Origin of the sequence: Streptococcus sanguinis, assembly GCF_013343115.1 — a bacterium.
Taxonomy (GTDB): Bacteria; Bacillota; Bacilli; order Lactobacillales; family Streptococcaceae; genus Streptococcus; species Streptococcus sanguinis_H.
The window spans coordinates 346,028-403,698 of sequence record NZ_CP054570.1 but is presented as its reverse complement, the minus strand read 5'-3'; the positions used below and the strand labels follow the sequence as shown (position 1 = coordinate 403,698).

Sequence of the window (57,671 nt, the reverse complement as noted above, 5' to 3'; positions counted from 1 at the left end):
ACCACAACTCTTTTTCATCCTCTTTGTCTACGGTACCATTCCCGGGCTCTTCTTCTGTCTGCTCAGTCTCTATGCTTTTATCAAGCTGGATCAGAAAGGAAATTTACTCTATGCCTTGCTGGGAGCGGCCAGTATTAGTCTGGCCTGCCTCCTGCGCAACAACTATATCATCTTTGCCATCATGCTGATTGGAGTCTGCTTCCTGTCCATTTTTTATAAATGGTCTTGGAAGAAACCACTGACTATCATCCTGATTTTAGCCGGCATTGTCCTCTCAAACAAGGGACTGACTGCCTACTATGAGCAGCTGATTGGGGGCAAGATTGGTGTCGGTACCCCAAAAATCGCCTACATCACTATGGGCCTGCGGGATGATCCCAATCGGCAGACCTTAGGAGGCTGGTACGATGCCTACAATACCAAGATTCTCAAGCGCAACAAATATGATGAAAATTTGGCTACAGAAATGGCCACTCGGGATTTGAAGGATATTTTGATTCACTTCAGTAAGCATCCTGCTTATGCGCTCAAATTCTTCTACGAAAAGGTCAAGTCGACTTGGACTGAGCCGACTTTTCAGTCTATTTGGACTGGTCCTCAGATTGAGCGCCAGCAATACATGAAGCCAACTGTCTTGCGCAGCATTTATGAGGAAAGAAAGGGTTATCAGATTGTTAATTTCCTGCTCTTGACCCTGCTAGCCAGTATCTATCTGCTCGCCTGTTTCTTTATCCTGCATAAATTTTTCGTCGCCGAGGAAAAGCTGACGCCTTTTGACCTCTATCCCTTCATCTTTCTCTTGGGGGGCGGCCTCTTCCACTTCTTCTGGGAAACCAAGAGCCAGTATGTCTATATCTATGTCCTCCTTCTCATCCCTTCCGCCGCTCAATCCTTAGTCGACCTGAGCGATTGGTGGAAGAACAAAGGAAAAGGGAAATCAACAGACCAGCTTGAGAAAAACCTATAAAACTTGAACACTTGATAAGAATTTCTTATAATTTTATAGGAATACTAAGTGAAACAAAGTTGAATTTGTAATTAAAATTTTTTGTATTTTGCGAAGGGAGAATAGCGATTTATGTTTTCAATATTAGGTGCAGTATTATTTGGAGTTATAGCAATTATGACAGTTCTTGTTGCTTGCGGTCTGCCTTTGGGCGAATATACAATGGGTGGTCAACATAAAATCTTACCTAAGAAATTTAGACTTGCGGCAGTCGTTTCGGTAGCTATCCAAATTTTTGCCATGATCATTATTTTGCAAGCTGGAGGTTTGCTTCCCTTGTGGTTTTCTTTTAAGATTACTAAATATATTTGTTTCTTCTTTGCCGCTTATCTATCCTTGAATACGATTATGAACATGATTTCAAAAAGTAAGAAAGAAAAATATGTTATGACTCCTCTTTCACTTATAGCTGCAATATGTTTTTGGATAATAGCATTTCAGATGTAATATGTGAAATGAGGTTCATCTACAGTGCGTCAAATTAGAGTTTGGCAATAACATCTCTATACATGATTACTAATGATATAATATTACAAATATCGAATAAAACAAATTAGAATTTGTAGAGGTGAGAAAAATGTAATGGCAACACATTCAACTTAAATCGAAATAGTATAAAATTACGAGGAGATTATAAGATGAACAATTATATAAAATTAAATGAAGATAGATGGAATAATGTAAAAAATGACTATACTGAGCCATTGACACATGAAGAATTAGAAGAAGTTAGAAATAATCCAATTTCTGTTGCATTAACTGTTGGGAAAAAAGCTCCAAAAGAATGGTTTGAAAAAGCAAACGGAAAAAAGATATTAGGTTTAGCTTGTGGTGGTGGTCAGCAGGGACCAGTTTTTGCTATAAAAGGTTATGATGTAACCATAATGGATTTTTCTAAATCACAATTACAAAGAGATGAGTTGGTTGCTAAAAGAGAAGGCTTAAAAATCAATACAGTTCAAGGCGATATGACAAAACCATTTCCATTTGAAAATGAAACTTTTGATATTATTTTTAATCCGGTCTCAAATGTGTATATAGAAGATTTAGACAACATGTATAAAGAAGCCTCTCGAGTATTGAAAAAGGGTGGACTGTTAATGGTCGGATTTATGAATCCTTGGATATACATGTATGATGCTGACATTGTATGGGACAAACCCGATGAAGAATTACTTTTAAAGTTTTCAATACCTTTTAATTCAAAAGAGCTTGAAGAGGAAGGCAAAATAACCATAAATCCAGAATATGGATATGAATTTAGCCATACCTTAGAAACTCAGATTAGAGGACAACTTAAAAATGGTCTCGCTATGATAGATTTTTATGAATCATGTGATAAAAGACATAGATTATCACGTTATGGAAATGACTATATAGCTACACTCTGCATCAAACTATAATATTATAGAAAACACTTAAGGAGAATAGCCCATTTTATTTTCCTTAAGGCTTAAAATCTAAAAATCCCAGTTTGTCTAATTGAATCAAAGAATGTTTAAAACAGTAAATCAAAAAGTTTTACTGTTTTTTGCTCATTTTTCCAAAATAAAAGAGTCAGTAATTTTTGAATCAAGAAAATCGCAATAACTGGAATAAAGCAACCCTAACAAGCATTTTGAAAAGGCAAGAGTATTGATGAGATGTAGTCAACTTCAAAACCGAAATTCTATATTAAATGGAAAGAGCTAAAAGTGTTAGAAATTGTTTAGAGACACTAGTAAAAGAAAATAGAAGACCAACACAGGTTAAGAAGCAAGAGCTAGGGCTCTAACATTAAGTAAATATATGATATAATAGTAAAAATGTTTAGGGAAGCGAATTAGAATGTACAGAGCAAAGGGGATGACAAATGTTGAAGCAGAAAACAAAGACGAGCGCAGTTATATTAGCACTGTTAGCAGCTGGATTTTATGCAATTAACACGCCATTTTCAAAAGTTCTTTTGAATAATGTTACACCAACTTTTATTGCCGCTTTTCTTTATCTTGGTGCTGGTCTTGGCGTTGGAATAATGTATTTATTTCACATAAAAAAAGAGAAAAAATCAGAGAGACTTACAAAGCAGGATTTACCCTATACAATCGGAATGATTGGATTAGATATAGCCGCCCCTATATTTTTAATGATAGGTATAAAAATGGGAACAGCATCTAATGCGTCACTCCTTGGTAATTTTGAAATTGTGGCGACTGCGTTAATGGCGTTACTGTTTTTCAAGGAGAAGGTATCAAGAAAGCTGTGGATTGCCATTGGATTTATTACGCTATCTAGTATTGTTTTGTCATTTGAGGGAAGTGATAGTTTCCAGTTTTCTATAGGTTCTTTTTTTGTGATACTGGCAACCTGTTGCTGGGGACTTGAGAATAACTGTACAAGAAAGATGTCAGATAAAAGCACATATGAGATTGTTTTGCTAAAAGGCATTTTTTCTGGCGGAGGTGCATTTACTATTGCATTGGTACTTGGCGAAAAGATTCCAGAAATGAAATACATTGCCGAAGTTATGCTATTAGGATTTGTAGCATACGGATTAAGTATTTTTCTTTATATAAGAGCGCAAAGAGACTTAGGTGCAGCTAAGACAAGTTCTTTTTATGCTGTAGCACCGTTTGTGGGATCATTTTTAGCCTTTGCAGTAAATGGAGAAAAATTGGCTCTAGAATATTTTATAGGGCTGGCTCTGATGTTGCTAGGAACGGTATTTGTAGTATATGACACTATGGTAAAGCATCATCTTCATGAGCATAAGCATACGATTGTTCATACACATAACGGCGTGACTCATACTCATGTAATCACTCATGAACATGAGCATAAGCACTTCGGTAATGAGGAGAGACATAATCACAAACACGAAGATTATATAAATAGCCAGGAACATAAATTGGCTCATGCGAATGGATTATAAATACCAGTTTGTCTAATTGAATAGAAGAATTTTTAAAGCAGTAAATCACAAAGGTTTACTGCTTTTTTGCTCATTTTGAGAAGTCATAACCACCCGTGAAAACGGGATTTCACCTTGTTCTAAAATTGCCATCTGAGAACGCTTTGACACTTAACTTATCAAAGACAAGGTCATTTTTTCCCAATCGCCTATATATTTAGAAACTATCTTTTCATTTAGGCCCACGGTACTCACATAGTCTCCTCTCGCCCAAAACTTTCGATTGTCATAATATACCCCCTCTTGTTTTTCAATCTGAACAGGAGGGGGTATTTTGAATTGAAATGAATAAGACGTAGCCTTGTGTTATTAGCATTCTTATCACTTCATTTTAATCGTAATCAGCATACCTCCACCAAGCTATTGTTGCAATAAGACCTAGAATACTTACCGCAAACAAACTGACAATGCTCCCAAAATTCAATAATGCTTTTCTTGCAATACCACTTGCGAGTGCAGGAATCGCCCATGGAATATACTTCCCAAAGTTAAGAGCAGAACCAAGCTGAGAAAAAATAATAGTAAAAATGATAAATGCCAATGGAGACAAATAGCCCCGGCCTAAACAAGCAAAAAAAGCTACTGGAGTAGAGAGTATGATCGTAAGAGTAGTACAAAAACCAAAAGTAAGTATACCTTTGAAAATCACCGTTAAGTTCCCACCATCAAGTCCAATCAGATTGCCAGCTAATAATCCCAATAAAAGTGCAAAAATTGATAGAATATAGCTCCATAGAGCGATAACGATAAACTTGGATAATACGATTGTATCTCTTCTTATCGGGAGTGCTAATAGGTCTATCATAGTTTTATCAGAATATTCTCTACCAAAAACCCAAGATGCTGTAAATCCAAAAATGAGCAATCCCCCAACAGAAATGACTTGTGATATGGTCATTAAGTACGACGACCAGTCTGTTATCCTCATCGTTTCCATTTTTGCAGAAATCAAACCAAGATTTTTGAAATTCTCTGGATATTTCATCATAGTTGCAAACAACCCAACAATAAAAGGAACTAAACAGATAGAACAAGCAGTTACGATGGAAAGTTTTGATTTTATTAACTTTCTCCATTCAATTAAAATACAGGAACTAAGCTTTTTCATTCGAAACACCTCTATTATAGTCATTCAGTATTCTTAAGAAATAATGCTCTAAATCTTCTTTTTCAACAGCCAGCGATTTGGGCGGATAACCTGCATTAACCAGCAATGTAGCAATTTCTTCCGGATATTCCACAGATTTTTTATCAATTAGTTCTAAGAAATCGATATTATTTTCTGTGTCTGATTGAATGTTCACCTGATAGCCCTGGTTAGATAATACTTCTTTCATTGCCTTATTATTAGAGCCACTTACTAGTAACTTCTTTTCTAAGTACTGTTCTAATTCACTGCTTTCAACTTCTCTTATAAGTCTGCCCTCATGTATAATGACTATTCTAGTAGCAATTTTAGATATTTCTTCCAGATTATGACTTGAAATAAGAACAGTTGTACCTAGATTATTTGCCAATTCCTTTAACAGTTCTCTCACTTCAATAACTCCAAAAGGATCTAATCCATTTGTTGGCTCATCAAGAATTAGGATTTTAGGTTTATGAATAATCGCTTTTGCAATTCCTAAACGCGCAACATTTCCTAAAGAAAGATGCTTCTCCTGTTTATGTTCATATTGCTTTAGTTTTAATTTTTCAATTACCCAGTCAATATTATCTTTATTAACCCCTCTTAATTTACTAACGATTTTTAAATTTTCTCTCACAGTTAAGTCTGGATAAGAATAAGGCGTCTCGATAATATAACCTATTTCATTTCGAAGTTCTAAATTACTCAGATCTAACTTTTTTCCTTGGATATAACATTCCCCTGATGTAGATTTTATCAATCCTAGCATCATTCTCATCGTCGTTGTTTTCCCTGCACCATTCAGTCCTAAAAAACCTACTATTTCACCACTTTTTATTGATATATTCAAGTTGTTGACAACATTTTTTGTTCCATATCTTTTAGAAAGGTTTGCGGTTCTAATTGCTTCTTTCACCATTACCTATCCTCCTTAGTAATTTGCACAACAATTCCTTGTATGACTAACTTCAATGTAGTATCAAATTGTTCTTCACCGATTTCCTCGATGTGTAATATAGTCATAGCAATCGTTCTAAATAAAGCAGAGACGATTTCTACCGATACATTTTCTCTAATGTTGATTCGGGATACAATTTTTTTAACCATCCTATCATCTATCAGATGATGATTTGTTATCGCCTCTTTTGGTAATTTTCTTACGAGTAATTCCATTTCATGATTTTTAAATATGGTATACATAAATGAATAGCGAAAATCTTGATAAAAATCATAAAGTAACTGTACCAGACGATTTGTATCTATCTTGACTTCCATACCTAATTGTTCAGTCAGGCGATTCATAACATCTATTTGATATTCTTCTAAGACCGTAAAAAATAACATTTCTTTTGAAGAATAAAAATTATAAAAAGAACCTTTGGAAATATCTACCATTGCTGCCATCTGGTCAACTGTGGTTTTCTTAACCCCATATCTTTGAAGGCATTCTTTTGCAACTTTATGTAATTTCTTTCTAATAATTTCTTTTTCTTCGCTAGTAAAAGCAGTAGCCATAACTTCCTTCTAAAAACTCTATGACGTTTTTTGGTTTTACAGTCATAGATTATCATATAAACTAAAAAATGTCAAAAGTCTTATATCTTTTTTGTAAGAAAATATAAGACTTTACATTTACACACACCATAATTTTCTTCTTTTAGACCTAATTATTCGATTTTCACGATTTAAAAAAATAAAGATACAGTACTGAAAGCTCCTATTATCTGGCTTTTCTCTCTGTATCCTTATTGTATATCAAGCTTCTTCTCTCAATTTTTCAATCATGACCAAGAAAGGCGGGTTGTTAATCTGGTTGATGGTCTTGTAGAGGGCAACAGTGAAGTCCTGCTGGGACAGCTGACTGACGAAGTCTAGCACTGCATCTTTCTCCACTTCGCCTCCTTCATGCCCATAGTAAATCATGATAGCTGCGCGGCCGCCTTTTTCCAAGCCTTGACAGACCTTTTCCAAAGCTTCCAGCGTCGTAGCGGGTCGGGTAATAACAGACTTGTCCGCCGAAGGCAGGTAGCCCAGATTAAAAATAGCAGCCTTGAAATGGTCTAGGTATTGGTCCAGCGTCTCATGCCCAGCTAAGATTAGCTGAGCATTGTCCAAGCCAGCTTCTGCCAAGCGCTGGCGGGTCTTTTCCACAGCTTGCTCCTGAATATCAAAAGCGTAGACTTTCCTGGCCAATTGAGCCAGAAAGAGGGTGTCATGTCCATTCCCCATGGTAGCATCCACCACGGTATCTTCCTTGGTCATGACTTCTGCTAAAAAGGCATGGGCCATCTGTAAGGGTCTTAACATACGAATCTCTGCTCCTTTGCTTTACAGCCTTGCTTGCTGCCACGGCGACGCATTTCTGTCTCAATGGCATTGAGAACTTCCCATTTATTGAGGCTCCACATGGGGCCGATCAACATATCCCGCGGAGCATCGCCCGTGATGCGGTGGATGACGATATGCTCGGGGATAATCTCCAGTTGGTCGCAGACGATAGAGACATACTCCTCCTGACTGAGCAGCTGCAGCCGTCCTTCATGGTAATCCCGCTGCATGCGGGTATTGGTCATCAAGTGAAGCAAGTGAAGCTTAATCCCTTGAATGTCATTATCCGTCACACATCGGCGGACATTCTCTAGCATCATCTCATGGGTCTCTCCCGGCAGGCCATTAATCAAGTGAGAGACAATCTCTGCCTTGGGAGCCAGCTTACGAACTCGCTGGACCGTCTCCACATAAAGCTCATAGGAATGGGCACGATTGATGAGGTCCGAAGTCTCCTCATAGGTAGTCTGAAGCCCCAGTTCCACAGTCACATGCATACGCTCAGACAGATCAGCCAAGTAGGCGATGGTCTCTTCAGGCAAGCAGTCAGGCCGAGTCCCGATATTGAGACCAACGACGCCAGGCTCGTTAATGGCTTGCTCATAACGCTCGCGAATCACTTCAAGCTTCTCATGGGTATTGGTGAAGTTCTGGAAATAAACCAGATACTTGCGAACATCAGGCCACTTGCGGTGCATGAAGTCAATTTCCTTATAGAACTGCTCGCGAATGGGCGCATCCGGCGCCACAATGGCATCACCTGAACCCGAAACGGTACAGAAGGTACAGCCTCCATGCGCTACCGTACCATCCCGATTGGGACAGTCAAAGCCCGCATCAATGGGCACCTTAAAAGTTTTTTCACCAAAAAGTTTGCGATAATAATCATTCAAAGAATTGTAAGATTTCATAACTTTCATTCTACCACAAAAAATAGCTTAGAAACAAAAATTCCCTCTTTCACAAGGAAAGAAGGAAATCACCGCTCCCACAAATAGACTTTCAAATCCACACAGCCATTAGCCTTCAAGCCCACTCCCTCCGCCCAGAGCAAGTGTTCTTGGTCTTCCCAGCCCGGTGCGAGGCGTCCTGCCGCATTGACTACCCGATGGCAAGGATGCTTACCGCCATAAAGCTCAGACTGACTGAGAATCTTCCCCACCAAGCGAGCGTTTTTAGGCCGACCAATCAAACGAGCAATCTGACCATAGGTCGCCACGCGCCCAGAGGGAATACTATCTACTAATGCCAAAACAGCATCGATGAGTTCTTGATTTGAATTGGACATACTAAGCTCCTAATCTAGTTTGCTCCTATCTTAAAGAAAGAGCCTTTCTCATCTCTATTTATTTCTGCTTTCCCTTGAAACGCCACTGGAAACGCAGCTTGTCATAAAAAGGAAATTCAATATTGAGGATGGCAAAGCCCATCAAGGCTCCTCCGATAACATCTGTCGGGTAGTGCACGCCCAGATAGACTCTGGAAGCCATAATCATGAAGATAAAGAGCAAGAGCAAACCTTGTACCAAGCGCTTGATTTTTTGGTTTTGAATCCGTTGCTGGACAATGATAATCAAGGTCCCAACAACAATGGCTGTCGCCATGGAATGTCCGCTAGGGAAAGAGTAACCGCCCTCTTCGACCAAATGCGAAATACTGGGCCGACTTCTTTGGTAAACGAGTTTAATCAGCTTAATCAAAATCCCATGTAAGACCAGATTTCCCGCTAGCAAGGCAGCTTCCAGCTTCCATTTTTTGTAAAGGAAAAAAAGGACAAGAGACGAAACCCAGATGATAATTCCGATCGGATCAATCACACTGGTTACAAGTTTGAAAAAAGTCGTCAAAGCTGCAGGCAAGTCTCCCCGCAACCAGGTCTGAATCGGGGTATCAAAACTGGTCAGCTGCTCAGGATAAAACTTGACCATGTAGCCTAGCATGACGAAAAGTAAAAGGGCAAAAGAGCCCTTTGTTAGATAAGATTGTTTATTTTTCATAGCGTTTTAGAACGGGCTGTAAGAGTTTGTAAATTAGCCAAAAGACAGCAGCCCAGATCACTCCTTCTAATAGGTTAAAAGGGACAATCATGGTCAGCAGATACTTGGAAAGACCAAATGCCTTATTAATATCAAAACCAGCAAACCTCGCATAGAGAGGCACAGCATAAATGACATTTAGAATGATCATAGTAATCGTTAGACCAAGTGTTGCTGCCAAGGAAGCCTTCACATAGCTAGATAAGCTCTTTCTTTTTTTCCACAAGAGGGAAAAAGCACAAACAAAGACTGCTACCGCTAGTATATTCATGGGTAAACCGATTAGAGTACCTACGCCATTATTATTCAAAGCCAGCTTTAAGACAGAGCGAATCAAGAGCACTGCTAGAGAGCTTTTTAGATCCAAGACTACCAAAGCCAGTAAAATCGGAATAATTGAAAAATCCAACTTTAGAAACTCAGTTATCAACGGAATCTCATAAAGCATGAGTAGAAATGATAGAGCAGATAAAACTGCTACAATCGCCAACTTACGAGTATTTGTCATCACAGGTTCCTCCAATTTATAAAAATTAGAGAAGCCGGAAAGGCCACTGAAAAAAACTTGACAGCTAATGATTATTTAGTATAAGGCTCAGCCCTTAAATAAAGATTAAACGGCAAGAATGCTTCACTGCCTCTCGTCTTCTCCCATCCAGACTATACTGTCGGTTGTGGAATCTCACCACATCAGCTTGCGCTCGCGGACTTGATTTGACATTGAGAAAAAAACTCCAATCCAAAAATTACCGCCGGTCGGGAATCTCACCCTGCCCTGAAGACATCATTATCATAACAAAAAAAGCCTGCCAGAGCAAGCAATTTGATTGATGTAATTAAGAGTGTTTCAACAATAGTATTCTATCAATCAGGAAAATTTACTGCTTAGATACATTCATTCCGCTACTTCAGCTTATCCGCTTCATACTCATGTACCAAATCTAAGCCAGCAAAATTCTGCTGACGCAGGGCTTCATAGACAATCATACAGACTGTATTTGAAACATTGAGGCTGCGGACATGCTGGTCATTCATGGGAATACGCAGGGCCTTTTCTGGATGACGACGCATAAATTCCTCTGGCAATCCCTTGTCCTCTCGACCAAACATAAAATAGTGCGAACCTTCTGCTGCAAAATTTTCCTCAGAATAGACCTTCTCCGCAAACTTAGAAATCAGATAAAGTCGGCCGTCCATCTGCTCCATAAAATCTTCTAAACTCTCATAATAGGTGATGTCCAGCTTATCCCAATAGTCCAGCCCCGCCCGTTTCATCTTTCGGTCATCAATGGGAAAGCCCATGGGCTTGATGATGTGAAGCGGCGAATTAGTCGCGGCGCAAGTACGGGCAATATTGCCGGTATTCTGCGGAATCTGAGGCTCAAAAAGAACGATATGATTTTTCATAATAAGAATATTTTTCCTAGTATTTTTCTTTAGATAAAAAAATAGCCACACTGCCCGGAGTCAAGCTCAGCAAACAGCGTGGTTAAGGCTTCATTAACTTACATCACAACAGGTTTGAGGTAAACCAATGAAGGTACTCATTTAGTATAACACTTTCAGCCTACAAGTCAATAAAAAATGCTCAAAAAGTTGTACTTTTTTTAAAAATATCACAGGAAGATACCATTTTGGTAAAAAAATATTCGGAATTCTATAAATAAGCAAGCTATTCTGTATTTTATAGATGAAATTTAAATGAAAAAAGAGTATGATAGATACATACTTTGGAGGAATCTAAACTTATGAAAATTATCGTTGTTGGCGGCGGGAAGGTCGGAACGGCCCTCTGTCGCTCATTAGTGGCTGAAAATCATGATGTTATCCTGATTGAGCAGGATGAGGCTGTTCTCAACCAGATTACCAAGCGCTATGACATTATTGGTATTGCTGGCAATGGTGCCAACTTCAAAATCTTAGAACAAGCGGATGTTAGTCACTGCGACATCTTCATCTCTATGACCGAGCATGATGAGGTCAACATGGTTTCAGCTGTTCTGGCCAAACGGATGGGGGCTAAGGAAACCGTCGTTCGGGTGCGTAATCCTGAGTATTCCAACCCTTACTTTAAGGAGAAGAACATCCTAGGCTTCTCGCTGGTGGTCAATCCTGAGCTCCTAACTGCTCGCTATATCGCTAATATCATTGACTTTCCTAATGCCCTGTCAGTAGAGCACTTTGCCAATGGCCGAGTGGCACTGATGGAGTTCAAACTCAAGGAAGACAGCAATCTCTGCCAGATGAGTATTTCCCAGTTCCGCAAGAAATTTGGAAATATCATTGTTTGTGCCATTGAGAGAAAAGGGCACTTGGAAATTCCTGACGGCGACTTCACTTTGGAGGCTGGCGACAAGATTTATGTCACAGGTAACCGCCTGGACATCGTTCAATTCCATAATATGGTACGACCTAGAGTGGTTAAGAGCCTGATGATTATCGGAGCAGGAAAGATTGCCTACTACCTGCTCAATATTCTCAAGAATAGTAAAATCGAGCTCAAAGTCATTGAATCTAACCATGAACGGGCAACCTTTTTCAGTCAGGAATTTCCTGATCTCTACGTCGTCCATGGAGATGGTACTGCCAAGGATATCCTACTGGAGGAACGCGCCAATAACTTTGATGCCATCGCTACCCTGACTGGTGTAGATGAAGAAAATATCATTACTTCCATGTTCCTTAATAATCTGGGTGTACAGAAAAACATCACCAAGGTTAACCGGACTAGTTTGTTGGAAATCATTGATAACCAAGACTTTGCCAGCATCGTGACTCCTAAAGGTATCGCCGTTGATACGGTTATGCACTTTATCCGCGGTCGCTACAATGCTCAGTTCTCTAACCTAGAAGCTCTGCACCATGTAGCCAACGGCCAAATCGAAACCCTGCAATTCCAAATCAAGGAAGAAAACAAGATGACTGGTATTCCTCTGTCTCAGCTTCATCTGAAGAAAGATGTCCTGATTGCGGCCATTATCCGTCAAGGCAAAGCCATCTTCCCTACCGGTGATGACGACCTGCAAGTCGGAGATAAGATTATCGTTACCACTCTGCTGCAAAATATCACGCAGATTTACGATCTGTTAGCGAGGTAGGCCCATGAATAGATCTATGATTCGCTACCTGCTGGCAAAATTACTGCTGATTGAGGCGGCACTGCTGATTGTGCCCATTATCGTCGCTCTAATCTACGGTGAGCCCTTAAAAGTCTTTCTCTCTATCGGGGCGACCATGGCCATCTTGCTAGTTTTAGGTGGAATAGGCTCTTATTTCAAGCCCAAGGACCTGCATATCTACGCCAAGGAAGGGGTCCTGATTGTAGCCCTGTGCTGGATTCTCTGGTCCTTCTTCGGAGCCCTGCCCTTTGTCTTTTCCGGACAGATTCCAGACGTTATTGATGCATTCTTTGAGATTAGCTCTGGATTCACCACGACAGGAGCGACTATCCTTAACGATGTCGGCGTTCTTTCCCATTCGCTGCTCTTCTGGCGCAGTTTTACCCACTTAATCGGAGGAATGGGAGTGCTGGTCTTTGCCCTAGCTATTATGGACAATGCCAAAAATGGTCACTTGGAGGTCATGAAAGCAGAAGTTCCGGGACCAGTCTTTGGCAAGGTTGTGTCCAAACTCAAGAGTACGGCCCAGATTCTTTATATCATCTATCTGGCTCTCTTTGCTATTTTCGCCTTGCTTTATTTCCTGGCGGGTATGCCGCTCTTTGATAGTCTGGTCATTGCCATGGGAACTGCTGGTACAGGAGGATTCACCGTTTATAATGACGGTATTGCCCACTACAACAACTCACTGATTACTTATCTGGTCAGCTTTGGGGTCTTAGCTTTCGGGGTCAACTTCAATCTCTACTATTACTTACTGATTCGTAAGTTTAAAGCTTGCTTTGAAGATGAGGAACTCAAGGGCTATCTCTGGATTGTCTTTCTTTCCACAGCCTTGATTGCCTTTAATGTCTTCCACCTCTATCAAGGCTTTGCCAAGAGCGTGGAGATTTCCTTCTTCCAGGTAGCCAATGTCATCACAACAACTGGATTTGGCTATGGCGATACAGTCAAATGGCCGCTCTTTTCTCAGGTTATTCTGCTCCTGCTCATGTGTATCGGGGGATCAGCTGGATCAACAGCTGGGGGATTCAAGGTCATTCGGGGGATTATCATTTCCCGCATTGCTAAAAATCAGATTCTATCTACCCTATCGCCTAATCGTGTCCTGACCTTGCATATCAATGGCGCAGTCATCGACAAGGATACCCAGCACAAGGTACTGAAATACTTGGCCGTTTATATCTTGATTATTCTAGCTCTCATTTTCATTGTCAGCTTGGATAATAATAATTTCATGACGGTTGTCAGCGGGGTTGTCTCTTGCTTCAACAATATCGGCCCCATGATTGGGACGACAGATAATTTTTCTATCTTTAGTCCTTTTTCCAAACTGCTGCTAGCCTTTGCTATGATTGGCGGTCGCTTGGAAATCTACCCGATTCTCCTGCTCTTCCTGCCTAAGACTTGGTCTAGAAGATAGGAAATGTTCGGAAAATATAGAGGCTCTATAATTTCTGTAGTTGGTAAAACCACTGTAGGAATTATGGAGCCTCTTTGGTTTTATAAAAAATCCCATATAATGAAAAGCGACCAAACCTTTTATCAGAAAGTAAGTTATGAGACTGATACAAAGCTGGAACCAAGGTAAGTTGACCTCAAGGATAGCTTTTCATCTATACAAAAGAAAAGGCTGTGTATGTGCTACCAGCCTCTCTATGTCACATGTTTTTTTAATTATGAAAAGGCTTAGACTCTCTCTTCCCTCTTATTCTTGTGCTTCAAGTTCTTCTTTTTGATCCTCATAAAAAACTACTTTCCCATCTTTGACTTTAAAGGAGTAACTGATCGATTCATATGATTCATCTTTCTCATAGGAATAATAAAAATCATAGGCACCATCCGGAAGAGCTCTGGCATCTAGCCTTGTAGCAGCCTCTTTCAGGTCTTGATCCGTGGTAACTGATGCACTATCATCGATAAAAATAGTCATCCTGACCAACTCTTGATCAATCAAGGTTTGATAAGGAATTTGATAGTAGCCCGCAAAATCTTTTTTCCCCTCTTTGAGATTCTGAGAGGCAAGGTCATTTAGCATTTTCTCCTCTTTACTATTGGATAGAAAGCTAAAGTATTTAATAGGAAGTCCGATTGACTGCTTTTTTAATTTGTTTTCAATTTTTTCCTCAATTTTTTGAATGGATTTCTGTTTCAAAAACACATCCTTATAATCTGGAAGAGAGGGACTATCTGACTCTCTATCATGATAACTGGTATTCTCTTCCAAGGTCACCGTCTGACCATCATAGGTTTTTTCAGAGTAGGTATATTTCACGTTATAGGTAGGCATTTCTAGAGGCGTCCAATCCAAATGATTGATGGTAATGTTACCATGAAGGCCAACCTTCTCACATTCTTTAGTAACTAATTCTTTAGCTCTTTGATAATCGCTCGGCATCATAATCTTGCAACTGGTCAGAAGTACAGCTGATACCAGTAAAACAAGCAAAAGCATAGGCCGATATATTTTATTTTTCATGTTAGTCCCTCCAATCCGATATAATTTAGGAGATAAAATTGATAACAACTAAAAATATACTTTCTGCATTCATATCTTTTTTTGAGGTTTAATAGCATCCAACTATTTCTCTTTCCTATTTTGCTAATATTTACAAGTGAAATCAAAAAATAGAGCTCTATAATTTTGGTAGTAGTTAACAAAGAGCTGTAATCATCTACTGTGACTTTTTTCTTGAATTATTTCTTCTCAGGCTGAAATGGTCTGGTACAGGATCCTCTCCTGGCTGAGACCATGGATGACAGCGGAGAATACGTGCCAAGCCCATTAGGACACCTTTGGCTCCATGCTTCTGGATAGCCTCTATCATATAGTTAGAGCAGGTGGGCCGAAAGCGGCAAGATGGAGGAAAAGCAGGTGAGATAAAACGTTGATAAAAGCGGACAAGAGAAATAAGCATTTTTTTTATCATTTCTTGGTCTTGGTTACAGCCAGTGTATGCAGCTGGCTGACTTCTTTTTTACTGAGCTTGCGATATTCACCAGGTTTGAGGCCCGTCAGGTCCAAATGACCAAAGCGAGTCCGTGACAGCTTATCCACTTGCAGTCCGACCGCCTGGAACATCTTCTTGACCTGATGGTTACGGCCTTCGTGGATGGTCAGCTGAACGACCGAACGATTTTTCGCCGGATCAACCTTGATAATCTCATAAACTGCTGGCTTGGTTTTGCGTCCCTCTATCTCAATACCGCGAGTCAGAGGACGAAGAACTTCTTTATTAGCCAATCCTTTGACACGCGCCACATAGACCTTGTCAATCTCATTTCGGGGATGAATCATCTCGTCGGTAAAGTCTCCGTCATTGGTCAGAATGAGAATGCCAGAAGTATCCCAGTCCAAACGACCGACCGGATAAATCCGCTCCTTGACCTGAGGCAAAAGATCCACGACCGTCTTACGTCCCTTGTCATCACTGACAGAGGAAATGACCCCGCGCGGCTTATTGAGGAGGTAATAAACCTTCTCCTCATTGTAGATAGGTTGGCCTTCTACTTCCACACGGTCGCCAGACTTAACGTTCGTCGCCAGCTCACGTACCACTTGGCCGTTTATACTGACCTTCCCCTGCCTGATTAGCTCTTCTGCCTTACGGCGGCTGGCTATCCCAGCATGAGCGATGTATTTATTGATTCTCATCGATATCTGTCCTTTCAATAAAGAGCTGGCTTTCTTCAGCAACTAGCTCTGTTTCTTCGACAATCGGCAGCTCATCTAGGTGATTGATTCCCATATAGTCTAAGAAATAATCCGTTGTCACATAGAGATTTGGCCGGCCAATGACTTCCTTTTTGCCATCCTCTCGAACCAGTTCAAAAGCCAAGAGCTTAGCCAAAGCTCCGCTGGAATTAACCCCGCGAATGTCATCTATTTCTACTCTTGTAATCGGCTGCTTATAGGCAATGATAGACAAGGTCTCCAGCGCTGCCCGCGACAGACTTTGATTGATTGGTGCCCGTGAATAGGCCCGCAGAATCTCAGCAAACTCTGGCTTTGTGACCAGCTTGTATGTCTTTGAAGTTTCCAGTAGGGTCAGACTGGAGTCTGGATTGGCTTCATATTGCTCAGCCAACTTCTCCAAACTCTGAATAACCCCGGTCGGCGGCAAAGATAGGATTTCTGCCAATTGATGAACTTTGAGTCCATCTTCTCCCGCCACAAAAAGCAGGGCTTCAATCTCTGCTAACTTACTCATTTCCTCTTCCTACTAAATAAATATTTCCAAAATTTTCTTCCTGAATGACTTGCACTTCCTGCACCTTGACCAATTCCAATGTCGCCAGAAAGAGAGTAATAACTTCATTCATGTCCTTGGTCTCTGCGAAAATCTCCTGCAGAGCCAGACGGTTCTTACCAGCACAGCGCTGGCGCACCACTTCCATCATGTCCTCGATCTTGTACTCGTCTCGCACAATGGTTGTGTGGCTCTTAGAAAACTCCTCTTGCTTCTTGGCGATAACTTTGGAAAAAGCCAAAAACAGATCAATCGTTGACTTGTCATGTAGGAGCTCAGCGTCTTCATAAACCAGCTCCAGCTTGGGCTTAGAATAATAAAGAGCCCGGTCCTCGTGCTGGAGCGACATTTTCTCACCCAAGAGCTTAAACCTGCGATATTCCTCAATCTGGCTCAAGAGGTCTTGCTCCAAATCATCTTCCAGCTCAGCATTATCCGCTACCTTAGGCAAAAGCTTGCGACTCTTAATCAGCATGAGCTGGCTTGCCATGACCATATACTCGCCCGTCACTTCCAGCTTCATGGCCTGCAAGGTGGCCACATAAGCCAGATACTGCTCGATGACCTCCGTAATGGGCACATCATAAATATCCACCTGGTACTTAGATACAAGGTGGAGCAGTAGGTCCAGCGGGCCTTCAAAATCTTTTAGTTTGATATCCATTTTTATCTATATTTTTCTAGTGTAATCATGGTTTTCAAGCCCAAATCTTGGGCAATATCATAGAGGCCAATCCCTTTCTCCCGCTGGCGCAAAATAAACTGCTCACGCAGGCTTTGGGCAGATAGACTGGCTTGTCCCTGCTCAATCAAGAAGGCCTCTAGCTGACGGAAGCCCCATTGACGAGAATAGGATTTGCCGTTTTTCTCAAATAAATACGTCCCCGTCAGATAGTCCTCTAACTCACCCGTCAAGCTCTCAGGAATCTTGATGACCCGTTTCTGACCGGCCTTTTCAATCTTCAAAACCTGAAAGTCAAGATTGACATCTGCCACTCTGACCTGCAGAATCTCGCTAGGCAGCAAGCCCATTTCCAAAATAAGAAGAGCCATCAGCCGCCCCCTGGGAACGCTTGATTCCTGCCAAAAAGCAGACAGGTCTAATAGTTCGTTTTCCTGCTCCTTCGATATGGAGACCTTGGGCAGGACCAAGCGGTGAAACTCCTCAATAAGCTGCTGCTGATAAAGGAAATAGAGAAATTGATTGACTGCTGAGAGCTTCCGCTTCTGAACAGCTGCCTTAAAATCCTTGATAGAGGCCTGATAAATCCGCAGATTGGTCTCGGTAATCCGGCCGTGTACTTCCTCGATAAACTGCTCCAAATCATAAGAATAGGCAATTTTAGAATTTTCTGAGATGTTTTTTTGATTTAAAAACGGTCTAATGTATTCTTTCATTTTTTGCGAATTTCGTACTTCTTGCTAAAGCCGTGCAACAAAGAATTGACAGCTTTCAAAATGGACTTTCTAGTAATAATTCCGTAAAAATGCTGATCCTCGCCCACAACCGGCAGAAACGACTCGTCGACCAGCTTATGAAGCACATCTGATACAGTATAATCTGGCCCAACTGTCAAGTCGTCCATTTTAGTCATGTGGACGATGTCTGTCATCATGAATTCCTCTTCTGGCAAATCATGGCGCATGCGATAAGACATGATGTCTGTCAAGGAAATCGTACCAACAAACTTTTTATCTGCCGTCACGACTGGTACACGTGAGTATGTCATCTGACTCAGCAATAGGATAGCATGATCCACATTATGGGTGTCAATCATAACCGCCAAATTTTCCCCAGGCGTCAAAAAAGTTTCTTCATGTTCCAGCAGATAGTCTTCAAATTCCTTAGCAATCATCGGCTAAACTCCTTGGACAAGCTTGGATAAAGTTCATGATTTCGTGTATAGAAATCAACTTTAAAGCGATCCTTGTCAATCTCTACCTTAGCGTAGAGACGTTCGTTAATCAGGCCGCGTGGCTGGCTGATGGATCCCGGATTCAGAAAGAGCGTTTTGCCTTCCATTCGAGCATCTGGGATATGCAGGTGGCCGTAAAGGCAGATATCTGCATTAACCTCTTGCGCCCATAAATCCAGCTTTTGAAAAGAAAAGTTGATATGGAAGAGATGTCCGTGGGTCTGGGCAATAATGGTCCCCGCCAAATCCGTCACCAAGCGTTCTGGATAGCCGTCATAAAAGTCCATATTCCCTGCCACAACCTGAATCCCTTGCCATACCTCATCATCAGAAGGAAGCTCAGAGTCTCCGTTATGGAAAATCGCATCTACCTTTCCAATATAATGATTCCTAATTTCTTCTACAATAGCACGGTCGCCATGAGAATCACTCATGACTATAATGGTTTGCTTTGCCATGCTGGAAATACCTCCACTAATTTCTTAACTGCCTGAGCCCGATGGGATTGCGCATTTTTTTCTTCCATCGTTAGCTCGGCAGACGTTTTTCCTGTTTCTCCCACTAAGAACAAAGGATCATAGCCAAAGCCATTTTCCCCTTTTGGCTCATGGGCAATGTAGCCCGGCCAATCCGCTTCGACTACCAAAGACTCCCTGTCAGGACTGGCCACCACTAAGGTCGTATGAAAATGGGCTGAGCGGTCCTTGACATCAAAAACCATAGCCAACTCATGCAGGAGCTTGATGTTGTTTTCATCATCTGTCGCGCCTACTCCAGCGAAGCGAGCCGACCAGACGCCAGGCAAGCCGCCTAAAACATCGACCTGCAGACCTGAGTCGTCAGCTAGCACCATTTTACCGGTCAGTTTACTGATGGTCTCTGCCTTGAGCCGCGCATTTTCCTCAAAGGTGGTTCCCGTTTCTTCCACTTCTGGCAAATCAGGATAATCATTGAGATTTTCAACCTTATAGCCCAGCTTATCAAAGAGTTTGCGAAACTCTGCTGTCTTACCTTCGTTGCGAGTCGCAATCAAGATGGTATCTCCGACAGCCATCTCGGTCTCCTGCCCCTGACCAAAAAAGTCGGTCATCTTAACTCCATCCTTAGACAGGAAGAAGACCTTGCGCAGCAAGTCCTTTTCTGTAATCAGAATAGCCCCCTTATGACTGGTCGCCTTAAAATCCCGCTTCTGGCGGTCGTTAATCATATTGAGGACAAACTGGATATAGGACATGGGCGAGCCGTATTTGACTACAACTGTGGTAAAGGCGTTGTATTCTTCATCCAAATCTCGCTCAATCAGCTCACACAACTCTGCATCAATATGCTCCAAGAGCCTGTAAGGGATATCATTGAAATGATAGCCTGCCTTGCGAAAGCGGGTCCATTCTCCGATATACCAATTGTTCTCGTCAATGTATTCATAAATTTTATTTGTCATAAGCTTACATGCTCCACATTCACTTTCAGGCCCAGCCAGCTTTCTGCAATCTCCGAAAAGCTTTTAGCATTGGCAGTTGTGTAAAATTGGTGGTTGAGCTCCTGTTTTTCCCGGCTGCGGTTGATTTCAAAGTAATTGAGCAGGACAGAAATATCCCGTACGCACTCTGCCCCGCTGTCAATCAGCTTCACATTTGGTCCCATCCTATTTTGAATAATAGGCCGGAGCAAGGGATAGTGGGTGCAACCCAAGACGAGGGTATCTACCTGGCCAGCCAGAGGCTGCAGGGTTTCATAGACAACTTTTTTGGTAAGACTGGAATGAAGTTCATTGGACTCTACCAAAGGTACAAACTTAGGGCAGGCCAAACTTTCCACCTGCATCTCCGGCGAGAGCGCTTCAATCTTCTGCCGATAGATATCAGAAGAAACTGTCATTGGCGTTCCGATAACACCGATGCGGCCGCTGGCAGTTGACTTAATAGCTGCACTAGCCCCCGGCAGAATCACGCCCAGTACTGGAATATCCAGCTTTTCCTTCACTTCTTCCCAGACAACAGCAGTCGCTGTATTGCAGGCAATGACAATCATCTTAACATCCTTGGTCAGGAGAAAGTTAACCAATTGCCAGGTATAAGCGCGAATCTGCTCAGCAGGCCTTGGACCGTAAGGAGCCCGCGCCGAATCTCCGATATAAATGACCTCTTCGTGGGGGAGCTGCCGCATGAGCTCACGGACTACAGTCAAACCGCCCACTCCTGAGTCTAAAAAACCGATTGGTCGATTATCCATAAGGTCTTCTTTCTAAAACAAGGGACTGGAAGCCGATTCCAAATCCCCATTTTTTTATAGATTTTCTCTACTGGCATTAACAGCCAGCCACTAGAAAATTATTTTTTCTTTTTACTCTTAGCAAGCGCAGCTTTCTGCTGGCTGATAATTTGACGATAGACTTGCTGTACTTTCGCTTCATTTGGCCGTTGACCGCTAGCGCTAAGCAAGGTCCGAACTGCTTCTACATTCAGACGCGGATTTTCTGCAAATTCCTTCTCAACTTGCCGACGAAGCAGATACATACCCAAAATCACGCCTCCAGCAAATGCTGCCATAATCAAGAAAATTGCTAAAACTAAATTCATATCGAGAACTCCTCTATTTCCATTTTTACATTGCTCTTCATTATATCAAATTTTCTCTATTTTTCAAAATCAAAGCCATACAGTGTCGCAAAATAATCTTCTGGTTTTTCAGCCCGACGAATCATGCGAATATTGCCATCTTGTTCCAAGAGAATTTCGCTGGAGCGGAGCTTGGCATTGTACTGATAACCCATAGAAAAACCATGAGCACCCGTATCGTGAATCACTAGTGTATCGCCAATTTGGCTGACAGGCAGCGGGCGATTAATGGCGAATTTATCGTTATTCTCACAAAGACTGCCGACAACATCCACAATCTCTGTCTCTCCCTCGGGTCGATCCATATTGGTAATGTGGTGATAAGAACCGTACATGGCAGGACGCAGCAGATTGACCGCAGAGGCATCCACTCCCAGATAGGTTCGGTAGGTCTGCTTCTTATGGGTAACCTTGGTGACCAGCAGGCCATAAGGCGCCAACATGAAGCGGCCCAGCTCCGTATAAATCTTGACCTGTCCTAGACCAGCTGGAATTAGAATAGCTTCATAGGCCTGACGAACTCCTTGGCCAATGACCGCAATGTCATTTTCCTCGCCATCAGGTTGATAATTAATGCCGACACCGCCAGATAGATTGATAAAGTCCAGCTCAACTCCTGTCTCAGCCACTACTTCTACAGCCAGCTCAAAAAGCTGACGGGCCAGTTCAGGATAGTAGTCATTGCTGACAGTATTTGAGGCCAAGAGAGCATGAATGCCAAACTTCTCAGCTCCCAACTCCTTGAGCTCTTTGAAAGCCTGAATCAGCTGGTCCTTGGTCATACCAAACTTGGCTTCTTCTGGATTATCCATAATGCTGGTTCCCAGCTCAAAGACACCGCCAGGGTTGTAACGGCAGGAAATGACCTTGGGAATACCAGCGGCTTCCTTTAGAAAAGCTACATCTTCATAAGCATCCAGATTGATAGTCGCTCCAAGGTCACGCGCAAACTGAAATTCCTCAGCTGGTGTGTTATTGGACGAAAACATGATATCCTGTCCAGCAAAGCCCAGCTTTTGGCTCATGAGCAGCTCAACGTAGCTAGCACAGTCCACCCCGCAGCCTTCTTCTTTGAGGATTTTTAAAATAGCAGGATTGGGAGTGGCCTTAACGGCAAAATACTCTTTAAAACCTGGATTCCAAGAAAAGGCCTCATGCAGGGCACGCGCTCTTTCCCGAATTCCCTTCTCATCATAAAGATGAAAAGGTGTTGGAAACTGCGCCGTAATCTCAGCTAACTTTTCACGACTGACAAAAGGAGTTTTCATACTGTTCTCGCTTTCTATTTGCTGGGTTTATTATACCATAAATCCATAGGAGAAACAAAAAGCACTGGAGCAAACGTCCAATGCTTGAGTCTTATTTAGCTGAGTTATTTGTTTCTTCCAAAAATACGCAACAAGCTGAGGAAGAGATTAATGAAGTCCAGATACAGATGCAGAGCCAGCGAAATTGCCCAGCCATTCCCTGGATTGCCATTGGTCTGCTCATAGACATAGCGGATTTTCTGATTGTCCCAAGCGATGAGTCCTGAGAAAATAAGGACACCAACGATACTTACAATAAAGTCCAAACCACTGCTTCTCAAGAAGATATTAAGGACGCTAGCAGCGATAATACCAATCAAACCGGCCATACAAGCTCTGCCCATTCCAGAAAGATCCTTCTTGGTCACCTTGCCGATGAAGCCCATAGCAAAGAACATAACGGTCGTTGTCAGAAAGGCTAAGAGAACAGTTGACTGAAGATACAGCGCCATGATAATACTTAAGGTAAAACCATTGATGGCTGAGTATCCTAAAAACATTGGCAGCGCTGCCGGACTATTGCTCCGAGCTGCCCCAGAAGCTACCAATACAAAGATAAACTCAGCTGCAATAGCCGCATAGAAAATCCAGGTGGAGCCTGTCAGAACAGAGATAATAATGTCCTGAAAGAAGTTTAGCATCAAGAGGGACACGATTGCTGAGATTCCAATACCGACACCAACGATAGAATAAATCTTTGCATAGAAAGAATTAATATCTGATTGATCTTGAATAATAGAATGATTCATAGTTACTCCTTTTATAATAAAACATTTACGGTTTCAGCATCTTTCGATGAAAGAGCTTGCGATTACCGCCCTTGCGTCTCCAAGGTGCCGTCGCTTCTTTGACAGCCCAATACTTGTCCACCATCGTCACAACGAATGATTCTTTGTAACGAGGCGGTGCCAAGGTCAGGCCCCACATATGCTTGACGATAATGTCCTCTTCGACTTTATTAAGCTTAGTAATCTTACGAGCATTGCGAACTGCCAACCTCGGATGAACCCAAGCATGACTCTTCTTAAACTTGGTCACACGCCAGTCATAGTAGAATAAGTCATGAAGCAGGGCACCGCGTGCCGTGCTGCGGGCATTCCAACCAAATTTTTTGGCAATTCTGTAACTAGTATAACTTACATTGATGGAATGTTCAAGTCTATTGGAATGAATATGATGGGGAATTTCTTTCAGGCGCTGAACACTGGGCTTTTCAATCAAGTGCCCAACATAGGCCATAAACTCCTCGTCCTGTTTGTAAGGCATAGAATCACCTCCCTTGCCAACTATTATATCTCTTTTTCTGATTTTTAGCTTAAATGAAAGATTAAAATACCAGCAGCGACAGCAACATTGAGACTTTCTGCCTGCCCCTTCATGGAAATATGGACCAGAATATCAGCTGCTACCGTCATTTCTGGACTAATCCCCTGCCCTTCATTGCCCATGACTAGGACAAAGCTCTCTTTACTGACCACCTCTCTGTAATCGATAGATGTTGACGACAAGGTCGACGCTAGAATTGGCAGACTGGAAGAACGAGCCAGCCTAATAAAATCTGATGTATCCATCCGATAAACTGGCAGATGAAAATGGCTCCCCTGCATAGAGCGCAGCGTTTTTAGGTTATAGATATCTGCTGACGCGCTAGAGATGAAGACTCCATCAAAGCCAGCTGCATCAGCTGTCCGAATGATGGTGCCGACATTACCTGGATCCTGAACGTCCTCCAAGAAAAGATAGCGTCCGCTTAACTCCGCCGGTATCTCTTCCCTTTCAAAAGCCACTTCCGCGACAATCCCCTGTGGCGTCTTACTATCAGCTAAATCTGCTAAAATCTCCGGACTGACAAAGATTACCTGAGAAAAATCGGCTAATCGCTCTGCGTATTCTGCTAAAGCAAAAATCCGAATCAGCTCTTCCCCGCTGCTGACAGCTTCCTCAAATAGATGCCAGCCCTCAATCAAATAAGAATCCTTGCGGTATTTTTTGTGATGAAGTTTTTTAGCTTTTTTTACCACATTATTGGCTTTTGAGGTTATAATATTCATAAGAACATTATACCACAATTTAGCAGACTTGCACTCATACTGAGGGCTTAAATCCCCTCGGTCCGCTCACTAAAGGAGGACGCCATGCAGAAGGTAAAAATGATTGCCCAAGGACGGGTACAAGGGGTCGGATTCCGCTGGGGAGTCTATTCTATAGCGCTGGAAATCGGAGGTATCACCGGCCGGGTCTGGAACAACGACGATGGTACTGTTGGCATTCTTGCTCAGGCTGATGACCCTGCTCTGATAGCCAAATTTATCCAAGAAATCCGCAAGGGACCGACACCTTTTTCTAAGGTCAGCTATTTGGATGTCACCATGGCTAATTTTGACTCCTATCCTGACTTCAAAATTTCAAATTAGGTCTGCAGAACTATTGTATATTTTGCAAAAAAACAGTAGAATAGATAGGTATTATTTTTTAGAAACAAAGGATATGAACTCGTGAAACATTTCAAACGCTTTTTATTCTTCGGTATGGGACTGGCTGCGCTTATTTTCCTGTCCGGCTGTGTGGGCCGCGACAAGGCCGGCAATCCTTCTGGTCTGATCTGGGACGTGATTGGTCAGCCTATGGCGGATGGTATCCAATTTTTCGCCAAAAATTCCGGTCTGGGTTATGGTCTGGCGATTATCATCGTTACGCTCATCGTGCGGATTATCATTCTGCCGCTGGGAATCTATCAGTCTTGGAAGGCAACGCTTCAGTCTGAAAAGATGAACTACTTCAAGCCAATTTTTGCCCCAATCCAAGATCGAATCAAAAATGCTGAAACTCAGGAAGAGAAAATGCAGGCTCAGCAAGAACTGATGGCTGCTCAAAAAGAAAATGGACTCAGCATGTTTGGCGGTATAGGCTGTCTGCCTCTGCTCATCCAAATGCCTTTCTTCTCAGCCCTCTTCTTTGCAGCCCAGTATACTCAAGGAGTTGCAGGCAGTTCCTTCCTCTGGATTAAAGACCTGGCCAAAAGCGACTGGGCTTTGACCGCCATTGTCGGTATCCTCTACTATATCCAGTCAGTGCTCTCTCTGCATGGTATTGAAGATGAAACTCAAAGAAACAGCATGAAACAGGCTTCTTATATGAGTCCTATCATGATTGTTGGTTTCTCATTCCTCTCTCCTGCCGCAGTCACTCTCTACTGGGTAGTTGGTGGATTTATCCAAATTATCCAGCAATTTATCATCAACTATATCATCCGACCTCGCTTGAGAAAACAGGTGGCAGAGGAATTTGAAAAAAATCCTCCTAAAGGCTTGAAAAAAGCGAGTCGAGCTAAAGATGTTACTCCAAAAGCTCAGCAGGCTATTGAGCAAAAGAACAAAAAGAAAAAGAACCGCAATGCTGGTAAGCAACGGTCAAGATAAAGAAAAATTCTTCTAGCTAATACTAGAAGAATTTTTTAATCTCGAGTAAGAATCGGGCGTAACCAATACAAAAAGCTCAGCAAACAAAGCAATAACTAATTAACGAGGTGACTCTATCACAATAAAACAGTAAATCCAATCAAGCCTTTCTTATATGAAACCCAAATCCTGCCCTTGAAAATCCGCACCAGACTTTCTGCCATGGATAGGCCAATCCCGTAGCCAGGCTGCTTCTGATTGTGCGATTCGTCTTCGCGATAGAAACGGTCAAAGAAACGGCTATAATCAACATTCTTACCATCAGCGTAACTATTGGCTACCGTCAGACGAGCTCGTTTCCCCCGCTTAGCCTTGGTCAGAGTGACAAAAATTTGCCCATCTTCATCACAATACTTGCAGGCATTGTCAATCAGAATGCTGACCAATTCATAAAGTTCATCTTCAGTTGCCTTGACATGGATGTCTTCCTGCAGCTTAATCTCGTACTTCTTGCCTGCCTTCTCGATGACAGACTTGAAGTTCCCAGCCACTTTTTTGACAACTTCTGAGAAATTCACATCTACCAAGGTAACATCTGGCTGCTCTTCCAGACGGGCCAGAACGACCATTTGATTGATTAGATTACTGAGGCGCTTGACCTGGTCCTTGGTGCTTTCTGTCCATTCATTTTCGCCAGTCATCAGCTCTTGCAGCTCCGTATTGGCTGAGATGATGGCCAATGGCGTCTTCAGTTCATGTCCAGCATTGGTAATGAAACGCTTTTGGTTTTCGTAGTTTTTTATATAGGGACGGATGGCAAAGTTGGAAAATCCAGACACGACCAAGACAAAGAAAATAAAGCTATAGAAACACAACTGGATAGACAGCCAGAAAAAGTCATTGCGGCTTTCGAGATAATTAGTCGAATCTAAGACCACCAGTAAATAGCGCTTGGTTTTGGAATCCTGCGTTATCTGGTAGGAATAAAATTGACTGCCTACCTTAAAAACCCCACTGCTGCGGCTGTCCTTAATCACTTTGTTAGCATAGCTGAGCGCCTGCTCCTTAGATAGATTGGAAAGATGGTCTAAGTTGGTGGAGTAAAGTGTTTTGTCTTCATTATAGACCACGCTGAAATAGCGGTATTGGTAGATGGTATCAATGGTGATACGGTCGTTTTGCAAGCTCTCAGCCGTTTCTTCTACGCTGGGAAAATCTCCATTATTGGCAGATAGAATATTGAGAACGGCTTGGATTTCTCCGTTGGTCTGCAGAAAGCGAACGGAGTTTAAGACAGCAATCATGGTCAGCAAAATACAGACAATAGCTGCCGAAGCCAGCAGAATGAACCGAATTTTAAGCTTCCGAAACATGGCCATCTCCTTCTAGCGGCACCAGAGTGAAACTGCCGCCTTCCTCACCCAAGATAGCCAGATCAGCATGAATAGCCTTCAGCTTCTGACGCAAATAGGAAATATAAATCCAGACGAAGCCTTCGTCCAAATCCTCATCTTCGTCTTTGGACCAAACATGGCGGAAGATTTCCTGAGTAGAAAGACTCTTCTGGGCATTAAGCATGAGAAATTCCATCATTCTAGATTCCTTACCGGCTAGGCGGATGGAATTGGAGCTAATAAGTTCATGCTCTCCGACATTGAGGCTGGTTTGGCCAATCTGCAGCAAATTGGGGGTAAACGTCGCTACCCGTCTGGACATAGAGCGCAGGCGAGCTAGAAGCTCTTTCAGAGAGAAGGGCTTGGTCAGATAATCATCTGCACCGGCATCCAGCCCTGTGACCTTGTCATCCACCTCTGACATAGCTGTCAGCATGATGACATGGGTAGTATTGCCGGTTTGGCGGATTTCTTTCAGCGCTTCAATGCCTGTCTTGACCGGCATCATGATATCCAGAATCATCAAATCATAAGCATTTTCCTTGGCCAAGTCCACAGCTTCTTGCCCATCAAAAGCGGTATCAACCTGATAGCCCTCATGGGTCATCGCTGTTTCCAAGACACGGGACAGCTGCTGCTCATCTTCAGCTAATAAAATCTTCATCATCTCACTCACTTTCTCGAATCAAATTGCGGATGGTCTGCATGGTCACATCACAGGACGCCAGCTCATCTGCACAGCGTTTCAGCTCACGAACAATCCGCTTGCTGTCTTTAATCTCATGCTTGTACTTCATCTGATGCTCTAAGCTGGCCCAAGAGTCCATAGCAATGGTCCGAAGCTGGATTTCTACAAAATAGCGGCCGGGATTTTGACCATGACAATCCTCATAAGGAGTCTCCACCTCTAATATCAAGTGGTAGGAGCGATAGCCATTAGGCTTGGCAGCTCGGATATAGTCCTTTTCCAGAACAATCTCACAGCCCTCCAGCTGACGAAGCACCTCAATCGTCTGATAGATGTCCTCGATAAAACCGCAAACAATCCGAATCCCAATCGCATCACGAATTTCTTTCAGGGCAGACTCTGGCGCCCTAGGCAGATTCTTGCGTTGACATTTCTCTTCCATACTGGCTGCCTGCTTGACCCGTGCATTAAAATGCTCAAAAAGCTTCTGCCCTGTTTCCTGCTTGACTCGATCATTAGCCTCTTGAATACGCTGACTAAGATCATCTAAAATCTTGGGCAGATAGACGCCGTATTTCCCATAAATATCTTGCTCTTGCATACAGTTCTCCTACTTTTCTAGCTTATTCTCATTATAGCATAACCATCTGTCTTTTCTCTATTTTTCCCCTGCTCTTCTTATCTAGCCTACACTCTCTGTCTTAAAAGAAACGAAAAAAGAACCAGTCTTCTAGCCAGTTCCTTTTAATACTTATTAAACGGTTTTTTCAACCTTGAGAATTTTAACGTCGTAGCTGCCAACCGGTGTTTCGACTGTTGCAGTATCACCTGTCTTTTTGCCAATCAAAGCTTGACCAATCGGGCTTTCATTGGATACCTTGCCTGCGAAAGCATCAGCACCAGCAGAACCAACGATAATGTAGACTTCCTCTTCGCTTTCGCCTACTTCTTGAATGGTAACTGTTTTGCCGATAGCTACCTCGTCCTTGGCTACAGCGTCACTGTTTACAATCTCAGCGTAGCGGATCTTGGTTTCCAGACTAGAAATCTGTCCTTCCACAAAAGCCTGTTCGTCCTTTGCAGCTTCGTATTCACTGTTTTCTGACAAATCGCCGTAGGAGCGGGCAATCTTAATACGCTCTACCACTTCTGGACGACGCACCAATTTCAATTCTTCTAATTCTTTTTCTAGTTTTTCCTTTTCCTCTAGGGTCATAGGATAAGTTTTTTCAGCCATTTTTTCTCTTTTCTTTTATTTTCTTTTATTTTAAAACTAAAACAAGAGGCTGAGACAAGTCTGTATCAGTCCCTTTTTTATATAGCAGGACTGAGAAAGCTAGAACTAGCTGCCTAGCTTTCTCTCGTCTGCAATAACAGCAATTTAATCAGTGCTGCTGGATTGAGTGAGCTTGCTATTGACATGCTCCTCAACATTTTTAGCGTGTTCCTCATAAGTATTGGCGAAGTAAACAGCGCCTGTTTCAACATTTGCCACAAAGTAGAGGTAGTCCGTCTTACTTGGATTAATGGTAGCTTCCAGAGCTGATAGGCTCGGACTATCAACTGGCCCAGGCATAAGCCCTTCTTTTTTATAGACATTGAAAGGCGAGTCGATATTGGTATCAATTTCAGCGTCCTCTTTCAAAGTCGTTTTCTTTCCTAGCTTGCCTTGAGCATAAAGGATAGCGATATTACTCTGAAGCGGCATCGCTTGATTGAGACGATTATAAAATACGCTGGCAATATCTTTGCGGTCCTGGTCTGTTGAACCTTCTTTTTCTACCAGAGAAGCAAGTGTCAGAACTTCATTAACCGTCAAGTTCTTTGATTCAATAGTAGAGTAATAAGAAGACAGATTGGTATTCATAGCGCCCAACATCTGGTCAATCAAGCTTTCCAAATCCGCATCCTCACCATAGTTATAAGTGGCAGGGAAGAGGTAACCTTCTAAGCGATACTTGACTCCGCTGTCCTTGCTTGGCAATGTGCCCAGCAGCTGTGGATATTTAGCCGCCATCTTGGAAATAAAAGCTTCATCCTGCACCTTAGCTAGGAAATCGTCCTTGCTAAAAGGTGTCTTACTAGTCTTTTTAGAAGTTGCAGCTGCATTAACCATCACAGCCTCTGCAATCTGCTCCAGTGTATAGCCTTCAGGAATAGTAACCTTACCAACAACTGGTGGTTGCGGTGTATCTGTTCCACCTTCCTGAAGCTGCCGAGCAATGGTATCTAGGTCCATACTCTTCTGGAGATTGTAATAGCCGGACTGGTAATTGTTAAAGCTTTTAATTTTGGAATAGAGACTAAAAACTTGAGCATTTTTAATCAGCCCCTTTTTCTCGAGGATTTCCCCAATCTGCTTAGAGCTAGAGCCTTCTGGTACTTCAACCGTCACATACTCTGTTGCATTTGCATCAACAGGTTTAAGAGCTGAAGATACATAAGTATAGCCGACAACTCCTGTGACCACAAGTCCCAGCAGGACAATCAGCAGAACCGTTGTCATAATCCTGCGGGCTAAGGTGTTTTGACGTTTTTTCTTGACCGTGTTGTTGGCCCGATTAGCCCGAGATAGGACCTCATTGGGCTTCTTATCTTCCTCATCCACTCGGCCATAGACCTGAGGGTGAGCCTTTTCATTCTCTGCAACCTTGTAGGAAACATCTACCGAAGCCGGTCTAGCTTCAAAGTCATCTGCAGCTGCTGTTTCTTTTGCAGAAGCAGAGTCCGCTTCTGACTGGCTAGTTGAAGAGGGAGTTTGTTCTTCCTTTTCTCCAGCTAAGTCTTTCAAAATCTGCTCTTTAAAGCTCAGATTCTTCTCTTTGTCTTGTGATTTTTCAGTCAAAAATTTGACCTCCTTCATCATAATCCCTAACATTATATCTTAAAAGTCAGATAAATGCAATAAGAGTAGGTTTTTCTAGCTTATTATTGGTTTTTTTGAAGTTTGAGTCTAGGATTTTCCCAGACCATATCAAACCAAGTAGCGCCTGCGTAAGTTGATTGTGACAAACCTTCATTTACAAAGGCATGCTTCTCGTAGTATGCGGTGAGATAGTCGTGGCAGGTCAGATTGATGCCGTGGCGTTCATCTGCTATAGCAATCTCTTTCATAGCTTCCAATAGCTTGCGGCCGGCCCCCATCCCCTGAGCATCTTTCGAGATAGAAAGGCTGGTCAGAGAGATAAAGCCGCCGTCCAGATGACCATAATCTTCAATCTCCTCTGTAAAGGAAATGTCCTTTAAATAACGTTCTGGACGGACAGGTCCCTCCAGATAGCCCAAAATCTTATCGTCCTTTTCTGCCACCAAAAAAGTTGAAGATAGGGTTTGGATATGAGCTGCTAGACTTTCGCGGCTAACAGCCTCTTCTGGACTGAAATTTTCCAATTCGATAGCATAAATGGCGTCTAAGTCAGCCATTTGAGCTTGACGGATAATCATCACTTCTCCTTAAAATTGGGATTTTCCCACACCATATCAGACCAGATAGCTCCACCATGAGTTGAGTCAGAAATCCCTTCGTGGACGATACCATTCATCTCATAATAAGGTATCAGCTCATCATGACAGGTTAGGCTAATGCCCTTTCGATTTTGCTGAACAGCTGTCTCCTTGAGAGCTGCAAGCAACAAGGTTCCGACTCCCTGCTTCTGAAAATCCGGATGGACGGACAGACTTTGGACAGCAATGAAGCCACCTTCTGGAGGATTAGCACCCACCTTGCTAAAGAGATCATCTGTCAGATATCGCGTCTGAATAGCTGGTCCAACAATATAGCCCGCCAGCTGACCATGCAGCTCTGCTAGCAAAAAAGTATCTGGAATCTGCTCAATCCGCTCTTTGAGAACTTCTGCACCAGCCGCTTCTACTGCTGGAAAATTCAGCTGCTCAATTGCAAGAATTTCTTCCCAGTCGCTCAAGTCGGCCTGTCTGATTCGAATCGGTGCTTCCATCAAGTCTCCTACTACTGAACGTTGCTGGTCAGATTGGACAAGAGACGTTCAAAGGAATATTCATAGGTCTGGATGTCACCAGCTCCCATAAAGACGTAAACTGCATTATCGTGGTCAAGAAGTGGGGAAACATTATCCACATCAATGACCTTGGCCCGTTTCACAATCTTTTCAGCCAGATCTTCTACCTTAACATCACCCTTGTCCACCTCACGCGCAGAACCGTAAATCTGAGCTAAATAGACTGAGTCAGCCTGATTGAGGGCTTCCGCAAATTCGTCCAAGAGAGCAATAGTCCGAGTGAAGGTATGCGGTTGGAAAATTGCCACGATTTCCTTGCTTGGATACTTCTGACGTGCTGCATCCAGAGTCGCAATAATTTCCGTCGGATGGTGAGCAAAGTCATCAATGATAACTGTTTCGTTGACAATTTTCTCTGTAAAGCGGCGCTTAACCCCGCCAAAGGTCTTGAGATGTTCCCGAACTAGATTCAGATCAAGACCTGCAGTATACAAGAGGCCGATTACTGCTGTCGCATTCATAATGTTGTGACGGCCAAAGCTTGGAATCTGGAACTCACCCAGTTCTTGCCCGCGGAAAGAAACTTTAAAGCCTGAACCGCTGGTAGAACGCAAGAGGTCGTGAGCAACAAAGTCATTGCCCTCTTCCTTGAAGCCATAGTAGTAAATCGGAGCCTTGGACGTAATCCGGCGCAGCTGCTCATCTTCTCCATAAATGAAGAGTCCTTTGGTAATCTGCTTGGCATAGTCATTGAAAGCATTAAAGACATCTTCCAGACTCGTGAAATAATCCGGATGGTCAAAGTCGATATTGGTAATAATCGAATATTCCGGATGATAGGGCATGAAATGACGCTCGTACTCGTCCGACTCAAAGACAAAATACTTGGCATTGGCAGAACCGCGGCCTGTACCATCTCCAATCAGATAGCTAGTATCCGTGATATTGGACAGAACGTGGGAAAGAATACCCGTTGTAGAGGTCTTCCCGTGGGCACCAGCCACTCCCAAACTGACAAAGTCACGCATAAAGCCACCTAAAAATTCATGGTAGCGTTTATAGCTGATACCATTTGCGTCTGCATAGGCAATTTCTACATTGTTATCTGGACGAAAGGCATTGCCGGCAATGATTTCGAAGTCTGGTTGGATATTCTTTTCATCAAAAGGCAGAATGGAAATGCCAGCCTGCTCCAGACCGCGCTGAGTGAAATAATATTTATCAACGTCACTGCCCTGAACCTTATGGCCCATCTGATGCAGCATCAAAGCCAAAGCACTCATACCAGAGCCCTTAATCCCGATAAAATGATAGGTTTTCGTCATGATTACTCCTTAAGATACAAGGCCATAAAAGCAAGTCCAAAGAGGAAAATCTCCGCAGACCCTCATCAGCCCGCAGGGATTTTCTTTCTTTACAAACTTTTAGGCACCACCAAAACACCAAAGAAGCCGGACCAATCAGTAAGTCCCAGCTTCTAGCATCGGTCTTTTTCAACCGATGATGGATGTTATATGCAGATAGATTTTACATTTACATAAGCAAACAGCAATTTCCTTTATACATCAGAAAATTGCAGGCAGAAAAGACTCGAGCAAGCCAGCTTTATTCGCTGTCCAAACCTGTCAAGTTCAGCTCCTGAGCCTTGGAATGCTTCAACTGCTCCTCCTTAGCCCTATCCTGATTATAGATCTGACTGGTTTTTAAAAAATCATAATTGTTCTTCTTAGGCTTTTCTTCCGGCTCCTGCGGCTGAGGGCTATACTCAGGCTGAATATCTGCCAAAATATAGTTATCCTGCTGAAGTCTGTCGCCAAACTTCGTAAATTCGCCCGATGTATTCTTTTGAAAAGGGGCTGTTGGCTTAGGTCTTTCCGCATTAGAAGCTGTCGGAAGCTTTCTGCTGCGGACCTTAGTCGGAAGGTCGCTGGTCAGATAAGAGGCTGAACGCTTCTTTTTCAAATCTGCCCGAGCTTCCTCGCGTGCCTGCTCAGCATAACGAATGGCCGGATCTTTCTTATCAATCGGCTTTTTAAAATCCTTGAAAGCAGACTGCTTTTGCAGCGGTCTTCTGATAGCCTGACTGGCAGCGATGGGAGCATGCCTGCTGGAGTCCACAATCGGCATCCATTCCAAATAATTACGGTCTGTATAGTCTCCGGTAATGTTGCTAATGAGATCCAGTTCGTCATAAAGATTCATATGCGGCATTTCCGTCAGCATGATTTCATCATCTGATACCAGAGGAAATTGTTTATCAGTCATATCTTTTTCCTTTCAACCCTTCATTATTATAAACTATTCAGGCTATTTTTCAAGCTATTCTGCCGAAATTCCTAGAATTTCTCGAATTTCCTCCACAGAGAGACTGGATTTGGCTTCTGCTCCGTCCAGAATAGTCGAAACCAGATTGCGCTTGCTCTCCTGCAACTCCTGTATCTTCTCCTCAATTGTACCCCGAGTAATCATCCGATAGACTTCGACATTGCGCTCCTGACCGATACGATGGGCACGGCCGATGGCTTGGGCCTCAACCGCTGGATTCCACCAGAGATCGACCAAGATGACTGTGTCTGCACCAGTCAGATTGAGACCGACACCTCCAGCCTTGAGGGAGATTAGAAAGGCTGAACGCTGGCCGTCATTGAAGGCTGTTGTCATGTCCTGACGCTCCTTGGCTGGAGTAGAGCCTGTAATCTTAAAGGACTCCATGCCCATCTTGTCCAGCTCACTCTCGATAATATCCAGCATACCACGAAATTGTGAAAATATGAGGACACGACGATTACCATCTTGTATCTGTTCAAGTAATTCCCGCAAACTTTCCAGCTTACCGCTCTCGCCCTCGTAATCTTCCATAAACAGCTTCGGAGTGTCACAGATCTGACGGAGACGCATAAGACCTGACAGAATCTCTATCTTGCTGCGGTTGATTTCATCTTCTGTCGCATGGATGATTCTGTCCTGCATTTGTTTGAGCATAGCCAGATAAATGGTCTTCTGGCTATCTGCCAATTCATTGCGATAGGCAACTTCAATCAAATCAGGCAATTCCTGCAGCACATCTTCTTTTTTGCGCCGCATGACAAATGGTTTGATATAGCGAGCGACTTTCTCAGCCGGCAGTTTTAAAAATTCCTTTTTGCTTGGCAAAAGTCCTGGCATGACAATCTGGAAAATAGACCAAAGTTCTCCCAGATTATTCTCAATCGGCGTCCCAGAAAGAGCATAAGTATGCTCCACTTCAAAATCCCGCAAATACTGGGCAATCTTGGTCTGGTCATTCTTCATCACCTGAGCCTCATCCAAAATCAGATACTGGAAGTGGTTATCTCGGTATTCTTCCACATCCTGCCTGAAAGAAGCATAGCTGGTAATGGTAATCTGATGCTTCTCCGCGATCAGCTCATCACGAACATTTTTCAGACCATAAACCACCGCCACATCCAAATGCGGAGCAAATTTAGCAAACTCATCGCTCCAGTTGTAAATCAGGCTGGATGGCGCCAAGATTAAGACTTTCTTAGAATCATCTATACGCGAACTCAGAAAAGAAATCGTCTGCAGGGTCTTTCCTAGCCCCATATCGTCAGCCAAGATGCCACCGAAGCCATACTTATCAAGCATGGATAGCCACTTGACACCCGTCTCTTGGTAATCCCGAAGGTCAGCCTTGACTTGCAGCTGGGGAAGAGGGAATTCCTCAGGGTGAGTCAGGTCAAAGGCCAGCTGCTGTACATCTTTTGAAAACTGTACCCTATCCTTGCCCTTAAAAAACTCTGCCAGTTGATAAGCTGCCAGACTGCTGGTCTGAATGAAGCCATTTTTAGTCCGCTTACTCCGCAGCTGCTGCAAAGTCCGACTCATCTCCTTGGTCTCTTTATCGAAAATCAAGACTTGCCCAGACTTACTGATAAAGAAGTCCTGCTCCTTAAAGAGTGAATCAAGCACTGCGTCTATCTCTGACTGCGCAATGCCAGCAAAATCGAAACCAACATCTAAGAGGCCGCCCTTCATCTTAACAGAGATCCTTGGACTTTCTGTCTGTGCCAGTGCCTCTAACTCTTCTGTCATGCTGACACGGCCCAAAGCCTCAAAGTTGGGAATGACTTCTGAGAAGAAATGATAAATTTCTTCCGGCTTCAGAGGCGGTCTCTGACTGTAAAAGTCTGCCACAAAACCTGCCTGCAGCATTTGCTTAAATACCTGCTGCTCATGCTCAAAATTACCTGCAAAAGGCAGACGTTCCAAATCTTTGCGAGTCGTCACTTTCCTGTCTCCATAGTCAAAGACAGTGTCCAAAATCAGACGCTTGTCAGGACCGATGTCAAAGTCAAACTTGGCTGTAAAGTCATGAATCATCATACTTTCAGGTGCTTCTACCCGACCAACCTTTTTAAACTCAGACAAACTGGAAGCCAGCTTCGTTCTCTCTGACAAGTCGAATTGCAGGCGCTTCAACCGATCATGCTCTATAGGCAACTCCCGTAAAGCCTTAATTAGTCTTATCTGCTGAGGATTTAGCTGATAGAAAGTATCTCCATAAAAGATAAACTGCCCATCATAAAGCATCTTATAATTCTTCTCAGCAATGACTAGCTCAAAATGCTCTTCATACTCTTCCACTTGGAAAGTATAAACTCCTGCCTCTTCATGTAAATCTTGGAAAAAGACTTCACTGTAGTCGTAAAGGCTGTACTCTAAGCGGAAAGAAGAAAGATTCATCAGGAAGATAACTCCCTCTTCAAAGATACTAGCCGGGAAGAAAAGATTGCGCCCAGCATTTGGGAAAATCAAAGAAGAATCTTGCCCCTGATAGTCAGACACTAGTCCTTGCAGAAAAACGAGCAAATCTTGACTGGCTTCATCAAAATCCTCCAAATGAATAGCCTCATAGTAACTCTTACCAATCTGATAATGCCCGCCCTTTTCCAAGGTCCGAAGGAAGGAAAAAACGTCTCGGACAACATAAGAGCGCTCGTCCGGCAAGCGACTAATTCGGAGACTCCAGAGAAACTGTCCTGTATAAGAATCCTCTTGACCAGTAGCCGAAAGCTCATAACGAACCTGTTGATTAGATTTATCCGGCAAGACTTTATCCAAGAACAAGCTTCCAAAAGAAACCAGCTCTTGGGTCTCCTGACTGGTCAACTCCTCTTCTTCCATACTCTTTAGCACATCTTTTCCAGATGGGGCATTTTTCAGATAATACTCCAAGGCTGCCAGATGAGCACAGTATTTTTTCTTCTGGAAAAAGTCGCAATAACAAAAGATGACATCATCATCCAAGCTATAGCGCAGATTACACTCGTCCACACGAGCATATAAAAGAGAATCACTGACCTCAAGGATTACTACCTTATTGTTTTCAACCAGGGCAATTCCTTCTGTCCGAATCTTACCAGGAATTAATTTTGCCATAATTACCACCTTACATTTATCTCACCATTATACCATACTTTCGACATAAAAAAAGAAAAGCAAGCTCTTATGCTTACTTTCATTTTTACATATAAACGTATGTTTGTCAAATTGCTGTTTTCAAACTCTACTTCCGCTTCCTTGCAATCAAGTGAATCGGGGTTCCTTCAAAAGCAAATGCCTTGCGGATTTGATTTTCCAAGAAACGCAGGTAAGAGAAGTGCATGAGTTCTTCTTCGTTGACAAAGATGACAAAGGTTGGCGGTTTGGTCGCTACTTGAGTCGCATAGAAAATCTTGAGGCGTTTGCCCTTGTCAGTCGGTGTCGGATTAATCGCGATAGCATCCATGATAACGTCATTAAGCACTGCTGACGGAATACGCGTGTTTTGGCTTTGACTAATCTGCTTAATCATATCCGGCAGCTTATGGAGACGCTGCTTGGTCAGGGCAGAAACAAAGATAATCGGCGCATAAGACAGATACTGGAACTGGTCACGAATATCTTCTTCCCAGTCTTTCATGGTATGGTTGTCTTTTTCCAGTGTGTCCCACTTATTAACAACGATAACAATACCTTTTCCTGCTTCATGGGCAAAGCCAGCGATTCGCTTGTCGTACTCACGAATTCCTTCTTCGGCATTCAGCACCATCAGAACGACATCTGAGCGATCAATGGCCCGCATAGCCCGCATGACAGAGTATTTCTCCGTATTTTCATACACCTTGCCTGACTTGCGCATACCAGCCGTGTCGATCATGGTAAATTCCTGACCTTCACTGTCCGTAAAGACCGTATCAATGGCGTCACGCGTTGTACCAGCCACAGGACTGGCAATAACCCGCTCCTCACCCAAGATGGCATTGATCAAGCTAGACTTGCCGACATTAGGACGGCCAATCAAGCTAAACTTAATCATATCAGGATTTTCAGCGACTTCTTCATTTGGCAGATTTTCAACGATTGCGTCAAGAACATCCCCTGTACCAATCCCGTGGACTGAGGAAACTGGGAATGGATCGCCCAAGCCCAGCGCATAGAAATCAAAAATCTCATTGCGCATTTCGGGGTTGTCCACCTTGTTGACCGCTAAAATAATCGGCTTATGGGTCTTGTAAAGCATGCGAGCCACATACTCGTCCGCATCTGTAATACCTTCCTTGCCAGACACGACAAAAACGATAACATCTGCTTCGTCCATGGCGATCTCAGCCTGGTGTTTGATTTGCTCCATAAAAGGTGCGTCAACATCATCAATTCCGCCCGTATCAATAATACTGAACTTACGGTTGAGCCAGTTTGCGGTCGCATAAATTCGGTCGCGGGTCACCCCTTCAACATCTTCCACAATGGAAATCCGCTCACCGGCAATCCGATTGAAGAGCGTTGATTTGCCGACATTGGGACGGCCGACAATGGCAATAGTTGGTAAGGCCATGTTTTTCCTCTTTCATTCTTTAGGACAGAGCCAAACTCCACCCTATTTTTCTAATTTCTTTTCTTTGAACAATTGGTCAATAGCCTGATTTGGCTCCTGACCAAATTGAGCAGCTAGGCGCTGACTCCAGGTTTCCTTAGCCCGCTCACCTGCATATTCAGTCTGCACGCGGTCATAGGCTTGGATAACTGAATCATCCTGTTCACGATATTCTTCCTCAAAGACCACTGCTTCATAAGGCAAACGTGGCTTAACTGCATGGTTCTGGTTGGGATTTCCCAGAGCAATCCCAAAAACCGGATAAGTGTAGTCCGGTAGCTTGAAAAGCTCTGCTATTTGACTGGCAGCATAACGAACCAGTCCAATGATTACTCCGCCATAACCCAAACTTTCAGCTGCTAACAGGGTATTTTGCCCCGCTAAAGCGGCATCTACTGAGCTAATCAGAAGATTCTCCGGCCCCTCAGGATAAAAGTCTTCCGTATGCAATTGAACGCCCTTTTGAGCTCGATTGAGGTCGCCAACAAAAAGCAGGAAGGCTGAAGACTGCCGAATGGCTTCTTGGGGCACCAAGCCAAAGAGGGCTTCTTTTTTTTCTTTGCTTCGCACTACAATGATAGAGTAAGACTGGAAATTCTTCCAGCTGGACGCAGCCCGACCCGCATTAATGATGGCACGTAATTCCTTATCCGAAATCTGCTTCTCCGTAAAGCGGCGGACAGACGTGTGAGCATTCATCAAGTTAATTGTTTCATTCATCGGCGGTTCTCTCCTTCTAGGCGTACCTCCTGAGCCAGAAACTTAATTCGCTCCATAACCCGCTTGGCCTGCCAAGTCTCATCGCCATTCTTAGAGCTGGCAAAGTGACGCTCTAAATCAGCAAAACTAAAGTTAGAAGTAAAGAAAGTTGGCAGATTTTCCTGCATGCGGTGCTGGAGAATGACCTGCAAAATCTCATCGCGCATCCAGGGGCTAGACTGCTCTGCACCAATATCATCCAAAATCAGCACTTGAGCTGTCTTGACCTGGTCAATCTTTTCCTTGACCAAGCCAGAACTGATCGCATTCTTAACATCCAAAACAAAGCTTGGGTAATGTAGCAGAGTCGTTGAAACACTGCGTTTTTCTGACAAATCATGCGCCAGAGCAGCCATCATGTAGCTCTTACCGACCCCAAAATCGCCGTAGAGATAAACAGCCTTCTGGTAATGTGGAAACTCAGCAACGAAGTTGGTCAACAGTTCAAAAGCCTTGTAGCGGCCAACATCGTCCAGATCCACCTGAGCCAGACTAGCCTCCTTGAGACTGGCTGGTAGGCTGATAAGATTAAGACGGCTTCTAATAGCCTCCTGTCTCTCCTGCTCAATCAACTCAGGCGTCTCCTCATAGGCAACATCCGCATAGCCTTCATTTTTCACCAAGATTGGCTTATAGCCCTTGGCAATATAGGTCTCGTCCCCCAGCAAAAAGCGGTTACGCTCCGTAATATACTGGTTAAACTTGGAGACGCTGCGCTGAATCTCAGCTTGGGTCAGCTTTTCCTGCTGGATAAAGGCTGCCACATCTGGGTCTGCCATGATTTGCTTGACCAGCTCCTGATAGTCAAACTGCCGCACCCTATTCATATGAGGCATATTTTGTCCTATTTTCTCCATTTATTCGCCTCCTCCTTCAAGTTTGGCTAAGAGCCGACGTTTCTGCTCTTCTAGCTCGGCCTGCTTCTCTGCGCTCGTTTCATTTTTATAATCCGGCTGACTCCAGTCAGGTACGTTGCTCTTGGAAGAGCCTTGTCCAGATTTAGCTGAACGGTTCTGGGGCTGCTGGTTGCGCTCACGGATTTTCAAGACTGCATCCTCAGCTGTCGTCACCTTTTGATAAGAAAAATCATTAGCTACCTTGAGGGCATACTTTTCATTGAGATTGGCTGAATCCACCTTATTAAAGGTCAAAAGCAAGATTACGTTGATAACTTCGTCCAAAAGACCTAATTCAGCTAAATCCAGCAAAAGCTTTCTCTCTGTCCGCGTAATAGCAGCATGACGGGTCTTTTTGATTTCTGCTAGGAAGACCATTGGCGATGTTCGTTTCGCTTCTTGGATAATAGACTGCTCCTGCTTAGAAAACTGACCTTCTGCCGGCTTCTGAGTTAGCTTTTGCTTCATCCGCTTGGTAGAAATAACCTGAGAAACAGCAGTTTCTCTAGCCAAGACATAGGTCTCATACCAAGTCCACTTTTTCTGCTCAGCAATTGCAAACAATTCTAACACATCTTCCTTTTCATTGGCAAAGCGAAGATTGTCCTGAGCCATCCGTTGCTTGAAATACTCCAAGTCAAAATCATTGGCCTTTCGCACTGTCCTTGCTTGCTCAGCTTCCATACCAAACACCTGCATAAAAGGCTTGATCAATTTATCTCCGCTAGGATTTTCTGGTCGCAGGGCTTCTGCAGCAGCTTCTCCGATTTTCTTTTCCAAGAGCCGACTGAACACATTATGGCTGAAAAATTCCTCCGCCGTTAAGGTTGGGTGGAGTTGAACCAGATAATGGTCATCTGTTTGATAAAGGTCCACTAGCTTAATCGCCGCTAAACGCTCAAAACTTTCTTCTAAAATATTAAGTCCAAAATCTAAATGATTGAGAATCTGACTGAAGAGGTGCTGCTTTTGCCCATTATCCACAAAAGACAGCAGATAAAGATAAAGTGCTACTGCTTCTCTCCCCAAAATCGGCAGATAGAGCTTGGTCAAAATAGCAATATCTGGGCTGACTGCATTATTGCGCAAGAAAGAAAACTGATGGTTCGGTTTCATTTATTTGTCCTTTTTCTTCTTGGACCCCTTAGTAATCTGCTTGAGCAGGCTTTCTAGCTCTCCCACATCCTTGAAACTCCGGTAAACACTGGCGAAACGAACGTAGGTGATTTCATCCAGCTCGGCCAGTTCATCCATGACTAAGGATCCAATATATTCACTATTGATTTCATTATCGCTCTGACTGCGGACCTTTTGCTCGATTCGGTTGACAATCTCTTCTATTTCGTCACTAGATACTGGCCGCTTTTGAGCGGAGCGAATAATACCGTTAAAAATCTTATCCCGAGAAAATTGCTCGCGTGTCCCGTCCTTCTTGACAACAACTAGGGTTCTCTCTTCAACGCGCTCGTAGGTCGTGAAGCGGTGCTGACATTCTTCACACTCACGACGGCGACGGATTGTATTTCCATCTTCTGCCTGTCTGCTATCAACTACACTTGATTTATTCCCACCACATTTCGGACAACGCATACCATTTCCTCCTAGAATCCTAATACTTCATTATAACACGTTTTCAAGAATAACAAAAGACAGCCGTTTGGGGTGTAAAATTTCGCCATTTTCTCCTAATATATTTTTATCAAAAAGAAAAAGAGAGGCAAATCTGCCACTTTCACGGCCTTGCCTCATCTTTTTTTATAATGTCACTTGCACTTCTAAACCAAAGTGGTCACTGACAACAGGGGTTTCTTTCCCGTCAAAGACGACAGCGGAACGCTCAACGTCCATCCCTTGACTAGTGAAAACATAGTCTATCTTCAGAGCATGCTTATTATCATCCCAGCCTGCAATAGTACCTTCTACTGTCGCCTCTCCGATAGCTTCTCTCGCAACGGCATGACTATCCTGCAGCTTCAGCGGACTGGCTAAGATAGTCTGGTAGCCTTGCTGGCCGACTGGATTGTTGAAATCGCCCATGAGGACCAGAGGAGTTTTAACCTTGAGAAGCTCTTCTTCAAGCTTAGCCCATTCTCCCTGGAAACCTTTGTCCCACCAAGACAGATGGCAGGAGGCAATTGTCAACAATTGACCATCAACCTCAGTCTCGGCTAGCAAGACCTTGCGGGTATGGTAATCCCTAGGATCATTAACCTCTGATACCAGAACTTCTCTAGGAGTCAGCGGCTTTCTGGACAGAATTGCCACTCCTTCGTTATAAATATCAAACCCAATATGATTATAGGCCCAGGACCAATGATAGTCCAGTCCTGCCTCAGCCAATTTTTCTACCAAACAAAGAGCAAAATGGTCTTGATGGATCTCAATTGCGCCCTCAACCGCCTGATAGAAAGGAGCCTGAACAACCTGTTCAGACTCCGTTAATTGATTGACTTCCTGCAGGCAAATGACATCATACTTTTCTTGAAGAATGCGTTCTGCAAGCTGATTAAGCTTGATTTCTTGCTCTTCTTCCATCCAACTATGAGTATTTAATGTCAGGAATTTTGCCATGATTTCTCTTTTCTATTTTACAATTCAACCTTAGCAACAACTGTCTTAGCAGATGCTTGACCAAGTTTTTCTACTGTTACAGACTTGATAGCTGCCGCATTTGTGAAGACTACGATTGTTGAAGTTTCACGTCCTGCTTCCTTGATTGCTTCCAAGTCAGCCGTGACTAGAAGATCTCCAGCTGCAACTTTTTGACCTTCTGAAACATGAACTTCGAATGGTTTACCTTCAAGGCTAACAGTTTCCAAACCAATATGTACCAAAACTTCTAAGCCGTTATCTGTTACAAGACCGATAGCATGCTTGCTAGGGAAGACGCTAGTTACTGTACCGGCAACTGGTGAATAAATCTTACCGTTTTCAGGCTCAACTGCAAATCCGTCGCCCATCATTTTTTGTGAGAAGACTGGATCTTTAACGTTTGCCAAGTCAATGACTTGACCGTCCGCAACAGTTTCAACCTCCTCAGTCACACCTTTGTAAGTAACTTCGGCAGCTGCTGATTCTGCTTTTTGGCTAGGAAGTGTTTCAGGAATCACTTCACCAGAATCCAACAAGTCTTGAATATCAGATTTGAGAACGTCAGCTTTTGGTCCGTAGATAGCCTGAACGCCTTGGCCTTTCATAACCAAGCCCATAGCGCCTTCAGCTTTCCACTGTTCTTCTGTTCCAACTTTTTCAGCATCTTTGACAGTCACACGCAGACGAGTCATACATGCATCTACATCTACGATATTAGCGCGACCACCCAGAAGGTTGATAACATTTACTGCTTGAGATGCTTCAGCAACTTTACCGCCAGTTGACTCTGATGAAGAAGCTTCATCTGAACCGTCTGCTGTTTCATAGTTACCATTACGTCCTGGAGTTGCGTAGTTGAACTTCTTGATCATGAAGTTAGAAATGAGGTACATCACAACACCAAAGAGGATAGTTACCCAGATGAAGTTGATGATATCCATTCCTAAGCCAGCATTGATGGCCATAGGAGTACGGGTCAAGAATTCGATAGAACCGAATGAGTGCACACGAAGGTTAACGATGTCAGCCATTGCAAACGCAGCACCTTGTACAAATGCATAAATGATATACAGTGGTGTTGCAACAAACATGAACATGTACTCGATTGGTTCAGTAACCCCTGTCAAGAAGGTTGCCAAAGCAGTCGCAATCATCATACCTTTGTATTTGTGCTTCTTGTCAGCATCCACGTTGTGATAGATAGCTGCCGCTACCCCCATAAGGATACCGAATGAACCAATCATCTGACCAACTTTAAAGCGAGCTGGATGAACTGTATCAAGCAAGTGTTGGTAAGTAGAAGGATCAGCTGATTTCGTACCAACCAAGTCAGTTACCCAAGCCAACCACAGTGGATCTTGACCAGCTACAGTTGTTCCCGCACCAGAACCAGTAATAACGTGATAAACACCACCTAGTTCTGTGTAGTTCATTGGGATGGTCAACATGTGGTGCAAACCAAATGGAAGCAAGAGACGTTCCAAAGTACCATAGATGAATGGTGCCAAAACTGGTGCAGTATCTTGTGAGTTAGCAATCCAAATACCAAAGCTGTTGATACCTGATTGAACAACTGGCCATACGAATGACAAAACAATTGCTACGATTACTGAGCGCAAGATAACAACGAAAGGTACAAAACGCTTACCATTGAAGAATGACAAGGCATCTGGCAATTTACGGAAATTGTAGTATTTGTTATAAGCTGTCGCTCCAACAAAACCAGCGATAATTCCGACAAAGACACCCATATTCAGAGCTGGTGACTCCAGAACGCTGATGAAATAATCAGAAACCTTAATTGATGCGCCAAACATTGTTTTAACTACAGCAGCCTTATCTGAGAGCATATCGCTGGTAACGCCAAACATAACACCAGTGATACGGTTAATCAGGATAAAGGACAGACCTGCTGCGAAGGCACCGCCTGCGCGTTCTTTTGCCCAGCTTCCACCAATAGCCAAAGCAAAGAGGATATGCAGGTTACCGATAACCCCCCAACCAATCTGCTCTAAAACACCACCGGTAGTGACTAAAACACCTAGATTTGGATTAATCATCGGGATAGACTTACCGATACTAATCATCAGTCCTGCTGCCGGCATAACAGCAACGACCACCATCAAAGCTTTACCGAATTTTTGCCAAAATTCAAAGCTAAAAATGTTCTTGAATGAATCTTTCATCATTCAGACCTCCTTATATTTTTTGCAAACCACTCCTTTTTGTGAAATCGTTTGCATATCGATACATCTATTATAGCACGATTTTTTATTTTGTAAAGGCTTTTATAAAAAAATTTTCTCTTTTTTTGCACCTAAAATACTGAATTTTCTCTTCAAGAGTTATATTTTTTCTATATTCAAACGAAAACGATTGCATAAAATAGTTAGAAAAATCCCATTAGTTCTCCTATCTATACTATAACAAGAGCAAAAAAACTCCGTCTCCTAAGGAGAACAGAGTCTTTAATTTTTTATTCTTGCATGGCATAACCAACACCGCGAACGGTTTTGATATAGCTTGGCTGCCCCTCCACATCAATTTTACTGCGCAGATAACGAATATAAACATCTACAACGTTGGTCTCCGTTGCACTCTCGTACTTCCAGACACGCTCCAGCAGCTGCTCACGGCTCAGGACCTTATTGCTGCCCATCAGGGTTACCAGCAGATCGTACTCCCGCCGCGTCAGCGCAATAACTTCCTCGCCACGGTAAACTGTGTGATTTTTAATATCCACTCGCAGATTCCTGTAAGAGGTCGGAATTTTTAAGAGGCTGCAGTGCTGGTCGATAAAGTCACGACCGCGGAAAATGATGGAGACACGCTCCACTAAATCACTGATAATGAAGGGCTTGACTACGTAGGAAACAGCAAAATGCTGGATTGCTTCCCGCTGCTCTGCAATCTCTTCGCGACTAGCCAGAACGATAATGACGGACGCTGGCTTAATCAAGCTCAGCTGTTTAGCAAAATCGCTGGCAGTCATATCTTGAAGATCATAGTTGAGCAAGAGCAAGTCATAATCCACATCCTTAGCCAGAGCCAGTCCCTCTTGACCAGTCTCAGCTAAATCTACAAGAAAGCTTTCCTTTTGCAGTTCCAAACTCACAAACCGGGCAAGATTTTTTTCATTTTCTACTAGTAAAATTCGCTTTGCCATAGGCCTATCCTATTTTTCGTCGTACCAAGAATAGTGGTAGGTACCTTCTTTGTCTTTACGGTTATATGTATGAGCACCAAAGTAATCACGCTGCGCCTGAATCAGATTCGCTGGCAGATTTTCCGCACGGTAGCTATCAAAGTAAGCAATGGCACTGGAGAAAGTTGGTACTGGTACACCTGCTTGCACAGCCAAGCTGACAACATCACGGACTGCCTGCTGATACTTAGCCGTAATATCCATGAAGTATTCATCCAAGAGCAGGTTTGCTAGATCCGCATCACGGCCGTACGCGTCTGTAATTTTCTGAAGGAAGCGGGCACGGATGATACAGCCAGCACGCCAGATAGAAGCAATCTCACCAAACGGCAGATTCCAGTTGTTTTCCTTAGATGCTACACGCAATTGAGCAAAACCTTGAGCATAAGACATGATTTTTGAGAAGTAAAGAGCCTGGCGGATCTTTTCAATCAACTCTGCCTTGTCTCCCTCAAAGGTGAAAGCAGCTGGTTTTGGCAATACCTTGCTAGCAGCCACACGCTCATCTTTGTAGGTAGAAATGTAACGCGCAAAGACTGACTCTGTAATTAATGGCAGCGGCACACCTAAATCCAGTGAAGATTGACTGGTCCACTTACCAGTTCCCTTATTGCCAGCCGCATCCAGAATGTAGTCAACGATTGGACCAGCTTGACCTTCATCGTCCTTGCGTGTCAAGATATCCGCTGTAATCTCAATCAGATAGCTGTCCAGTTCGCCTTTATTCCACTCTGTGAAGATGTCTGCCATTTCACTAGCTGAAAGGCCCAGCAAGTGCTGCATCAGGTCATAACTCTCAGCGATCAGCTGCATATCTCCATATTCAATCCCGTTATGGACCATTTTTACATAGTGACCAGCACCATCAGGACCGATATAGGTCACACATGGTGCACCATCTTCAGGAGCTTTAGCAGAGATTTCTTCCAAGACATCGGCTACCAACTCATAAGCTTCTTTTTGACCACCTGGCATGATAGACGGCCCTTCCAATGCGCCCTTTTCACCACCGGAAACACCTGTACCGATGAAGTTGATGCCAGAGTTAGCTAACTCTTCATTACGGCGAATGGTATCTTTGTAGAAAGTATTCCCACCGTCAATCAGGATATCACCCTTATCCAAGTGAGGAAGCAAGGCCTGAATAGTCGCATCTGTACCAGGACCAGCTTGAACCATCAGCATAATCCGACGTGGTTTTTCGATAGAGTTGACAAAAGACTCCACATCATAGCTTGGCACAAAGTTTTTCTCAGGATGAGAGGCAATGACGTCCTCTGTCTTGTTTGCTGAGCGGTTATAAATGGCAACTGTATAGCCACGAGATTCGATATTTAGGGCAAGGTTACGGCCCATAACAGCCATACCAACAACACCAAAATTTGCTTTAGTCATTATGTTCTCCTATAGTTTGTTTGTCTTATTTTATCATTTTTAAGGCTTAAAAGAAAGTATTAAGTCGGTGACGGATTGTGAGGGTGGGTGGATGGATAGAAAAACCAAGCTCAGATGTAACTGAACTTGGTTGGGGGAGTTTACAATGAAGTAGAGACTTTCATAATAATCTCCAAATACCTAGCTAGAATGTCCTCCGACTGAACAGTATGAATATCACGACCATCCAGATAGGCATTTGGATAGTTTAACAGATAAGCCTGAAGTGTATAATAATGGACTAATGGCATACACCACTCTGAACTCGTTGGTCTGTTCAAATCCCAACTCAATTCCCCCAACACCTGAGAAGAAAGCTGCAATGTTATACTTCTCAGAGCGGTTCGAACTTACAGAATTTGTCATGTAGTTACCTGCTTTCTAGAAATTTGAAAAACAATTTAAATTTAGATACTATCTATTTCAGTATCAAGATTTGGTAATAATTTTGCTTCTGTCTGATATGTCAAATGTTCTCTGTACATTTTTCTTGATCGTTCTAATATCTCATTATATTTCAATATTTCAATATTACTTATTTCAAGCATCTCCAATTCTATCTTAGTGAATTGAATTTTGTTATTTGTACCAACTATTCCAGTATCTTCAGATAAAATAAATATTACTTTAATCTCTTGTTCTTCAACAGATCCAAGGGATGGAATATGTTGCTTCATAGCTCGTCTATAATTAGTTATTTGCTCAATAATCATATTGAAATTAACTTTTGCATAGCCATCTGGAGTATTCTTTTTTAGCTCAATTATGATTGGATATTTTTCTTCCGCAACTCTTATTGAAATATCTAAGAAGTTTCTTTTAAATTCATTGTTACCTTTATCTAAATTAAAATACTCTTGATTTTTTAGATAATCTGTTTCAGTAGGATTATTTCTATCTATATTCCAATATGGATTAATCAACCAAGGATTATCAGATAAATGTTCCTCAAAAAGTTTTTCTTTTGCATCAGTTTGAGACATTAAGTGTTCAAGCTCATCAATAGCACTCAATCGACGCTTTATCAAGCTTGCATGATTTAAATCTTCTGATTTTGCAATATTCTGTATTAGTTGAATTAATAAATCTAGTTTTACTTCTATATTTAGTTCACTATCAAATGTCTTAATTAAATCATCGCCTTCCAGATTATTAATTACACCAGCAATTGAAGTAATCATAGAGTCAACTGCTTTTTCATCTAAATCTGTATCATCATCTAATCTAGTTGAAAGCAACTCAAGAAGTTTATTATTTATATCCTTTTGATTTTTAGAAAGACTTGCCAACCAATCTTTATAAGATTGGTTTTCTTTTATCCGTTTAGGTAGATTATCAACCATTCCTTCGCGACGTTTGTATCCCCATTGTTCAATCACATAGTCTCTGATGGTATCAAGATTATTAATCAACTCTTCAACTTGTGGAATAGAATCATCAAGTCCTTGTCTACTTGATGTGATGGGGTCATTTAAACCATCTATAAAGTCATCAGCTTTAATTTCTCCAACTATATAACTATTAGCAATCCTTGCATTTGCTTTGCTTTTCAAAATATCTTCATCGGCAATTTTCCCATTTGCTAGAACTATAATATTAGCAAAACTGGCACTATCTTCATTTTTTAAATCTTTAGGTGTAGTTGCCGTTCCTATCCATCCACTAATTTTTGTATCAAGAAAATAATTCTTTATATCATTGTTTTTATTATACTCTTCGAAATATTTTAAATTCGGAAACTTATGTTCTAGTCCTTCAGTTGAAAAATCTCCAAAATAAAATAAATACTCAATTTTCCCGTAATATGAATTTGAATCCAGTTCTAATTTAGTATTATTTATATATAGGTCAAAATTCATTTTTATCTGATCAATATAAAATCTCCTTGAAAGCTGAGTTTTTATATTATTAATAGTTGCATTAGTAACTTTACGACGAGTATTCGTAATTTTCACAATAAAACCCGAGGAATATGATTCATATTTTGAAAATTCACTAGGAAGATCAACTTGTTCAATGTTCGCTTCATAACTATCACTAGAAATCATATCTCTATATTTTAGAGTAAAGTTAATCCATTTTTTAGATCCAGAGTTCTTAGAATATACTGTATATTCATCACCTAAACTGAATGCTGCTAATTTGCCAATACCCTTTTTCCCCATTGGTTTTCGTTCAGATAAACCATTAAATGGAGTTTCCATCTGCTTTTCAGAGCCAATAATTGCATACTTATTTTCTAACTCTTCAAAAGAAAGCCCCTTACCATTATCCACAATAGAGATGGAATCATCGGATAAGTGTATATCCACTCTTGTAGCATATGCATCATATGAGTTTGCTACTAATTCCGCCAATGCAGGCGGAGTTGTTGAATACAAATTTCTTCCTAAATGTGTCACAGCATTATTTGCAATAGAAAATTTTAAACTAGACATTGCCTACCTCTTCTAAGTGTTTAAAAATACTCTTACCAATTACTTCACCTAATTTTGGAGGAACCGCATTACCAATTTGAAGTGCAACTTGGGATATTGGATAGTTATCACCTTTTTTAGGATCTACAAACTCATAATTTAACGGAAAAGTCTGTAAAAGCGCTCCTTCACGCAGACTTAATGCTCTATCTTGTTCTGGATGTCCAAATCTCCCATTACCTATTCCAGGAAACTGAGTAGTAATCGTATTAGCTGGTTTGTCCCATTCTAAGCGACCATATACAGAACCAAATGACTTCCCGCTCTCTTTCTTATAAGCTTCCAAAAGTAAGTCTTTATCCCAATCTCTCCAAGTGCCTCCAGGCTTAGATTGTCTAATCCTTTTTAAATTTAAAGCTGACAAGTTTCTACTCCTATGGAGTGGATCTTGAACATAAGTCTCACCAGCTCTTATTTCAGGTAAATTTCCAATAGTATCTCGTAGAGTAGGGTAATTATTGGGGCTAAACTCTGGTTCAAGTAAAGATATATCTCCAAATTTCGAGGCGAGGAGAAGAAGTCGTTTTCTCTTTTGTGGCACACCATAATCAGGAGCATACACAACTTTATAAGTTACCTTATAGCCGTTCTTTTCCAATATATCCTGAAAACGATGAAAAACTTCTCTACTTTGCATCTGAGGAACATTTTCCATTGATACGATATCTGGTTTTACAAGCTCAATTTGTCTACCAAAATAATCCAAAAGATCCATTTTTTTTAATGTGTTCTCATTGTTTTGATATTTATGGCTATACGAAGAGAACGGCTGACAAGGAGCACAGCCAATCAATACCTTTATATCCGTATCCTTTGGATACAAATTTGAGATTTCTCTATCATCAATTTCTTTAACATCTTTTAAAATAAATGTAGCATCGTTATTATACTCATAGGCAAATTTGCTTTTTTCATCAATGTCATATCCTGCAATAACATTAATACCTGTTTTTTGAATACCATATGTTAGACCGCCTACGCCACAAAATAAATCAATTGCATTTATTTTCATATCGGCCTCCTGTTACTTTTTTGCTTTTTATCATTCATTATATCATAAATCAACTTAAAAATCAGTTGTGAAATCAAGTCAAATTCACAACTGATTTTAATAACTTACACCAGTTTCCTCATCTCATCAATCCGCGCTACTGTCGCATCGTACTTGGCTTGGTAGTCGGCTTGTTTGTCGCGTTCTTTTTGGACGACTTCTGGTTTGGCGTTGGCTACGAAGCGCTCATTAGAGAGTTTCTTACCGACCATATCCAGTTCTTTCTGCCACTTGGCTAGTTCTTTTTCGAGACGAGCTAGCTCTTCCTCGATATTGAGGAGGTCTGCCAGCGGCAGATAGATTTCTGCGCCTGTGATGATACTGGACATGACCAGCTCTGGCACGGCAAGGTCTGCTGCGATTTCCAAATGCTCAGGATTGGTGAAGCGCTTGATGTAGTTGACATTATCCTTGAAGAAGGTTTCCAGCGCGCTGTCTGTCGTCTTAATCAAGATGGTAATCGGCTTGCTTGGCGCCACATTGACCTCAGCTCTGCTATTGCGCACCGAACGGATCAGATCCTTAAGAGCTTCCACGCCAGCTGCTGCCTCGGCATTTTCAAACTCTGGACGAACCACTGGATAAGCCGCTGTCACAATGGTGCCTTCTGAGATTTGACCAAAGATTTCCTCGGTCACGAAAGGCATGATTGGGTGAAGCAGGCGCAAGATTTGGTCCAGCGTGTAAAGGAGGACAGAGCGAGTGATGACTTTCTCGTCGTCATTGTCGCTGTATAGCACTTCCTTAGTCAGCTCCACATACCAGTCGGCAAATTCATCCCAGATGAAGTTGTAGAGGATGTGACCAGCCACACCAAACTCAAACTTATCGAAGTTTTCAGTGACCTTGCTAATGGTTTCGTTGAGGTTGTGGAGAATCCAGCGGTCAGTGACATTGCCTGCCTGACCAGCCGCCACCTGAGCGACATTCTCACGCGCCACATCTAGCGTCAAGCCTTCATTATTCATGAGGATATAGCGGGAAATGTTCCAGATTTTATTAATGAAGTTCCAAGAAGCATCCATCTTTTCATAGCTGAAGCGGACGTCTTGGCCAGGGGCAGAGCCGTTTGACAGGAACCAACGCAGGCTATCTGTTCCGTACTTATCAATAACATCCATTGGATCAATCCCATTTCCCAGTGACTTGGACATCTTACGTCCTTCCTCATCACGAATGAGACCATGAATCAAGGCATTTTTGAATGGCGACTTGCCAGTAAATTCCAAACCTTGGAAAATCATCCGAGATACCCAGAACGGGATAATATCATAACCAGTCACCAAGGTTGAGGTTGGGTAATAGCGCTTGAAGTCTGCAGAGTCAACATCAGGCCAGCCCATGGTTGAGAATGGCCAAAGGGCTGAGCTGAACCAAGTATCCAAGACGTCTTCGTCCTGAGTCCAACCGTCGCCTTCCGGCGCTTCCTCACCAACATAGATTTCGCCGTCTGCATTGTACCAGGCTGGGATTTGGTGACCCCACCAGAGCTGACGGGAAATGACCCAGTCATGGACGTTTTCCATCCATTGCAGGAAGGTATCGTTGAAGCGTGGCGGGTAGAACTCAACCTTGTCTTCTGTATCTTGGTTGGCAATGGCATTCTTAGCCAATTGGTCCATCTTGACGAACCATTGGGTAGATAGACGCGGCTCAACCATAACGCCAGTCCGCTCTGAGTGACCAACACTGTGGACACGTTTTTCGATTTTAACCAGAGCACCGATTTCTTCTAGCTTAGCAACGACTGCCTTACGAGCTTCAAAACGGTCCATGCCTGCAAATTCAAAGGCCAAGTCATTCATAGTTCCGTCGTCGTTCATAACGTTGACTTGTGGTAAGTTATGGCGTTGACCAACCAAGAAGTCATTTGGATCGTGAGCAGGCGTGATTTTCACGACACCCGTACCAAACTCAGGATCTGCGTGTTCATCGGCCACGATTGGAATTAGTTTATTAGCAATTGGAAGGACTACATTTTTACCAATCAAGTCCTTATAGCGTGGGTCTTTTGGATTGACCGCAACCGCAACATCCCCAAACATAGTCTCAGGCCGAGTGGTCGCAACTTCAAGAGCTTGTGAGCCGTCTTCTAGCATATAGTTCATGTGGTAGAAGGCACCTTCCACGTCCTTGTGGATAACCTCGATATCAGACAGGGCTGTGCGAGCAGCTGGGTCCCAGTTGATGATAAACTCACCACGGTAGATCCAGCCTTTCTTGTAAAGTTCGACAAAGACCTTGCGGACGGCTTTTGACAGTCCCTCATCCAGAGTAAAACGCTCACGAGAATAGTCCACAGAGAGGCCCATCTTGCCCCATTGTTCCTTGATGGTCGTCGCGTATTCGTCTTTCCATTCCCAGACCTTATCAAGGAATTTCTCACGACCGAGGTCATAGCGGGAAATGCCTTGCTCCCGCAAGCGCTCCTCGACCTTAGCCTGAGTCGCAATCCCCGCGTGGTCCATCCCTGGTAGCCAAAGCGTATCAAAGCCTTGCATACGTTTTTGACGGATGATGATATCCTGCAAGGTCGTATCCCAAGCGTGACCAAGGTGAAGTTTACCAGTCACGTTTGGTGGTGGAATCACGATTGAATAAGGCTTAGCCTTTTGATCGCCTGAAGGCTTGAAAACATCAGCATCAAGCCATTTTTGGTAACGACCAGCCTCAACCTCGGCTGGATTGTATTTAGGTGAAAGTTCTTTAGACATGTGTGTTCTCCTTAATAATTCATTTTATTTTTTTTGTAAAATTAAATACATAGCAATTAACTTTTTCCATTTCGGGAGCTTTCTCATTTTAACAATCGTTGTTTTGTTCTTTCTTTTTCGATTTATAATAAATGAATTAATAGCAATTAAAATAGCTACCAAAAACGAAATAATCATTAATATTGGCATCCTAATATTTAATCTCTCAGAAGCTACCATGTTATTTTTCTCGAAAAGACTTGATATAAGCAAAGAAGCATATAATAAAAAAGTCAAAAGATATCCTCTCAGCTTATTGCGTTGCCATATATATTTCACTTTATCTGAAATGTATTTTGACTCAATATCTTTACCTTTTCTTAGAAAAATAACAAAATCTATTGAATTGATATAAAGCCAAATAGCCAATCCGCCTGTTATAAGCGCCCACCATTTAATATCAAATACACTAATAGTATAAACACCGATTGTAATCATTAAGATTTGAAGCAAAAATTTTAATAAACTACTACCAGTTAAAATCATCATCACTGAAAAATAAAAACGTATGAAAACAATTGTAATAAATAAATCATGATAAACTTTATTGATCTTAAAATGATTAATCAAAATACTCACAAATAATAAAAGAGAAAACGACCATGTTATTTCTCTAACTACAGAAATAATATTCTGGTATTCTTTATTATCAGAAAAATTTTTTATTCTTTTAGATCTAGGGTAGTATTTGAATAGATAGGCACCCAATAGTATTAATATCAATATTTCATAAAGATTAAAATCTAGAATCAAAAAATCCCTTACTAGTCTTGTTTTATCTAAATTTATAATTAAAAAAAGAATGGGAAACATAAATAGGTACTTAATACCAGTATAATCGAAAAATTTAAATGCCCTTTCTACAATACTACTTTGAGCTGTTATTTTAAACTTTTTTAACCTCTCAAAAAATTTTTTATTCATTCTTCCCCCTATTATATTCCTAATATGCTTGCCAAAATCCGACACAATCTTCTGAGTTCTGTTAAACTTCTCATTTTCCTGTTCTACATTATTATAAATGTTCACCTATCGTTGACTCGGTAAAACCGAGCAGCTCAAAAATCCCTTTTATGTCAGCAAAAGTTTGTCATTTTGCAAAAGAATATCCAACTGAACATCACCATTTGGAGTTGTAAACAGGATGAAGTTAGAAATCTCATTCATCGTTTACCCTCCCACTCACTCCTAAGCAAGCCATATCTCAAATCATCACAGCGATTGCCTTTAACATCTTTGCGGTCTCGGATGCGAGCTTCGAGGGTGAAGCCAAGTTTTTCTGCAACTCGTTGACTTTGAATGTTATAACCAAAGCAAGTCAGTTCTATCTTGTGAAGATCCAGTTCTTTAAAAGCTAAATCAATCAAGGCACGCGCGGCTTCTGGTACATATCCTCGCCCCCAATAGTCTGGATGCAAGGTATAGCCGATTTCTAAGACATCATCTTCGTGCCGATGGTTGAAATCAACGGAACCAATGATTTTATCCGTCCCTTTGACGACAATCCCATAGCCCGCTGGGAGATTCTCCTTTTGATTGCGCTCAGGCAGAATATGCTCCAGGTAGTAAATCTCATCTTCCAAGGTCTTGACGGGCGGAAAGCCTGCTGGGTAGGAGACTTCTGGCAGACTAGCATAGGCATGGATATCTTCGGCATCCGCCACTGTGCGGACTCGTAAGACTATACGCTCCGTTTCTAATCGTTCTGGTAATTGTGCTTGCTCCATCTTCCTACCTCACTTTCCATAAAAAAATCCCTGCCATATCCATGACAGGGACGAATGTGTTTATCCGCGGTACCACCCAATTTCGGGCAACGCCCGCAACTCTCGTCTTTGAAGTAAATACAAAGACACTTTTATTTCATTTTTAACCATCAGCAACCAGCTTTGACACATTTATGGACTTCTCAGCATCGCCACTTTCTGTAAAATGCGGGATTCAAAACACCTCTGATGAACTTATTCTATCACCTTTCCAGCGAAAAATCAATAATTTCTCTCCCCAAAAAGTCCATCTGGCAGGTCGTGAAATCCTTTGCCCGCCTGATAATTAGCGAATTTTCCCAAAAGAAACTGGTAGGCATCAAGACGACTCTCATAGCGAATGGCTGCTTCCTTGGCCCGCTCGTCCTGGTCCGCTTCATAGACTGCCTGACTCTCCTTGAGGGCCATCTCATTAATCATGACCTGGGTCTTGACCCAAGATTCAAAGTCTTGTAAAAATTCCTGTTCGTAACTCATTTTTCTCACTTTCTAACTGCAAATACCTAGTCCAAATCTCGGTAAAAATCACTGTCAATATCACGGAAAGGCTGAATGTCCTGCACATACTCCAGCACTCCCTGAAACTCGCCAGCCTTATCGCGAACTGCCGCATAGGTCACATGGACAAACTTGCCCCGTGATTCCGACTTGAACCACATCTCAAACTTGTCCCGCTCTCCCTCGCGCAGAGCCTTGAAAATCCGCCGCACCTTGTCCAAAAACTTGGGCGGGTGGCAGAGCTCGACATTGCGTCCTATCTGGGACGGCGTTCGCTTGAAAATCATCTCGTCTGCCGGCACGCTGTCATTATAATACTGGAAAATATCGTCCTTATTGACAAAGGTAATCTCCATGGGCAGATGGTCCAAAATCAGATTGGCCTCCGCAACAGACAGATATCCATGACCAAAAGGCTGCTGGGACTCCCGATTAAAGGCTTGCTCCTTCTTTTCCTTGGGCTTAAAGGAAATGGTGACCTGACCATCCGGCGTATCAATGACCTGCTGAAATCTGCCATCACTAGTCTGTTCTGTGCTGGCTGGCGCTTCGCTTCCTTCATCAGCAGCATCCCCAACTTCCTCCTCCGAGAATGAGTGCCGCGCAGGAATCCATTTCTCTGTCGGCTTGATAATGGCATAGCCATAAGCATCGCTCTCCTCAGCAATCTTGAGCCAGTCATCCTGATGGAAGGACTCGAGGAGAATCATGAGAAGGATAGACTCTTCCTTGAAAATCATAGCTTCAAACTCAGCCGCAAAAGCCTCAAACTTGTCCTTGACTTCTTGAATCGAAGTATCTGGTAGCTGCTCTGCAGCAATCTTAGCCTCTTGGAAAAGGTCTCGAATCTGGTCATCTACACCCCACATGACCTTGGGCGGCGAATCGTGGCCGTAGCTCTCCATGATTGGAAACATGAGCTCTTCCTTGCGCTGATAGTGGATATCAAACTGCCCCACCAAACTCAGCTGGCGCTGAAGTCCCTTGCAGATTTCAGGAAGAAGATCCTCATCTTCTGTCGTTTCATAGGTAGATAGGAGCCTGCGAACCCGCATAAGGGCAGCCCGCAAGGCTAAATTTTCCTGCTTAAAGACCTGAATAGGATGGCCTGGATGGTCGGTATCAGCCACCTCTACATCCTGAATGGCACCTTTAAAGAGGTTGGCATGAACATTGCAGAGGGACATGACATCTTCAAAGGTCACTCCCGTATCCGAGTTCATCAG

58 protein-coding genes, 3 pseudogenes and 1 riboswitch (2 of these 62 running past the window's edge) are annotated in these 57,671 nt (G+C 42.6%); of the genes and pseudogenes, 8 read left to right on the top strand and 53 right to left on the bottom strand.

What is annotated here, in order from left to right:
- The 4 genes from FOC72_RS02015 to FOC72_RS02000 form a co-directional block, all read left to right on the top strand.
- Positions 1-967: the 3' portion of a glycosyltransferase family protein gene (locus FOC72_RS02015; RefSeq protein WP_002894634.1), read on the top strand. The gene continues 596 nt to the left of window position 1, outside the view; only the last 967 of its 1,563 coding nucleotides appear in the window; its start codon lies off the left edge, out of view; the stop codon is at positions 965-967.
- 111 nt (positions 968-1,078) lie between these two features.
- Positions 1,079-1,453 (top strand): hypothetical protein, encoded by a 375-nt coding sequence (locus FOC72_RS02010; RefSeq protein WP_002894633.1) that lies wholly within the window; start codon positions 1,079-1,081, stop codon positions 1,451-1,453.
- Between the two features lie 191 nt (positions 1,454-1,644).
- Entirely contained in the window at positions 1,645-2,409 is a 765-nt protein-coding gene (locus FOC72_RS02005; protein ID WP_002894632.1) for a class I SAM-dependent methyltransferase, read from the top strand.
- 449 nt (positions 2,410-2,858) lie between these two features.
- Positions 2,859-3,917 carry a DMT family transporter gene (locus tag FOC72_RS02000; protein WP_002894631.1) on the top strand — a complete coding sequence of 353 codons (1,059 nt, stop codon included), beginning with the start codon at positions 2,859-2,861 and terminating at the stop codon, positions 3,915-3,917.
- Positions 3,918-4,026: 109 nt separating this feature from the next.
- Here the strand turns inward: FOC72_RS02000 and FOC72_RS11535 are convergent.
- The 10 genes and pseudogenes from FOC72_RS11535 to FOC72_RS01955 all read right to left on the bottom strand — a co-directional run.
- Positions 4,027-4,187 (bottom strand): annotated as a pseudogene (locus tag FOC72_RS11535) (IS200/IS605 family transposase); the annotation flags it as partial.
- A 100-nt stretch (positions 4,188-4,287) separates the two neighbouring features.
- Positions 4,288-5,064 (bottom strand): ABC transporter permease, encoded by a 777-nt coding sequence (locus FOC72_RS01995; RefSeq protein WP_002894630.1) that lies wholly within the window; start codon positions 5,062-5,064, stop codon positions 4,288-4,290.
- Positions 5,051-6,004 (bottom strand): ABC transporter ATP-binding protein, encoded by a 954-nt coding sequence (locus FOC72_RS01990; protein WP_002894629.1) that lies wholly within the window; start codon positions 6,002-6,004, stop codon positions 5,051-5,053. Before FOC72_RS01990 ends, FOC72_RS01995 begins: the two co-directional genes overlap by 14 nt.
- Positions 6,004-6,600, bottom strand: a complete 597-nt coding sequence (locus FOC72_RS01985) for a TetR/AcrR family transcriptional regulator (protein ID WP_002894628.1) — start codon at positions 6,598-6,600, stop codon at positions 6,004-6,006. Before FOC72_RS01985 ends, FOC72_RS01990 begins: the two co-directional genes overlap by 1 nt.
- Positions 6,601-6,840: 240 nt before the next feature.
- On the bottom strand, positions 6,841-7,392 hold the full coding sequence (gene mnmM, locus FOC72_RS01980) for a tRNA 5-(aminomethyl)-2-thiouridylate-methyltransferase MnmM (RefSeq protein WP_002894627.1): 552 nt from the start codon (positions 7,390-7,392) through the stop codon (positions 6,841-6,843).
- Positions 7,386-8,333, bottom strand: coding sequence for a tRNA modification radical SAM protein MnmL/YtqA (gene mnmL, locus FOC72_RS01975; RefSeq protein WP_002894625.1), 948 nt, complete (start codon positions 8,331-8,333; stop codon positions 7,386-7,388). Before mnmL ends, mnmM begins: the two co-directional genes overlap by 7 nt.
- A 59-nt stretch (positions 8,334-8,392) precedes the next feature.
- Positions 8,393-8,701 (bottom strand): MGMT family protein, encoded by a 309-nt coding sequence (locus FOC72_RS01970; protein ID WP_002894624.1) that lies wholly within the window; start codon positions 8,699-8,701, stop codon positions 8,393-8,395.
- A 58-nt stretch (positions 8,702-8,759) separates the two neighbouring features.
- Positions 8,760-9,410, bottom strand: a complete 651-nt coding sequence (locus tag FOC72_RS01965; protein ID WP_002894621.1) for a phosphatase PAP2 family protein — start codon at positions 9,408-9,410, stop codon at positions 8,760-8,762.
- Positions 9,400-9,957 carry an ECF transporter S component gene (locus FOC72_RS01960; RefSeq protein ID WP_002894619.1) on the bottom strand — a complete coding sequence of 186 codons (558 nt, stop codon included), beginning with the start codon at positions 9,955-9,957 and terminating at the stop codon, positions 9,400-9,402. Before FOC72_RS01960 ends, FOC72_RS01965 begins: the two co-directional genes overlap by 11 nt.
- A gap of 131 nt (positions 9,958-10,088) precedes the next feature.
- A riboswitch (FMN riboswitch) is annotated at positions 10,089-10,236 on the bottom strand.
- Positions 10,237-10,352: 116 nt separating this feature from the next.
- Positions 10,353-10,856, bottom strand: a complete 504-nt coding sequence (locus FOC72_RS01955) for a tRNA (cytidine(34)-2'-O)-methyltransferase (protein WP_032914060.1) — start codon at positions 10,854-10,856, stop codon at positions 10,353-10,355.
- A gap of 341 nt (positions 10,857-11,197) precedes the next feature.
- Between FOC72_RS01955 and trkA the strand changes: the two genes are divergently transcribed.
- Together trkA and FOC72_RS01945 are read left to right on the top strand one after the other, a co-directional pair.
- On the top strand, positions 11,198-12,547 hold the full coding sequence (trkA, locus tag FOC72_RS01950; protein WP_002894616.1) for a Trk system potassium transporter TrkA: 1,350 nt from the start codon (positions 11,198-11,200) through the stop codon (positions 12,545-12,547).
- 4 nt (positions 12,548-12,551) lie between these two features.
- Positions 12,552-13,991 (top strand): TrkH family potassium uptake protein, encoded by a 1,440-nt coding sequence (locus tag FOC72_RS01945; protein WP_002894615.1) that lies wholly within the window; start codon positions 12,552-12,554, stop codon positions 13,989-13,991.
- Positions 13,992-14,276: 285 nt separating this feature from the next.
- Here FOC72_RS01945 and FOC72_RS11530 read toward each other — a convergent pair whose 3' ends face one another.
- The 15 genes from FOC72_RS11530 to FOC72_RS01870 all read right to left on the bottom strand — a co-directional run bounded on the left by FOC72_RS11530 (position 14,277) and on the right by FOC72_RS01870 (position 24,710).
- On the bottom strand, positions 14,277-15,095 hold the full coding sequence (locus FOC72_RS11530) for a hypothetical protein (protein WP_223322328.1): 819 nt from the start codon (positions 15,093-15,095) through the stop codon (positions 14,277-14,279).
- Positions 15,096-15,243: 148 nt separating this feature from the next.
- A complete protein-coding gene (yidD, locus tag FOC72_RS01935; RefSeq protein ID WP_032914057.1) occupies positions 15,244-15,498 on the bottom strand; it encodes a membrane protein insertion efficiency factor YidD in 255 nt (84 codons plus the stop codon).
- Positions 15,495-16,223, bottom strand: coding sequence for a pseudouridine synthase (locus tag FOC72_RS01930; protein ID WP_002894611.1), 729 nt, complete (start codon positions 16,221-16,223; stop codon positions 15,495-15,497). The genes yidD and FOC72_RS01930 overlap by 4 nt, the downstream gene beginning before the upstream one ends.
- Positions 16,210-16,779 (bottom strand): SMC-Scp complex subunit ScpB, encoded by a 570-nt coding sequence (gene scpB / locus FOC72_RS01925; protein WP_002894610.1) that lies wholly within the window; start codon positions 16,777-16,779, stop codon positions 16,210-16,212. The genes FOC72_RS01930 and scpB overlap by 14 nt, the downstream gene beginning before the upstream one ends.
- Complete coding sequence (locus tag FOC72_RS01920) at positions 16,772-17,482, bottom strand: segregation/condensation protein A (protein WP_002894608.1); 711 nt, start codon at positions 17,480-17,482, stop codon at positions 16,772-16,774. The genes scpB and FOC72_RS01920 overlap by 8 nt, the downstream gene beginning before the upstream one ends.
- Before the next feature lie 2 nt (positions 17,483-17,484).
- A complete protein-coding gene (xerD, locus tag FOC72_RS01915; protein ID WP_002894607.1) occupies positions 17,485-18,216 on the bottom strand; it encodes a site-specific tyrosine recombinase XerD in 732 nt (243 codons plus the stop codon).
- The gene (gene cbpB / locus FOC72_RS01910; RefSeq protein WP_002894606.1) at positions 18,213-18,674 is read right to left on the bottom strand and encodes a cyclic-di-AMP-binding protein CbpB; all 462 of its coding nucleotides are present in this window, start codon (positions 18,672-18,674) and stop codon (positions 18,213-18,215) included. The genes xerD and cbpB overlap by 4 nt, the downstream gene beginning before the upstream one ends.
- Positions 18,671-19,192, bottom strand: a complete 522-nt coding sequence (locus tag FOC72_RS01905) for a metallophosphoesterase (protein ID WP_002894605.1) — start codon at positions 19,190-19,192, stop codon at positions 18,671-18,673. Before FOC72_RS01905 ends, cbpB begins: the two co-directional genes overlap by 4 nt.
- Complete coding sequence (locus FOC72_RS01900) at positions 19,171-20,175, bottom strand: nucleoside-triphosphate diphosphatase (RefSeq protein WP_002894604.1); 1,005 nt, start codon at positions 20,173-20,175, stop codon at positions 19,171-19,173. The genes FOC72_RS01905 and FOC72_RS01900 overlap by 22 nt, the downstream gene beginning before the upstream one ends.
- The gene (gene racE, locus FOC72_RS01895; protein ID WP_002894602.1) at positions 20,172-20,966 is read right to left on the bottom strand and encodes a glutamate racemase; all 795 of its coding nucleotides are present in this window, start codon (positions 20,964-20,966) and stop codon (positions 20,172-20,174) included. The genes FOC72_RS01900 and racE overlap by 4 nt, the downstream gene beginning before the upstream one ends.
- 98 nt (positions 20,967-21,064) lie before the next feature.
- A complete protein-coding gene (locus tag FOC72_RS01890) occupies positions 21,065-21,313 on the bottom strand; it encodes a YneF family protein (RefSeq protein WP_002894600.1) in 249 nt (82 codons plus the stop codon).
- 56 nt (positions 21,314-21,369) lie between these two features.
- Complete coding sequence (locus FOC72_RS01885; protein ID WP_002894598.1) at positions 21,370-22,620, bottom strand: diaminopimelate decarboxylase; 1,251 nt, start codon at positions 22,618-22,620, stop codon at positions 21,370-21,372.
- 104 nt (positions 22,621-22,724) lie between these two features.
- The gene (locus FOC72_RS01880; RefSeq protein WP_002894597.1) at positions 22,725-23,408 is read right to left on the bottom strand and encodes a Bax inhibitor-1/YccA family protein; all 684 of its coding nucleotides are present in this window, start codon (positions 23,406-23,408) and stop codon (positions 22,725-22,727) included.
- A gap of 25 nt (positions 23,409-23,433) precedes the next feature.
- Positions 23,434-23,925, bottom strand: a complete 492-nt coding sequence (locus tag FOC72_RS01875) for an HD domain-containing protein (protein ID WP_002894595.1) — start codon at positions 23,923-23,925, stop codon at positions 23,434-23,436.
- Between the two features lie 44 nt (positions 23,926-23,969).
- Positions 23,970-24,710 (bottom strand): TrmH family RNA methyltransferase, encoded by a 741-nt coding sequence (locus tag FOC72_RS01870; RefSeq protein WP_002894593.1) that lies wholly within the window; start codon positions 24,708-24,710, stop codon positions 23,970-23,972.
- Positions 24,711-24,794: 84 nt separating this feature from the next.
- Between FOC72_RS01870 and FOC72_RS01865 the strand changes: the two genes are divergently transcribed.
- Both FOC72_RS01865 and yidC read left to right on the top strand, forming a co-directional pair.
- Positions 24,795-25,073 (top strand): acylphosphatase, encoded by a 279-nt coding sequence (locus FOC72_RS01865; protein WP_002894590.1) that lies wholly within the window; start codon positions 24,795-24,797, stop codon positions 25,071-25,073.
- Between the two features lie 81 nt (positions 25,074-25,154).
- Positions 25,155-26,078, top strand: a complete 924-nt coding sequence (yidC, locus tag FOC72_RS01860) for a membrane protein insertase YidC (protein ID WP_002894589.1) — start codon at positions 25,155-25,157, stop codon at positions 26,076-26,078.
- 116 nt (positions 26,079-26,194) lie between these two features.
- On the opposite strand, the gene FOC72_RS01855 is transcribed toward yidC, so the two are convergent.
- The 28 genes and pseudogenes from FOC72_RS01855 to FOC72_RS01725 all read right to left on the bottom strand — a co-directional run.
- Positions 26,195-27,430: a sensor histidine kinase gene (locus FOC72_RS01855; protein ID WP_032914055.1), complete on the bottom strand. Its 1,236-nt coding sequence runs from the start codon at positions 27,428-27,430 to the stop codon at positions 26,195-26,197.
- Positions 27,414-28,115 (bottom strand): response regulator transcription factor, encoded by a 702-nt coding sequence (locus tag FOC72_RS01850; RefSeq protein ID WP_032914294.1) that lies wholly within the window; start codon positions 28,113-28,115, stop codon positions 27,414-27,416. Before FOC72_RS01850 ends, FOC72_RS01855 begins: the two co-directional genes overlap by 17 nt.
- 4 nt (positions 28,116-28,119) lie before the next feature.
- Positions 28,120-28,740, bottom strand: coding sequence for a GTP pyrophosphokinase (locus FOC72_RS01845; RefSeq protein ID WP_002894585.1), 621 nt, complete (start codon positions 28,738-28,740; stop codon positions 28,120-28,122).
- Between the two features lie 153 nt (positions 28,741-28,893).
- Entirely contained in the window at positions 28,894-29,376 is a 483-nt protein-coding gene (gene greA, locus FOC72_RS01840; protein WP_002894584.1) for a transcription elongation factor GreA, read from the bottom strand.
- Between the two features lie 144 nt (positions 29,377-29,520).
- Positions 29,521-31,017 carry an endolytic transglycosylase MltG gene (gene mltG / locus FOC72_RS01835; RefSeq protein ID WP_002894581.1) on the bottom strand — a complete coding sequence of 499 codons (1,497 nt, stop codon included), beginning with the start codon at positions 31,015-31,017 and terminating at the stop codon, positions 29,521-29,523.
- Between the two features lie 50 nt (positions 31,018-31,067).
- The gene (locus tag FOC72_RS01830) at positions 31,068-31,583 is read right to left on the bottom strand and encodes a GNAT family N-acetyltransferase (RefSeq protein WP_002894579.1); all 516 of its coding nucleotides are present in this window, start codon (positions 31,581-31,583) and stop codon (positions 31,068-31,070) included.
- Positions 31,583-32,095, bottom strand: coding sequence for a GNAT family N-acetyltransferase (locus tag FOC72_RS01825; RefSeq protein WP_002894578.1), 513 nt, complete (start codon positions 32,093-32,095; stop codon positions 31,583-31,585). The genes FOC72_RS01830 and FOC72_RS01825 overlap by 1 nt, the downstream gene beginning before the upstream one ends.
- An 11-nt stretch (positions 32,096-32,106) precedes the next feature.
- Entirely contained in the window at positions 32,107-33,441 is a 1,335-nt protein-coding gene (murC, locus tag FOC72_RS01820) for a UDP-N-acetylmuramate--L-alanine ligase (RefSeq protein WP_002894577.1), read from the bottom strand.
- Positions 33,442-33,721: 280 nt separating this feature from the next.
- A complete protein-coding gene (gene zapJ / locus FOC72_RS01815; RefSeq protein WP_002894576.1) occupies positions 33,722-34,381 on the bottom strand; it encodes a divisome accessory protein ZapJ in 660 nt (219 codons plus the stop codon).
- A gap of 54 nt (positions 34,382-34,435) precedes the next feature.
- Entirely contained in the window at positions 34,436-37,537 is a 3,102-nt protein-coding gene (locus FOC72_RS01810; protein WP_002894575.1) for a pilus expression-regulating Snf2 family helicase, read from the bottom strand.
- A gap of 127 nt (positions 37,538-37,664) precedes the next feature.
- A complete protein-coding gene (gene der / locus FOC72_RS01805) occupies positions 37,665-38,975 on the bottom strand; it encodes a ribosome biogenesis GTPase Der (protein WP_002894574.1) in 1,311 nt (436 codons plus the stop codon).
- A 42-nt stretch (positions 38,976-39,017) separates the two neighbouring features.
- Positions 39,018-39,734, bottom strand: coding sequence for an NADPH-dependent oxidoreductase (locus tag FOC72_RS01800; RefSeq protein WP_002894573.1), 717 nt, complete (start codon positions 39,732-39,734; stop codon positions 39,018-39,020).
- A complete protein-coding gene (gene dnaI / locus FOC72_RS01795) occupies positions 39,731-40,630 on the bottom strand; it encodes a primosomal protein DnaI (protein WP_002894572.1) in 900 nt (299 codons plus the stop codon). The genes FOC72_RS01800 and dnaI overlap by 4 nt, the downstream gene beginning before the upstream one ends.
- Positions 40,631-41,785 carry a DnaD domain protein gene (locus FOC72_RS01790; RefSeq protein ID WP_002894571.1) on the bottom strand — a complete coding sequence of 385 codons (1,155 nt, stop codon included), beginning with the start codon at positions 41,783-41,785 and terminating at the stop codon, positions 40,631-40,633. It lies immediately after the preceding gene.
- The gene (gene nrdR / locus FOC72_RS01785) at positions 41,786-42,259 is read right to left on the bottom strand and encodes a transcriptional regulator NrdR (RefSeq protein ID WP_002894570.1); all 474 of its coding nucleotides are present in this window, start codon (positions 42,257-42,259) and stop codon (positions 41,786-41,788) included. It abuts the gene before it with no gap.
- Between the two features lie 165 nt (positions 42,260-42,424).
- Entirely contained in the window at positions 42,425-43,240 is an 816-nt protein-coding gene (locus tag FOC72_RS01780; protein ID WP_002894567.1) for an endonuclease/exonuclease/phosphatase family protein, read from the bottom strand.
- Positions 43,241-43,257: 17 nt separating this feature from the next.
- Positions 43,258-45,450: a PTS transporter subunit IIBC gene (locus FOC72_RS01775; RefSeq protein WP_002894565.1), complete on the bottom strand. Its 2,193-nt coding sequence runs from the start codon at positions 45,448-45,450 to the stop codon at positions 43,258-43,260.
- A gap of 287 nt (positions 45,451-45,737) precedes the next feature.
- Entirely contained in the window at positions 45,738-46,427 is a 690-nt protein-coding gene (locus FOC72_RS01770; RefSeq protein WP_002894561.1) for a response regulator transcription factor, read from the bottom strand.
- A 9-nt stretch (positions 46,428-46,436) separates the two neighbouring features.
- The gene (gene gnd, locus FOC72_RS01765; RefSeq protein ID WP_002894560.1) at positions 46,437-47,861 is read right to left on the bottom strand and encodes an NADP-dependent phosphogluconate dehydrogenase; all 1,425 of its coding nucleotides are present in this window, start codon (positions 47,859-47,861) and stop codon (positions 46,437-46,439) included.
- Positions 47,862-48,022: 161 nt separating this feature from the next.
- A pseudogene (locus FOC72_RS01760) lies at positions 48,023-48,266 on the bottom strand (DNA cytosine methyltransferase); the annotation flags it as partial.
- A gap of 41 nt (positions 48,267-48,307) precedes the next feature.
- A complete protein-coding gene (locus tag FOC72_RS01755; protein ID WP_002894556.1) occupies positions 48,308-50,338 on the bottom strand; it encodes an ATP-binding protein in 2,031 nt (676 codons plus the stop codon).
- Entirely contained in the window at positions 50,331-51,389 is a 1,059-nt protein-coding gene (locus tag FOC72_RS01750) for a DNA cytosine methyltransferase (protein ID WP_002894553.1), read from the bottom strand. The genes FOC72_RS01755 and FOC72_RS01750 overlap by 8 nt, the downstream gene beginning before the upstream one ends.
- Positions 51,390-51,493: 104 nt before the next feature.
- Positions 51,494-54,142, bottom strand: a complete 2,649-nt coding sequence (locus FOC72_RS01745) for a valine--tRNA ligase (protein WP_002894552.1) — start codon at positions 54,140-54,142, stop codon at positions 51,494-51,496.
- 24 nt (positions 54,143-54,166) lie between these two features.
- The gene (locus FOC72_RS01740; protein ID WP_238525723.1) at positions 54,167-55,105 is read right to left on the bottom strand and encodes a hypothetical protein; all 939 of its coding nucleotides are present in this window, start codon (positions 55,103-55,105) and stop codon (positions 54,167-54,169) included.
- Between the two features lie 94 nt (positions 55,106-55,199).
- A pseudogene (locus tag FOC72_RS11705) lies at positions 55,200-55,348 on the bottom strand (cell filamentation protein Fic); the annotation flags it as partial.
- Positions 55,345-55,908, bottom strand: coding sequence for a GNAT family N-acetyltransferase (locus FOC72_RS01735; protein WP_002894549.1), 564 nt, complete (start codon positions 55,906-55,908; stop codon positions 55,345-55,347). The pseudogene FOC72_RS11705 and the gene FOC72_RS01735, both read right to left, overlap by 4 nt.
- A 261-nt stretch (positions 55,909-56,169) precedes the next feature.
- On the bottom strand, positions 56,170-56,424 hold the full coding sequence (locus tag FOC72_RS01730; RefSeq protein ID WP_002894547.1) for a DUF1912 family protein: 255 nt from the start codon (positions 56,422-56,424) through the stop codon (positions 56,170-56,172).
- Between the two features lie 26 nt (positions 56,425-56,450).
- On the bottom strand, positions 56,451-57,671 hold the 3' portion of the coding sequence (locus FOC72_RS01725) for a DUF438 domain-containing protein (RefSeq protein WP_002894546.1). 141 nt of this gene lie beyond the right edge of the window; the window shows 1,221 of its 1,362 coding nt (coding positions 142-1,362); its start codon lies beyond the right edge, outside the window — the gene reads right to left on this strand; it ends in the stop codon at positions 56,451-56,453.

Bases quoted from the DNA above. Each gene is read 5' to 3' on its own strand.
- FOC72_RS01735 (WP_002894549.1), bottom strand. From the start codon at position 55,908: ATGGAGCAAGCACAATTACCAGAACGATTAGAAACGGAGCGTATAGTC.
- FOC72_RS01750 (WP_002894553.1), bottom strand. From the start codon at position 51,389: ATGAAAATAAATGCAATTGATTTATTTTGTGGCGTAGGCGGTCTAACA.
- FOC72_RS01775 (WP_002894565.1), bottom strand. From the start codon at position 45,450: ATGATGAAAGATTCATTCAAGAACATTTTTAGCTTTGAATTTTGGCAA.
- FOC72_RS01845 (WP_002894585.1), bottom strand. From the start codon at position 28,740: ATGCAAGAGCAAGATATTTATGGGAAATACGGCGTCTATCTGCCCAAG.
- nrdR (WP_002894570.1), bottom strand. From the start codon at position 42,259: ATGCGTTGTCCGAAATGTGGTGGGAATAAATCAAGTGTAGTTGATAGC.
- cbpB (WP_002894606.1), bottom strand. From the start codon at position 18,674: ATGATTGCTAAGGAATTTGAAGACTATCTGCTGGAACATGAAGAAACT.
- FOC72_RS02000 (WP_002894631.1), top strand. From the start codon at position 2,859: ATGTTGAAGCAGAAAACAAAGACGAGCGCAGTTATATTAGCACTGTTA.
- mltG (WP_002894581.1), bottom strand. From the start codon at position 31,017: ATGTTAGGGATTATGATGAAGGAGGTCAAATTTTTGACTGAAAAATCA.
- FOC72_RS01880 (WP_002894597.1), bottom strand. From the start codon at position 23,408: ATGAATCATTCTATTATTCAAGATCAATCAGATATTAATTCTTTCTAT.
- FOC72_RS01900 (WP_002894604.1), bottom strand. From the start codon at position 20,175: ATGACAAATAAAATTTATGAATACATTGACGAGAACAATTGGTATATC.
- FOC72_RS01990 (WP_002894629.1), bottom strand. From the start codon at position 6,004: ATGGTGAAAGAAGCAATTAGAACCGCAAACCTTTCTAAAAGATATGGA.
- FOC72_RS01960 (WP_002894619.1), bottom strand. From the start codon at position 9,957: ATGACAAATACTCGTAAGTTGGCGATTGTAGCAGTTTTATCTGCTCTA.
- der (WP_002894574.1), bottom strand. From the start codon at position 38,975: ATGGCCTTACCAACTATTGCCATTGTCGGCCGTCCCAATGTCGGCAAA.
- FOC72_RS01755 (WP_002894556.1), bottom strand. From the start codon at position 50,338: ATGTCTAGTTTAAAATTTTCTATTGCAAATAATGCTGTGACACATTTA.
- FOC72_RS01830 (WP_002894579.1), bottom strand. From the start codon at position 31,583: ATGATTATCCGTCAAGCTCAAATGGCTGACTTAGACGCCATTTATGCT.
- FOC72_RS01920 (WP_002894608.1), bottom strand. From the start codon at position 17,482: ATGGATATCAAACTAAAAGATTTTGAAGGCCCGCTGGACCTACTGCTC.
- FOC72_RS01965 (WP_002894621.1), bottom strand. From the start codon at position 9,410: ATGAAAAATAAACAATCTTATCTAACAAAGGGCTCTTTTGCCCTTTTA.
- FOC72_RS01825 (WP_002894578.1), bottom strand. From the start codon at position 32,095: ATGGAAGCACCGATTCGAATCAGACAGGCCGACTTGAGCGACTGGGAA.
- greA (WP_002894584.1), bottom strand. From the start codon at position 29,376: ATGGCTGAAAAAACTTATCCTATGACCCTAGAGGAAAAGGAAAAACTA.
- FOC72_RS01945 (WP_002894615.1), top strand. From the start codon at position 12,552: ATGAATAGATCTATGATTCGCTACCTGCTGGCAAAATTACTGCTGATT.
- FOC72_RS01850 (WP_032914294.1), bottom strand. From the start codon at position 28,115: ATGAAGATTTTATTAGCTGAAGATGAGCAGCAGCTGTCCCGTGTCTTG.
- gnd (WP_002894560.1), bottom strand. From the start codon at position 47,861: ATGACTAAAGCAAATTTTGGTGTTGTTGGTATGGCTGTTATGGGCCGT.
- FOC72_RS01780 (WP_002894567.1), bottom strand. From the start codon at position 43,240: ATGGCAAAATTCCTGACATTAAATACTCATAGTTGGATGGAAGAAGAG.
- FOC72_RS01745 (WP_002894552.1), bottom strand. From the start codon at position 54,142: ATGTCTAAAGAACTTTCACCTAAATACAATCCAGCCGAGGTTGAGGCT.
- FOC72_RS01970 (WP_002894624.1), bottom strand. From the start codon at position 8,701: ATGTCCAATTCAAATCAAGAACTCATCGATGCTGTTTTGGCATTAGTA.
- FOC72_RS01885 (WP_002894598.1), bottom strand. From the start codon at position 22,620: ATGAAAACTCCTTTTGTCAGTCGTGAAAAGTTAGCTGAGATTACGGCG.
- mnmM (WP_002894627.1), bottom strand. From the start codon at position 7,392: ATGTTAAGACCCTTACAGATGGCCCATGCCTTTTTAGCAGAAGTCATG.
- yidD (WP_032914057.1), bottom strand. From the start codon at position 15,498: ATGATAAAAAAAATGCTTATTTCTCTTGTCCGCTTTTATCAACGTTTT.
- FOC72_RS01870 (WP_002894593.1), bottom strand. From the start codon at position 24,710: ATGAATATTATAACCTCAAAAGCCAATAATGTGGTAAAAAAAGCTAAA.
- FOC72_RS01875 (WP_002894595.1), bottom strand. From the start codon at position 23,925: ATGCCTTACAAACAGGACGAGGAGTTTATGGCCTATGTTGGGCACTTG.
- FOC72_RS01995 (WP_002894630.1), bottom strand. From the start codon at position 5,064: ATGAAAAAGCTTAGTTCCTGTATTTTAATTGAATGGAGAAAGTTAATA.
- FOC72_RS02005 (WP_002894632.1), top strand. From the start codon at position 1,645: ATGAACAATTATATAAAATTAAATGAAGATAGATGGAATAATGTAAAA.
- zapJ (WP_002894576.1), bottom strand. From the start codon at position 34,381: ATGACTGATAAACAATTTCCTCTGGTATCAGATGATGAAATCATGCTG.
- FOC72_RS01855 (WP_032914055.1), bottom strand. From the start codon at position 27,430: ATGTTTCGGAAGCTTAAAATTCGGTTCATTCTGCTGGCTTCGGCAGCT.
- murC (WP_002894577.1), bottom strand. From the start codon at position 33,441: ATGACGAAAACCTATCATTTTATCGGGATTAAGGGCTCTGGTATGAGT.
- scpB (WP_002894610.1), bottom strand. From the start codon at position 16,779: ATGAGTAAGTTAGCAGAGATTGAAGCCCTGCTTTTTGTGGCGGGAGAA.
- FOC72_RS01770 (WP_002894561.1), bottom strand. From the start codon at position 46,427: ATGGCAAAGCGAATTTTACTAGTAGAAAATGAAAAAAATCTTGCCCGG.
- FOC72_RS01800 (WP_002894573.1), bottom strand. From the start codon at position 39,734: ATGAATGAAACAATTAACTTGATGAATGCTCACACGTCTGTCCGCCGC.
- FOC72_RS01930 (WP_002894611.1), bottom strand. From the start codon at position 16,223: ATGAGAATCAATAAATACATCGCTCATGCTGGGATAGCCAGCCGCCGT.
- FOC72_RS02010 (WP_002894633.1), top strand. From the start codon at position 1,079: ATGTTTTCAATATTAGGTGCAGTATTATTTGGAGTTATAGCAATTATG.
- trkA (WP_002894616.1), top strand. From the start codon at position 11,198: ATGAAAATTATCGTTGTTGGCGGCGGGAAGGTCGGAACGGCCCTCTGT.
- racE (WP_002894602.1), bottom strand. From the start codon at position 20,966: ATGGATAATCGACCAATCGGTTTTTTAGACTCAGGAGTGGGCGGTTTG.
- FOC72_RS01730 (WP_002894547.1), bottom strand. From the start codon at position 56,424: ATGAGTTACGAACAGGAATTTTTACAAGACTTTGAATCTTGGGTCAAG.
- FOC72_RS01890 (WP_002894600.1), bottom strand. From the start codon at position 21,313: ATGAATTTAGTTTTAGCAATTTTCTTGATTATGGCAGCATTTGCTGGA.
- mnmL (WP_002894625.1), bottom strand. From the start codon at position 8,333: ATGAAAGTTATGAAATCTTACAATTCTTTGAATGATTATTATCGCAAA.
- FOC72_RS01985 (WP_002894628.1), bottom strand. From the start codon at position 6,600: ATGGCTACTGCTTTTACTAGCGAAGAAAAAGAAATTATTAGAAAGAAA.
- xerD (WP_002894607.1), bottom strand. From the start codon at position 18,216: ATGAAAGAATACATTAGACCGTTTTTAAATCAAAAAAACATCTCAGAA.
- FOC72_RS01810 (WP_002894575.1), bottom strand. From the start codon at position 37,537: ATGGCAAAATTAATTCCTGGTAAGATTCGGACAGAAGGAATTGCCCTG.
- FOC72_RS01905 (WP_002894605.1), bottom strand. From the start codon at position 19,192: ATGGCAAAGCAAACCATTATAGTCATGAGTGATTCTCATGGCGACCGT.
- FOC72_RS01790 (WP_002894571.1), bottom strand. From the start codon at position 41,785: ATGAAACCGAACCATCAGTTTTCTTTCTTGCGCAATAATGCAGTCAGC.
- FOC72_RS01740 (WP_238525723.1), bottom strand. From the start codon at position 55,105: ATGAATAAAAAATTTTTTGAGAGGTTAAAAAAGTTTAAAATAACAGCT.
- FOC72_RS01865 (WP_002894590.1), top strand. From the start codon at position 24,795: ATGCAGAAGGTAAAAATGATTGCCCAAGGACGGGTACAAGGGGTCGGA.
- FOC72_RS01955 (WP_032914060.1), bottom strand. From the start codon at position 10,856: ATGAAAAATCATATCGTTCTTTTTGAGCCTCAGATTCCGCAGAATACC.
- dnaI (WP_002894572.1), bottom strand. From the start codon at position 40,630: ATGGAGAAAATAGGACAAAATATGCCTCATATGAATAGGGTGCGGCAG.